Here is a 57,066-nt window from a genome sequence, read left to right as displayed (position 1 = left end):
GAAGGCTGATCGCCCGCCGCAGTTCGTCGGTACTCATCGGCCCGACCAGCACCTGTGCGTCACGCAGCGCGTCGACGAGGTCCGGGTACTCCGAGCAGGCGGGGTAGAAGTCCGCCCGTACCCCCAGCACCACCCTGGTACGGCTGTTGGCCGCACCGGCCGCCGTGACCAGTCCGGTGATGAACGCCGCTCGCTCCGCCGGATCGGCGCAGAGGGTGAACACCTCCTCGAACTGGTCCACGACCAGGACGAGATCCTGCTCAGCGCGCTGCCTGACCAGTGCCTGCAGCACCGCCAGGTGCAGTGCCCGGGGCTCCCGGCGCAGCTCGCGGACCAGATCGGCGGCCGGCGTCCCGCCGAGGTCGGCCACCCGGACGGCCAGTTCGTCGAGCGGATGCGGACCCGGGGTCAGCACCAGCGCCGGCCACCCGCCGGCGCCGGGCACCGGACCCGAGCGCAGCGCCGGCAGCAGTCCGGCGCGCAGCAGCGAGGACTTCCCCGAGCCCGACGCACCGAACACGGCCAGGAAGCGGCGCGTACGGACACGCGCCACCAGGTCTTCTGTCAGCTGCTCCCGCCCGAAGAATCGGTCGGCATCCTCGGCCTGGAAAGCGGCCAGTCCCACATACGGGCAGCGCCGCTCGTCCTCCGCATCCCGTTCGGCCTCGCCCGTCCCCGCCTCCGCGTACGGCCTCGCGGCCAGTGCCCGCCAGCGGTCCTCCCAGTCCTGCGGATCTCCCCCGCACGCCCGCGCATAAGCCAGCGTCACCGCCAGACTCGGCAGTTTCCGACCGGATGCCGCATCCGCCAGCGTGGTCGAGGAGAAATGCGCACGCCGCGCCAACTCCCGATATGGCGGAGTCCCCGCTTTCGTACGCAGCAATCGGAGCTCGGCCGCGAAATCCCGCAACGGGCCGTCGTCGGAATCCAGCGGTCGCTCAGCGCGCGGCATCACTATCTCCTATCGCCACAGACCAATCTATATTGCGCGAAAGATCATGTCTTGCCGTCCACCGGCGCGGCCCGCGCCGATCGGCTGTCCGGACGTTGTTGTCAGCCGGCCACGCATCGACACCGGACAACTCCTCGGCGGTACCACTGGTGCATGGACGGCGGCCGCCGGGACAGGCGGCGACCGCCGGAAGCGGCCGAGCAGGCCCACGACCAGAGAGGAGCACACATGACGCAAGTTGCCCACAGGAGCCTTGTCCGCAGGCCGAAGCGTGCCGCGGCGTTGCTGGTCACCGCAGTTGCGGTCGCGACGGCGGTCCTCGTCGGCACCGCGGCGCCGGCCGGCGCGGCCAGCCGGTCCGCCACGCCGGCCTACTCGCCGACCAACTGCTCCACGACCAAGTACTACAACTCGTGGGTCGGCGCGAGCGAGACCGTCCCCAACCACGTGCTGTCCCAGGGGGACTACGGCGACTACTGCGTCGCCAACCTGCAGTGGGGCATCGACAACATGTACGGCAGCGCGGCCGACCAGGACCCGATCGCAATCGACGGGAATTTCGGCGCGCAGACCTACGCATGGGTGCGGCGGTTCCAGTCCGACTACAAGAGCTGCTCCGGCAATTCCGTCGACGGGATCGCCGGGAACAAGACCAACAGCTGCATGCAGTACCTCGAGGGCGTGTTCTGAACATCATTGGCGCCGAACGCCCTCACCCGTGAAGCCATCGCACAACTCGATGCAACATCCCAATGACCCGAGGAGAAGCACATGCGGAACACGAAGGCCAAGGTCCTGACGGCGGCGCTGAGCGGCGTGGCTGCCACCTTGCTGATGGCAGCGCCCGCCATGGCCGCGAACGACGACTTCGGCCAGGCGACGACCGACCCGGGCGGATGCGGCGTCGTGGACTTCATCGACTACGGGCCCGGCGCGCCCGGCGGCGGGGACAACGACGACTACCTCGTCATCCACGACTACTGCGCCGACGGCCACGGCGTCGAGGCCTACGCCTGGCTCGACGGCACCTACCTCGGCAAGCACTACGACGGCAACGGCCTGGACGGCGCGCCCGTGGTCTGGGACCCGTTCGGTGACGTCAAGTACGGGCAGACCGTCGGCATCAAGGTCTGCCTCGTCGACGGCGCCAACGACGCCACTCCCTCCTACTGCGCCTCAGCCGAGGCCACGATCGACGGCTGATCCGGCCCCTCCCGCACCCGGGGGCACCGCACATCAGGAGCCGCCGGCGCGTATACGCGCCGGCGGCTCTTCCGGCTCGACGCCACCACCATCACAAGGACGGCGCCCGGGCCCGCCGGCCTGAACCTGGCTACGATGCCGGCGTGGAGGGCGCTGCGCGCTTCGCGCCGGACGTGGGCCCGGCGTCCTCGTCGAGCGGGTCTGGCACGCTTTGGATGCCGCTCCTGAAGATCGACAGGAACCGAGCACTCCACAAAGGACATCGATGCTGCAAGCGCGCGTCACCCTCGACCCCGCCGCCGTCGTCGCCCCGGTCAGCCGCCGCACCTTCGGCTCCTTCGTCGAGCACATGGGGCGGTGCGTCTACACCGGCATCTACGAGCCCGGTCACCCGCTCGCCGACGAGGACGGGTTCCGCACCGACGTCCTGGCGCTGACCCGCGAGCTCGGCGTGACCACGGTGCGCTATCCCGGCGGGAACTTCGTCTCCGGATACCGCTGGGAGGACGGTGTGGGGCCGCGCGAGCACCGTCCCCGCCGGCGCGATCTGGCCTGGCACGGCATCGAGACGAACGAGGTCGGCATCGACGAGTTCGCCCGGTGGGCGGCCAAGGCCGACGTCGAGATCATGTACGCGGTGAACCTCGGAACCCGCGGCGTGCAGGAGGCCCTGGACGTCCACGAGTACTGCAACCAACCGGCCGGCACCCACCTGGCCGACCTGCGCCGGGCCAACGGCGCCGAGAAGCCCCACGGCATCTCCATGTGGTGCCTCGGCAACGAGCTCGACGGGCCGTGGCAGATCGGGCACAAGAGTGCCCACGAGTACGGCCGGCTCGCCGCCGCCACCGCCCGCGCCCTGCGCGCCGCGGAGCCGGGACTGCAGCTGGTGGTCTGTGGCAGCTCCGGCTCCGCCATGCCGACCTTCGGCGCCTGGGAGGCCACCGTCCTGCAGGAGACGTACGACCTCGTCGACTACGTCTCCTGCCACGCCTACTACGAGGAGCACGACGGCGACCTCGGCTCGTTCCTGGCGTGCGCCACCGACATGGACCACTTCGTCGACAGCATCGTGGCCACCGCCGACAGCGTCGGAGCCCGGCTGCGCAGCCGCAAGAAGATGCAGCTCTCCTTCGACGAGTGGAACGTCTGGTACATGTCCCGCTTCCAGGACCAGCCGAAGCCCACGCAGTGGCAGGTCGCGGCGCCGGTGATCGAGGACGAATACAACGTCGCCGACGCCGTCGTCGTGGGCAACCTGCTGATCTCGCTGCTGCGGCACAGCGACCGGGTCACCGCCGCCTGCCAGGCCCAGCTCGTCAACGTCATCGCGCCGATCCGCACCGAACCCGGCGGGCCGGCCTGGCGGCAGAGCGTCTTCCACCCGTTCGCGCGCACCGCCGCCCTGGCCCGCGGCGTCGTCCTGCGCACGGCGATCGACGCGCCCGTGTACGAGACCTCGCGCTACGGCGAGGCCCCGGTCGTCGACGCCGTCGCCACCCACGACGCCGCCACCGGGAGCCTGGCGCTGTTCGCGGTCAACCGCGACCAGGCCCGGCCGGTGGAACTTACCGTCGATCTGCGGGCATTCGGGGCACCGGCCCGGCCGGCCGGGTCGTGGACGCTCTGGGACGACGACGTGCGCGCCACCAACACCCGCGACCGGCCCGACCGCGTCACGCCGCGGCCCGCCGAGGGCGTGACCGTCGACGGCCACACGGCGACGCTCCAGCTGCCCCCGGTCTCCTGGACCGCGGTCCGCCTCACCACCGCGCCGACCGGCTGACGTCGCCCGGGGACGCCGGTTGACATCAGGGTAGTGAGCGCTAACACTTCCGAATATATTCGCGAATGTCTGACCGGCTGGCCACCACCGGTAGATCCCTGGAAGGACACCCTTTGCCTGAGCGCACCATCCGCCGGCGGTGCTTGCCGTCCGACGCCACCGACAGCGCGGTGCCGACGAACATCGTCGCCGCCGGGTGCCGCTGACGGTGCTCCCAACGGATCGGCGTCAGCCCGAGCGCGTCCGGTCGCGGATGATCGGTGTGATCACCCGCGACCGGGCCGTGCACGGAGCCTCATCGGCGCTGCTCGGCATCGAGCGCGCCGCGCGCATGGCGGGCTACAGCCTGCGGGTCGAGTCGCTGCGCCGGGCCGACCAGCACACCGTGGCCGCGGCGCTGGCCACCCTGGCGAGCCAGGCCGTCACCGGGGTGATCGCCGCCGCGTCGCTCCCGCCGACCGCGCTGCTGCGGCTCGCCGGCAACGTGCCCGTCGTCGCCATCCAGTCCGACACGTCCGGGACCGTCCCCGCGATCGTCGCGGACCAGGCCGCCGGAGCCCGGGCCGCCGTGTCGCATCTCCTGCGGCTCGGGCACGCGCAGGTGTGGCACGTGTCGGGCGCGGACGACTGGCCGGAGACCCACAGCCGCATCGCGGGCTGGCGCGCGGCACATCGCGCATTCCGGCGCCCGTCGCCGTCGATGCTCGAGGGCGACTGGAGCGCCCAGTCCGGCTACGCCGCCGGGCTGCAGCTGGCCCGCCGCGCGGACGTGACGGCGGTCTTCGCCGCTGGGGACCAGATGGCCGTCGGCGTGCTGCGCGCCTTCGCCGAGCGGGGCATTCGCGTGCCTGACGACGTCAGCGTCGTGGGCTTCGACGACATCCCGGAGGCGGCGTACCTGCGCCCGCCGCTGACCACGGTCCGGCAGGACTACGACGAGATCGGCCGGCGCTGCGTCACGGCGCTGCTGGAGCTCGACGCCATCACCAGGCACGGCGGATTGGTGGGCCAGGACCTCGACCGCGCCCTCCCGCCACAGCTGGTGATCCGGGATACCACCAAGAGGGCACGGCGCCGCGGGCGAACCAGCGCGGCCGCGCGCAACCCGGCCGCCGGGTCGTGACCGCCGACGGATTCGGCGAACGCGAGGATGCGGCCATCGCGGCCGCCGTGTCAGCCCAGCGCCGGCCGGACACGGAACGTGCTGGCGGCCCGGAACGCCGCGGTGCCGTCCGCCTGCCGCACCCACAGCTGGTCGCCCTCGCGGCGGATGAAGTACCCGCGGTAGTTCGACGCCTCCAGCATCACGTCGCCGCCGCCGGTGCCGAGCGGGCAGAAGGTGGCGTCGCCGCGGAACAGCCACGTGCCCTCGTCCTGGTTCAGCCGCAGCCGCCAGGACGCGTGGCGCAGGTACCGCCCGTCGGCGGCCCGGAACGAATAGCAGCTCGCGTCGGCCAGGCCCGGCACCGCCTCGAACGTGGCCCGCTGCCGCGACGACGCGGTGTCCGCGGCGACGAGGACTCCGAGCTGCTGCCCGTCGGTGCCGAGGAAGCGCCCGGCGGCGGCGTCGAGCTCGAGGGACACCGGCCCCAGGTGCAGGCCCGCCGGGGCTGAGGTTGGCGTCGACGGTACTGCGAGCGACGGCATCGACACCGGCGGCGCCGGCCGCTCGTGATCGGGCCAGGCGACGGCCACGCCCGCGGCCGCGACACCGGCGACGAGCGTGCCGGCCACGAGCTTCGCCGCCGGCAACCCGGCCAGCCAGCCCGTCTTCGCCGCCGCCGTGACGGCCGGGTGGCTCGCCGCGGCGCCGGCGGCCGGCCCGATGTCGTGGACCGTGAGGGAGGCGGCCAGCGCAGCGGGTACCGGCAGCATGGCAAATCCGGTCAGCAGACGCTCGGTGTCGATCGCGCCCTCCGCGGCCCGCGCGCAGGCCGCGCAGGACCGGGTGTGCCGGGTGATCCGCTTGCGCCACAGCGGGCTCGGCAGACCGTCCCAGCCGGCGACGACGGCGTCGAGCCCCGGGCAGCGGGGCCGGGCCTCCAGGGCCGCGACGAGCACCCGCGCCTGCTCGAGGCGGTTGCGCATGCGCTGGACACGCACCCCGGCGTGCACGACACTGACGCCGAGCGCCGCGGCCAGCTCGCCCCGCGTCAGCTCCTCGCCGATCTCCAGCCACCACAGCGACCAGAGCACCCTGTCCTCCGGGTCGAGCCAGCCGACCGCCTGGCCGACCTGCCGCCGCTGCCCGGAGAGTTCGACCCGCAGCATGGTGAGGCCCTCGAAGTCCTCGGCGTCCGGCGCGTCCGTCAGCACGTCCAGCGGCGCTCGCCGCCCGGTGGTGATGCGCTCCCGCTGCAGGTAGGTGCCGGCCTGCCGGACGGCGATCGCGGCCAGCCAGGCGCGGAAGCTCTCGGCCTCACGCAACGACGGCAGCCGCCGCAGCGCGCGCAGCATCGTTTCCTGCACAACATCGTCGACCGCGGCCGGGTGCCCGGCGAGGGCCCGCCGCACGATCGAGTACACCAACGGCAGATACGCCCCGAGGAGGTCGCCGAGCGCACGCTCGTCCCCGGCCTTCGCCGCGGCGACCAGCGGCGTCGTACTGCTTCTCGTTGTTCCCAATCCCATCACCGGCCCCCTGAACGACTCCAGCGAGGGCGTGACGGTCAGGCGGATACCGCCGCGGTCGAGGAAGTCGGGTGTCCATCGCGGCACACGATCGGGCGCATTGTCAAGCGCCGCGGCCCCGCCCGCGCAAAGCCGGAAGGCACCGCTCGCCGGCCCGCTATCCGGGTGGTGCCGCCTCGCAGACCGCCCCCGGAGGCGGCCCGCGAGGCGGCATGCCTCGATCAGGGGCTGGCGCAGGTGACGTTGCCGGGGGACGTGGTGCTGCTGCCGGTCGCGACGAATCCGAACGTGGTCGTGGCGTTCGCGCCGAGCGCGGCGTTGTAGGAGGCGTTCCTGACCGTGATGCTGCCGGTGGACGCGTTGTTGACGCCGCCCCAGAGACTGCTGATCGCCTGGTCGCCGGCGAGCGTCATGCGTACGGTCCAGCCGTTGAGGGTGGTGGAGCCGTTGTTGGCGACGACGACCTCGCCCTGGAAGCCGCCGGGCCAGCTGTTGACGGCCCGGTAGGCGGCGGAGCAGGTGCCGGGCTGGCCACTGGCGGGCGGAGAGCTCGGCGGCGCGCTGCTCGGCGGGGTGGACGACGCAGGAGCCGAGCTCGGCGGGGACGTGTTCTCGAACTGGGCGAAGAACTTCCAGATCTCCCCGGACGTCCAGGTTCTGGCGTCGTTGGGGCTGCCCGACCCGTCGACCGGGCTGGGGGTGTGGTCGCCGTCGAACGCGGCCCACTGGACCGGGTAGCCCGGCCGGCACCCGGCATACGTGGTGGTGACGTGGGTCAGGCTGCCCTGCGCCGGCTCGCGCGGGTTCTGTGGCGTACAGCCGTTGTTCCGCACGAACGTGTCGCGCAGCGACCGCCCGTTGCTGATGTTGAGGACGCTGTCGTGGATGCCGTGGATGCCGAAGTAGGCGACGGGCTGGGTACCGCCGTTGCATCCGCTGAGGTTGGCGCCGGACAGGACGGCAACGGCACGGAACACCGCCGGACGGGCACAGGCGATCGCGTAGCTCATGGCGCCGCCGTAGCTCCAGCCCAGCGCGAAGATCTGTGTCGTGTCGACGCAGAGACCGCCCTCGACGAGCCTGGTCAGATCGTCCACGAGGGTCAGATCCTGGCCGTTGGTGTTGGCCCAGCCGTTGTTGATGCCCTGCGGCGCCACGAAGATCGTGCTGTTGTTCGACAGCGGCTGCAGCCCGTAGTACCCGGCCGAGGCGACCGCGCCGGCGGAGCCGTTCAGCCAGTGCAGCCCGAAGACCAACCGGTACGGGTGGCTGTTGTTGTAGTTGTCCGGAACTCTCAGGATGTACGTGCGGTTCTGTCCGCTGCTCTGCACCGAGTGGGTGCCGCTGGCGAGCGCCGGGGCCTTGCCGCATCCGGCGGTCGCCGCCAGGGCGGCGCCGGTCGCGGCGGCCGCGGTTCCGTCACCGCCGCCGGTCAGCGCCTGGCCGGCGGTGACCGCGACGAGGACCGCCGTCACCGCGACGGCCGATGAGAACATGCCGCGCTTGGGCATCGAGCACCTTGCCCTTCCTCGGATCGACGTTCGGGCATCACCTCCCTCAGACGGTGGTGATGGCCCACTGGTTGTTGGTGCTGCCGTTCGGCGCCCGCAGCCCCTCGACGGGTGGTCGCAGGCGACGCCCATGCGCCTGCGACCACCGGACTACGCCGGAGGGACGGTCAACGCTGCAGGGTCAGCACGCCCGGGCGGTACGGCAGCAGGCCGTAGTCGCCGCCGGAGCTCGGGGACCGGCCCTGGTACAGCAGCTGCAGGTTGCACGGGTCGACGGTCTTGGTCTGGTCGGGGTTGGTGCGGACCAGGTCGCCGTGGCTGATGTCGTTGGTCCAGGTGGCGCCGCTGTTGGCCTTGCCCGCGAAGGGGTTGCTCTCGGTGGCGGCCTGCGGGGTCCAGGAGCCGCTGAGGCTGGAGGCGGTGAAGGAGCGGAAGTAGCGGCCGTTGGCGCCGATGGCCTCGACGAGCATGAGGTACTGGTTCTGGCCCTGCACCTTGTAGACCTCGACGCCCTCGAACAGATTGTTGGTCGAGTCGCTCATGATCTGGGTGTAGCTGGAGCCGAAGCTGCCGGGGAAGTTCCCGATCGGCATGCTGGCCCGGTAGATCTTGCCGTTGTCGCCGGCGAAGAACAGGTACATGTTCGAGCCGTCACCGATGATGGTCTGGTCGATGGGGCCGGTGCCGGAGCCGGAGATACTGCCGGTGAACAGCGTCTGCGCCGACGACCAGCCGTTGACGTTGGACGGATCGCTCGACGTGCGGTAGTTGAACGCCGCCCCGCCCCACTGGTACGTCAGCACCCAGATGTTCTTCGGCGCGAAGTAGAACAACGTCGGCGCGACGGCCCCGAACGGCATGCCGTTCTGGGACGCCGAGCCCATGTCCGACCAGTTCGTGAACAGGCCGAAGTTCATCGAGCCCCACGTGGACCCGGTGTCGTGCGTCGTAGCGTAGACGAGGTGTTTGCCGTTGTAGACGACGTTGGTGAAGTCCTTCAGCGACACCCAGCCCGACTTCGGCGTCGCGAGAGCACCCGTGGACGACCACCGATAGGTCGACGGCAGCGTGCAGGTTCCGCCGGTGTTGCCCGGCGTGGTCGGGGTCGTGCCGTCGACACGGACGAGCTGCCACTGCTGGTTGGTGCCACCCCAGTCGCTGTACTGCACGACCGCTCCCCCGTCGGCGGTGGAGGCGCCCTGCACCTCGACGGCCTTGCTGGAGTTGCGGTTGATGAGCCGCACGTAGCCGCTGTCGGAGTCGGCGAGGCGGAACTGCTGGTTCGTGCCGTTGCCGTCGGTCCACTGCACGAGCTTGGCGGAGTCGGCGGTGGAGAAGTTGTACACGTCGAGGACCTTGCCCGAGTGGCGGGCCTTGAGCCGGTAGTAGCCGCCACCGGAGTCGACGAACTGCCACTGCTGGTTCTGTCCGCCGGAGCGGCTGTACTGCTGGATGCAGGCACCGTCCGCGGTGGACGCGCCGCACACGTCGAGGGCCTTGCCGGAGTTGCGGTTGACGAGGGTGTACCACGCTGACGTGTCGACGGTCGCCGCCGAGGCGGAGGTCGCGTTGACGGCGACCACCATCCCGGCTACCACGACCGTCGCCGCCAGCATGGCGCCGAGCGCTTTGCTGTGCACAGAAACTCCTAAGCGGTCTGGGTGAACGAGCGCACGGTGACGGCGCCACCGAGCGACCTTGTGGCGTAGTTGAAGACGGCGTAGCGGTACCCCATGAAGAACTGCCAGGCGTTGTTGAGCGTGAACGCCGGCCCCAGGGCGGTGAAGGTGACGCCGTCGGTGCTGTAGGAGAACCGGGCCTGCCGCCCGGAACCGGGCCGGATGTCGGCGGTGGCACGCAGCCAGATCCGGCCGCCGGTGACGGTGGCCGAGGCCGCCACGGAGCCCGTGCCGGTGGTGTTCCAGCTGCCGTCCATGGTCAGGCCGTTCACCATGGTGACGCGGGTGGTGCCGTTGTCGCGCTGCACGCCGATCCAGGCCGAGGAGTCGCGCAGCATGGCCAGGCCGGAGCGGTCCCCGTCGGCCATCGCCGAGTAGTCCAGCTCGACGGTCGCCGTCGAGGAGGGGCCCTGGATGCGTTGGGTGAGGGTGTTGCGGGCCGAGTACAGGTCGTTCGTCACGGTCGCGGTCTGCAGGCGCAGGCCGCTGCCGGACGACCACCTGGTGTTGTCCGGGTTGTGGTTCCACTCCCACTGCGGGCCGAGCGCGGCGGTGGCGAACGTGTCGGTGCCGATCATCGGCTTGACGGTCTTCGAGGTCGTGATGTTCGGCCTCGGGTAGTTCACGCCCCAGGCGCCGTTGACGGTCTGCAGGACCGGCCAGTCGCCGCTCCACGTGATCGGCGCGAGTGTCGGCACCCGGCCGCCCGGGTAGGCGTCGGTGAACGCCATGTAGTACCAGTCGCCGTTCTGGGTCTGCACGAGCCCGCCCTGGTGCGGCACGCCCCCGCCCGAGATCGGGCCGGGCGTGTCGAGCAGGACCTGGCGCATCTCGTACGGGCCCCACGGGCTGGACGAGCGCAGGACGTACTGCCCGTTGGCGGGCCGGGTGACCCAGATGTAGTAGTACCCGTTGCGCTTGTAGAACCGTGAGCCCTCGAGGGTGATGCCGGACGGGGCGGTGAACACCTGCTGTGAGCGGACCTGACTCGTACCGTCGGCCGACAGCTGGGCGACGCTGAGGGTGCTGTTGCCGTAGGCGACGTACATGGTGTCGTTGTCGTCGATGAGCATCCCGGCGTCGTAGTAGCAGGCGTTGATCCGGGCCTTCTTCGACCAGGTGCCGTCGACGGCCGAGGCGGTGTACACGTAGGTCCGGTTGAACTCCACGCAGCCGAGCCAGTAGTAGGTGCTGTTGCTCGGCCGGTATTGCAGCGTCGAGGCCCAGATGCCCTTGACGTACGCCCGGCCGCCGCTGAGGTTGTAGGCGTTGGAGTCGAAGTCGAGGCTCGGCACGGAGTGCCCGGCGTACTCCCAGTGCACCAGGTCGTAGGAGCGCAGGATCGGCGCGCCCGGCGAGTAGTGCATGGTCGAGGCGGAGTAGTAGTAGGCGTCGCCGACGCGGATGATGTCACCGTCGGCGAAGTCCTGCCAGACCACGGGGTTGGTGAACTGCCCGGCCGGTGCCGGGGTGGTCGGCGTCGGGCTGGTCCCGCCGTCGGCGCGCACGAGCTGCCACTGCTGGTTGGCGCCGCCCCAGTCGTTGTACTGCACGATGTTGCCGCCGTCCGCGGTGGACGCGTTCTGCACCTCGACCGCCTTGCCGGAATTGCGGTTGAGCAGGCGCACGTAGCCGCCGTCGGAGTCGGCGAGGCGGAACTGCTGGTTGACGCCATTGCCGTCGGCCCATTGCACGATGCTCGCGCCGTCGGCGGTGGAGAAGTTGTAGACGTCGAGCACCTTGCCCGATGAGCGCGACTTGAGCCGGTAGTAGCCGCCGCCGGAGTCGACGAACTGCCACTGCTGGTTCGCGCCGTTGTTCCGCGTCCACTGGGTGATGCGCGCGCCGTCGCCGGTCGCCGAGTTGTACACGTCGATCGCCTTGCCGCTGTTGCGGTTGACGAGGGTGTACCAGGCGCTCGTGTCGACCGTGGCGGCGGCGGCCGGCGCGATGTGCAGCGCGACGGCGGCCGCCGCGGCGAGCATGAGCACGGTGGCGAAGACGGTCGCGGGCCGGCGCCGGGCGGCTGCGGGCGCGGTGCGGTAAAGGGGGGAATGCATGAGGTAAGTCCTTCTGGCGGTAGGGACTTCACTGTTTGTTAGCGCTAACAGCTGTACGTCGGCGCGTCCGGCCGTCAGGCATCGAGATCGATGAGATTGCCAGATCGAGCCCGCGCTTTCAAGCCTTGACCGCCATTCCCGCGTGAAATTCCGCGATTGCGATCCGTCGACCTTTCACGCGCTCCTGCCATAACACTTTTTCCGGAAAAGTTCTGGATCGAGTGCGTCGAAAAGCGTTATGCAACCACCTCGGGAATGGTCGCACCGGCTCCGGACAGCGACTTACTTGAATGCTGTGAGCGATTCTGGCAAGGTTCCCTGACATCCCACCGCCGACGCTCATCCGCGCCCGCCACGCGCCATGTGAGCGATCACAATTCACCCCAGGAGCGTTCCGTGAAAGCTTCCATCCGGCGCGCGCTCGTAGCGGCCGCCGGCCTGCTGTGCCTGACCGGACTCATGCCGGCCGCCTCGGCCCGGGCCGACAACCCGATCGTGCAGACGATCTACACCGCCGACCCCGCGCCGCTGGTCTACAACGGCCGGGTCTACCTGTACACCGGGCACGACGAGGACAACTCGACGTACTTCACCATGCGCGACTGGCGGGTCTGGTCCTCCGCCGACATGGTCAACTGGACCGACCACGGATCGCCGATGAGCCTGTCCACGTTCAGCTGGGCGAGCTCGGATGCGTGGGCCGGGCAGACCGTGTACCGCAACGGCAAGTTCTACTGGTACGTGCCGGTGCGCATGGCCAACGGCAGCAACGCCATCGGGGTCGGCGTCGCCGACAACCCCACCGGCCCGTTCCGCGACGCCCTGGGCCGGCCGCTGATCCAGAACTCCGAGATCGACCCGACGGTCTTCATCGACGACGACGGGCAGGCGTACCTGTACTACGGCAACCCGCACCTGTGGTACGTGAAGCTCAACGCCGACATGATCTCGACCGCCGGCAGCCCGGCCCAGATCCCGCTGACCACCGCCGGTTTCGGCACCCGCACCGGGAACACGAGCCGCCCGACGCTGTTCGAGGAGGGCCCGTGGGTATACAAGCGCAACGGCCTGTACTACAACGTCTTCGCCGCGAAGTGCTGCTCGGAGTACATCGCCTACTCGACCGCCACGTCGCCCACCGGGCCGTGGACCTTCCGCGGCACTGTCATGCCGACCCAGGGTGCAAGTTTCACGAACCACCCGGGCGTCATCGACTTCAACGGCGGCTCGTACTTCTTCTACCACAACGGGGCCCTGCCCGGCGGCAGCGGCTACACCCGCTCGGTGGCCGTGGAGAAGTTCAGCTACAACAGTGACGGGACCATCCCGGCGATGAACATGACCACGACGGGCGCGCCGCAGGTGGGAACGCTGAACCCGTACGCGCGCCAGGAGGCCGAGACCATCGCCTGGGAGAACGGCGTGGAGACCGAGCCGTCCAGCGGGGGCGGCATGAACGTCGGCTGGATCGAGAACGGCGACAACATCAAGGTCAAGGGCGTCGCCTTCGGCGCCGGCGCGACGTCGTTCAGCGCGCGGGTCGCCTCGGCGACCAGCGGCGGGCGCATCGAGCTGCACCTGGACAGCCTCAACGGCACTCTCGCCGGCACCTGTACCGTCGCCGGCACCGGCGGCTGGCAGACCTGGACCACCGTCACCTGCCCGGTGAGCGGCGCAACCGGCACCCACGACCTGTACTTCAAGTACACCGGCGGGTCCGGCAACCTCTTCAACGTCGACTGGTGGCAGTTCGCCGGCACCGGCGGCGGTGACAACGGCGGCGGCAACCTGCTCGCCAACGGCAGCATGGAGAGCGGCACCAGCGGCTGGTCGGTCTTCGGCGCCGGCACCCTCGCGTCCGGCTCGGTCGTCCACGGCGGCAGCCAGTCGCTGCAGATCACCGGCCGGACCGCGGCGTGGAACGGCCCGGCCCAGGACGTCACGTCGAAGCTGACCAACGGCAAGAGCTACACGACCAGCGCATGGGTCCGCGCACAGAGCGGCACCCCGAGCGCGAAGGTGACGCTCGCCGTGACCGCGAACGGCACGACCAGCTACGTCCAGCTCACCCCGGCGGCCACGGTGACCACCGGCGGCTGGACCCAGCTGACCGGCACCGCCACGGTCTCGTGGACGGGCACGCTGACCGGCGCCACGCTCTACGTCGAGACGGCCGCCGGCACCGACGGTCTCTACCTCGACGACGCATCCCTGCAGTAGCGCACCCGAGCCGACTCGATCGAGGGAGAGATCATGCGTGTGCAACAGCGGCCTTGGCTGGCCCGCGCGGTGGCGTTGCTGCTCGCGGCCGGCGCCGCCGTGTGGTTCATCGGCGTGCGCACGGCCGAACCGGCCCAGGCGCTCGCCAACAACCTGGCGCTCACCCCGCCGATGGGGTGGAACGACTGGAACGCGTACGGCTGCAACGTCTCCGAGGCCCTGGTCAAGCAGACCGCCGACAAGCTCGTGTCGTCCGGGCTGGCGGCCGCGGGCTACCAGTACGTGAACATCGACGACTGCTGGATGCAGCACAGCCGCGACGCGGCCGGCAACCTGCAGCCCGACTACGGCAAGTTCCCCGACGGGATCTCCGGCACCGCGGCGTACGTGCACGGCAAGGGCCTGAAGCTCGGCATCTACGAGGACGCCGGGACCCAGACCTGTGCCGGTTACCCGGGCAGCCTCGGGCACGAGACGCAGGACGCGCGCAGCTTCGCGGCCTGGGGCGTCGACTACCTCAAGTACGACAACTGTTTCAACAACGGCAGTTCGACGACCCAGCAGTACATCTCGCGCTACTCGGCGATGCGTGACGCACTCGCGGCCACCGGGCGCCCGATCGTGTACAGCATCTGCGAATGGGGCGTCAACGCGCCGTGGACCTGGGCGCCCGACGTCGGCAACCTGTGGCGCACCACCGGCGACATCCAGGCCAACTTCGGCAGCATGCTGAACATCTTCCACCAGAACGTGGGCCTCGCCGCCTACGCCGGACCCGGCCGGTGGAACGACCCCGACATGCTCGAGGTCGGCAACGGGATGTCCGCCACCGAGGACCGCGCGCACTTCAGCCTGTGGGCCGAGATGGCCGCGCCCCTGCTGGCCGGCAACAACCTGGTCAACGCGAGCGCCACGACGCTGTCGATCCTGGGCAACAAGGCGGTGATCGCGGTCGACCAGGACCCGGCCGGCAAGCAGGGCCGGATGGTGAGCTCCTCCGGCGGGCTCGACGTGCTCGCCAAGCCGCTCGCGAACGGCGACGTGTCCGTGGTGCTGTTCAACGAGAACAGCACCACCGCGACGATCAGCACCACGGCCGCCGCGATCGGCAAGTCCGGCGCGTCGTCCTACTCGCTGACCGACCTGTGGAGCGGGGCGGCCAGCACCACCGGCGGTGCGATCACCGCGAGCGTGCCCGGGCACGGCGTGGTGATGTACCGGGTCGCGGGCGGTACCACCGGCAATCCAGGCGGCGGATCCACGACGACGATCCGGGGCACGGCGTCCGGCCGCTGCCTCGACGACCCCAACGGCAGCACGACCAACGGCGTGCAGCTGGTGATCTGGGACTGCAACGGCGGCACCAACCAGCAGTGGACCTCCACCGGCTCCAAGCAGCTGCAGGTGCTCGGCAAGTGCCTGGACGCGTACAACAACCAGACCTCGCCCGGCACCAAGGTGGAGATCTGGGACTGCAACGGCCAGAGCAACCAGCAGTGGAACGTCAACGCCGACGGCACCATCACCGGCGTGCAGTCCGGGCTGTGCCTCGACGTGAGCGGCGCGGCCACCGCCAACAACACGCCCGTCCAGCTGTGGACCTGCACCGGTGCCACCAACCAGCGCTGGACCCGCTCGTGAGCGGCCGGACCTGGGTCGGCCGCCGGCAGGTGCGGAAGTAGCGTGCCGCAGGCGCGGTGCGCGGCGGCCGATGGGCCGCCGCGCACCGCGGGCAATGTGCGGATCCCCGGCGTCAGCCGGTGCTGCAGGAGACCGATGGCCAGGTCCATTGACCATTGGCCATGATCGTGACGCCGAAGTTGTTGCCACTGCCGTTCGGTTTGCCGACCATCACGTACTGGCTCGGCCAGGTTGCGCTCACGTTCCAGGTCGAGCTGATCGTTGCCGGCGCCGGGACGTTCATCGTCACGGTCCAGTTGCTGGAGCCGGACACCGCGACGTTGAGGTTGTAGCGGTCGTTCCACTTCTGGCCCGCCGACAGCGTGGCCGTACAACCGCCATTGCCACCGCCACCGCCGCCACCCCCGCCGGTGCTGCCACCGCCGCCACCACCGCCGGAGCCCTCGCTGACGGTGATGTTCGAGCTCACGTTGCTCTGGTAGCCCTCAGTGGCCATGATCTGGTAGTTCGGGCTGCCCAGCTGCAGACCGGCCTGGCGCCACGCGTTGAAGTGGTTCGCCACGTTGATGGTGCCGCCGGTGCGCTTCTGCTGCCGCACGCTCCAGTACTGGTAGAACGTCGCGGTGCCCTGGATCGAGGGCTGATTGACGCGCTGCGTGCGGTACAGGTCGTACGTGCTGCCGTCGGTGGTGACGGAGCCGAGGCGCTGAGCTCCCGTACTCGGGTTGTAGTTGCCGAAGTTCTCGACGATGTAGTACTCGACGAGCGGGTTGGTCATCCAGCCGTACAGGGCGAGGTAGCAGTTGCCGCCGCAGTTGAACGAGCCGGAGTAGTTGACCGTGTGGCTGGTGGAGCCGGGGTTCCAGCCCTTGCCGACCACGGAGTTGTTGATGCTGTTCATCTGGACGCTGTAGCTGCCCCCGGCGCCCAGGTTCATGGTGACGTTGCCGCTGTCTTTCCAGTACGAGAAGAAGTAGCCGTTGTGGCTGCCGGTCGAGTTCGACGTGATCGTCCGGTCGGCCTCGGCGTGGGCGGTACCGGCGGCAATCACCGAGACGGCCCCCAGGGTGACGGCGCTGGCCACGCCGATGAGCAGTCGCAGGCGTCGGCGTCTGCGGCCGCTCGGCTGAGCGAGTGTGTCGTGCATGGATGCTTCCTCCTCGAAAGGGCGGGCGAGGTCGCTCGACGGGCACCAGGGCACCGAGTGGCCGTCCATGCGGTCGACGGCCGGTTTCACTGATCGATGCTGGTCGAACCCGAGGTAGCGAGATTATGGGCACGCCGCCGCCCATCTGGCAAGAATTCTCGGAAAAGTTCCGGAGATTGCCGCAAGCAAAGTGGGCCGCCGCAGCGGACAACATCGCAGCTGGAAGCGGTTGCGCCGGTGTCGGAAGCCCGGCGATCCGCCCGGTGACAACACCGAAAGACGCAGCGTCGGACCGAAAGTTTCGAACTCTGCTCGGGCTAGCATCAGGGCCAGGTGGAGGTAGGTCCGGTCCGCCCCGCGTCTGAGGTCGAGCCCGGTCCTGCGTTCGACCTGCGCGAGCGGGCGGCCACCCGCCAGCGCGACCGCGAGCGCGGCGGTGAACGTGTCGCCGGCGCCGGTCGTGGGGCGAGATCGTGGCGGAGGCGCCGCCGACCGGCACGAGTATGCTGGCGGGGCCGGTCCCGGTTCGGTTGGCTTGTTTGCATAGGGTGGTCAAGCCGCGCGGGCGGCGCTGAATTTCGTCACTGGAGTTGTGTTGGTCGGGACGAGTCGGCGGCGATCGAGCCGCGACCGTGTCACCGGGGCCGAAGTCGCCGAGGCCGCCGGAGTATCGACATCGGTCGTATCGCTTGTCCTCAACGGCAAGGACGCGGGACGGGCGAACCAAGCCACCCGGGACCGCGTTCTCGCCGCCGCCCGCGAGCTGGGCTACCGAATCGACGGGCGGGGCCAGAGCCTCGCCACCGGCCAGACCGGCATCATCGGCTTCATCGCTCCCGACAACACCACGCCGTTCTTCGCCAGCCTGCAACACGGACTCCTGAGCCGGCTCAACCCCGAGTATCACCTGCTGACGGTCGTGACCGACCTCGGGCAGGCCGTCACCTCCGAAAGCATCGAACGGATGCTGCGTCTCGGACCCGACGCGATCATCGTGTTCGCGCTCGGCACCGACGATCTGTCCGCCCTTCGTCCCGACTGCCCAGTCCTTGTCCTCGACTCGCCAGGCAGCGAACCGCACTTTCCGCGCATCGATCTCGACGTCAGTGCCGGTGCGCGCACCCTGGGACGGCACCTGGCGTCGCATGGCCACCGCCACCTGGCCTATCTCGACGGAAACACCGGATCGCAGAGCATGGAAGTTCGCCGGCGAGCTTTGCTCTCGGCGTTTCGCCGGGGTTCGCCGGAGGCGCGCACGACCGTGGCGCGCTGTGCCATCGATGCCGCCGTCGCCCGCGCGACTGTCGCAGCGCACTGGCCAACCTGGAAGGACGCCGGCGTCACCGCCATCGCCTGCGGCTCGGACCTGCAGGCGTTCGGCGCCATCGCCGCGCTGCGTGACGTCGGGGTGGCCGTGCCGCGCGACGTCTCCGTGACCGGCGCCGACGACCAGCCGTTGTCGACGGTCATCGAACCGAACCTGACAACCGTTCGGCTGCCCTCACGACTCCTTGGCGAATTGGCGGCCACGCAGGTGCGCGGCATCCTGAACGGCGAGCCTGCCCAGGCGCTCCCCACCGTGCTGCCCACCGAAGTCGTCTTCCGCGACTCGACCGGCGCAGCCCCGACCCGTTAGGGCTGTCACTACCCCTTAACGGGATCCAGCGGTGCACAGGGGTGCGCTACGCGCGCCGAGAGCCCGCAGCCCTCAACGGCGAGCCGGCGGTCACGACAGGTGACAACCGAGGCGGCGGCCTCCTTCGCCTGTACCTGTATCGATGCCAGCAACCCCAATGAAATCAACACGTCAAGCGCTTGACCCATGACTTCGCCGCGACCTATGGTGAACCCCCATGCAGGCGGTCCACTGAGCGCGACCCGAGGTGAATTCCATGCGTGCAGCCGTGTCGGCCGAACGCGACGGTGTCGTCGAGCGGGCCGGGACCGGGAGCGCGGACAACGCGATGACGAACTACGCCCGCGTTGGGTTCATCGCGGGCGATCCGAGGAGGTGACCACCCGATGGCGGAACAGAGCCGGCACGGCGGTGCTGGCGAACGGAGCGGAATCGCGATCGTCGGCGGATCGGTTGCCGGTGTCGCGGCGGCCGACGCCGCCCGGCGCGCGGGGTACCAGGGGCCGGTGTGGCTCATCGACGCGCAGCCGCATGAGCCCTACGACCGGCCACCGCTGTCCAAGCAGGCGTTGTCGCCGGCCACCGCCGCGGACAGCGCCGAGCCGTCGTCGTACCGCCTGCGCGAGCCCGAGCACTGGCAGCGACTGGGTATAACCCTGCGCACCGGCGTGGCCGCGACGAGCCTGGACGTAGCCGGGCGCCGGATCCGGCTGGCCGACGGCACGCAGTACGCGTGCCAAGCAATTGTGCTGGCCCCCGGAGCGCAGCCCCGGCCTCTCCCGTTCCCTGTTGACGATGTTCCAGTCCACGTGTTGCGCGGGTTGGGCGATGCACGCGCGCTGGCCGCCGCGCTGCGCCGCGCGCGGCGGCTGCTCGTTGTCGGCGCGGGATTCGTCGGTCTCGAGGTGGCCTCCGCCGCTCGCGCCCACGGGGTCGACGTCACGGTCGTCGAGATCGCACCAGCGCCGCTCGCGCCGCTGATCGGCGGTCCGGCCGCCGGCTATCTCCTGGCACGCCACCAGGCGGCCGGCACCGCCATCTCATGCGGTCGATCGGTCCGCGCTGTGCACCGGCAGGGAGCGGAACTCGTTGCTCTCCTGGACGACGGCACCGAACTGACCGCCGACACGGTCGTCGCGGGCATCGGGGTGCGGCCCGCCACCGATTGGCTGAACGGCTCGGGCATCGAGCTGACGGACGGGATCGTCGCCGACGAACGGCTGCGCGCCGGCGCAGACGGAATCTACGCGTGCGGCGACGCGGTCCGCTGGACCAACCCGCTCTACGGCCAGGCCATGCGCATCGAACATTGGACGACCGCGCGGGAGCAGGGCGAGCGGGCCGGGACGAACGCCGCGCTCTTCGCCATGACCGGGCAGCCCGGGCAGGTGTTCACGCACGTGCCGTACGTCTGGTCGGACCAGCTCGGGCTGAAGCTGCAATTCGTCGGTCGCCGGCTGCCGGGCAGCGTGACCGTGGTCGAGCGCAGCGACGAGGGCAGCCACGTCAGTACTCACTGGTTCAACGGCCAGCTGGTCGGCTGCACGGCCATCAACTCGCCCAAGGACGCCATGCTGGCCCGCCGCACGATCCAGACCCGGTGTCTGGATGACCCGAACCCGGCCTCGCCGCCGGCCACCAGAGGAGATGGTCTTGACTGAGCCGACAGCTCCGACTGTTGCATTCGACCCGACGGACCCTGCGTTTCTCGCCGACCCGTACCCGATCCTCGACGCGATCCGCGAGAGCGACACCCCGGTGGCGTACGCGCCGGCGATCGACAAGTGGATCGTGACCCGGCATGCGGACGTCCACGCATGCCAGCGGGAGGCGCGGCTCGGCCGCGCCTTCGACCACATGTACACGCCCGAGCAGATCTCCGCCCAGCCGCGCGACCCGCGCTGGGTCAATTTCTGGGAAGCCGAGCGCTTCAGCCTGCTGGAGCTCGAACCGCCGGCGCACGACCGGATTCGCTCCCTGGTGTCTGCGGCGTTCACGCCGAGGCGCGTGCTGGACCTTCGGCAGCCGGCACGGCAGCGCGCCGCCGAGTTGCTGTCGCCGCTGCGCGAACGCGCCAGCTTCGACCTGCTGCACGACTATGCCATGCCGTACTCGATATCGATCATCTGTGAGCTGCTCGGCGCCGACCGCAGCTACGAGCAGCTCTTCCTCGACTGGGCGCACAGCATGGTGCGGATGTACGAGGTCGGCACCAGCGAGCAGCACGCCGCCGAGGCCGATCGGGCGGCGCGGGACTTCGTGGCGTGCATCCGTGAGCTCATCGCCGACACGCGCAGAAGCCCACGCGACGGCCTGATCTCAGCCCTGGTGTCGGTCCACGACGAGGACGACACGCTCAGCGAGGCGGAGATCATCTCGACGGTCATCGTCCTGCTCAACGCCGGCCACGAGGCGACGGTCAACACGACCGGCAATGGGATCGCCGCGCTGCTGACGCACCCTGACCAGTGGCAGCGGTTCCTCGCCGGCGAGGTTGAGCCGCGCCAGGCGATCGAGGAGCTCATCCGCTGGAACCCGCCGCTGCAGATGTTCGAGCGCTGGGCCCTCACCGAGGACATCACGGTCGGCGGCGTCGCCATCCCGTTCGGCGCCAAGATCGCCATGCTCTACGGCGCGGCGAACCGCGACCCACGAGTCTTCGATCATCCCGAACGGCTCGACATCGGCCGGGTCAACGCATCCCGACACGTGAACTTCGGCGGAGGTATCCACGCGTGCCTCGGCGCACCGCTGGCGCGCATCGAGCTCGAGGCGAGCTTCAGCCTGATCCGCGAGCTGTGCCCCGAGCTGCGGCTGGTGAGCGAGCCGAAGCACACGAACGCATTCGTCATCTGGGGCTACGAGGCTGTTCGGGTGAGCGCTCAGCGCGCGGCCTGAATGTCATGGCATCGACAATTACTTGGAGGCAGGAATGGCTCAGCTGCGCATCGACACGGTCGCCTGCAAAGGACACGGCTTGTGCTTCTTCGGCTGGTCACAGCTCTTCGATCTCCGCGAGGACGGCATCGCCGTCGCGCTGGTCGACCAGATCCCTCCCGACATTCGCCAGGACGTCGAGGACGCGGCGGCCGCATGCCCCGAGCGGGCCATTCTCGTCGTCGAAGAACCGTAGCGATCCCGTTGCGGCCCGTTCCTCCGACCCGACGGTCGCGTCGGCTCCCGCGAGCTTGAGCGAGGGATGACGGCGCGATAGGTTGGACCTCCAACCACCGCTCATGAGCAGCGCCTATCCGGCGAGTCGAAATGGGGCCCTCAATGAGCGGCAACGCCGGCGGTCGCGGGGTGCGTCAGTCCCGCGAACAGCCCATCCGGGATGTTGCTCGCCAGGCTCAGGCCCGGCGAGCATCTACCGCGGCGTCCCCCGATACCAGCTGCTGCGGCCCTGCCCGGCCGCCCGCGCCGGACGACGTGCGCGAGCCGGCGGACGGCCGCCCGCCGACCGGGTCCGGTCACGCGTCCCGCCGCCCTGCCAGCGTCCGCGACGCGGTGGCCGTGCCGGGCGGGTGCTATCCGATCGGCGGCGACGATCCCGACGCGAACCCGGGCGACGGCGAGGGACCGACGCGCGAGGTCACGGTCTCCGGCTTCGGCATCGGCCGGTTCGCCGTGACCAACCGGCAATTCGCCGCGTTCGTCAAAGCGACTGGTCATGTGACCGACGCCGAGCGCTACGGGTGGTCCTACGTGTTCTGGTCGCTGGTGTCCCCCGAGGCTCGGGCTGACGTGATCGACGCGCAGGTGGATGGGGCCCCGTGGTGGCGTGGCGTTCGCGGTGCCGACTGGCGCCACCCACGGGGCCGAGGCTCGAGCAACGGCTCGCTGGCGAACCATCCGGTCGTGCACGTCTCGTGGCACGATGCCGTCGCATACGCCGCCTGGGCCGGCGGCCGGTTGCCGACCGAGGCCGAATGGGAGATCGCCGCACGCGGCGGCCTGGTCGGCGCGACCTACCCCTGGGGGGGCGATCTGGCGCCAAGAGGGCGGCGGCGGTGCAACATCTGGCAAGGCGCGTTTCCCGGCTACGGACGCGGCGACCTCGACGATGTCGGCACGGTGCCCGTCGACAGCTTCGCCCCCAACGGATTCGGCCTGTACAACATGGCCGGCAACGTCTGGGAGTGGTGCGCCGACCGTTGGAGCACCACCTGGCACCGCGCCGAGAGCGCCGCCACCCGCATCGACCCGCAGGGTCCCCAGGACGGCGCCGACCACGTCGTGCGCGGCGGCTCGTACCTGTGCCACGTCTCCTACTGCAACCGCTACCGAGTCGCGGCCCGGACGCACAACAGCCCGGACTCCTCGACCGGCCACACCGGCTTTCGCTGCGCGGTCGACGTCACCGGCTGAGGGACGTCCCGCAACCCGATGTCTGTCCGTTGTGGACGATCATCGAGGATTGGGTTCTTCGGCCGGCACGCGAAGACTCGTCGCGTCAAAGGCCCATGGGAGAATCGCCGTCATGGGCTGGGGTCCATCCGGAGTCGCGACGAGCAGCTCCGCGCCTCCGTGCTCCCAGAGCAGTTGCCGGCAACGCCCGCACGGCATGAGCAGCTCGCCCTTGCCATCGACACACACGAACGCCACCAGCCGGCCGCCGCCGGAGGCGTGCAACGCCGAGACCAGACCGCACTCCGCGCACAATCCCAGTCCGTAGGAGGCGTTGGCTACATTGCAGCCGACGACGACCCGCCCGTCGTCGACGAGCGCGGCCGCGCCGACGGGGAAGTTCGTATATGGGGAATAGGCTCTGGCCATGACCGCTACGGCAGCAGCTCTCAGCGCTGCCCAGTCGATCCCGCGTACGTTCGGCGGTGTTGTATTCACTGACCGACGGTCCTTGCCGGCCCGGCCATCTGTGCTGTCGGCCTGAGGTTGATCCGGGGAATGATGGTCTCGCCATAGGCGGCCAGGGTCGCGTCTTTCGCGTCGTGCTGCAGGTACAGCGCGAACTGATCCACGCCGAGCGAGCGCAGCTGCTCCAGCCGCTCCACCTGCGCCGCCGGCGGGCCGATCAGGCAGAACCGGTCGATCACCTCGTCGGGCACGAAGTCCGTGTGCGCATTGCCCGCCTTGCCATGCGAGTTGTAGTCGTAGCCCTCGCGGCCGGCGATGTAGTCCGACAGCGCTTTGGGGACGGCGGCTCCGTCGGCGCCGTAGCGGGCGACGATGTCGGCGACGTGGTTGCCGACCATGCCGCCGAACCAGCGACACTGGTCCCGGCCCCAGGCCAACCCGCCGGCCGACCCGTCGGTGACGTACGCCGGTGCGGCCACACAGATCGTGATCGACTCCGGATCGCGGCCGGCGGACGCGGCGGCCTGGCGGACCGCCTGGATCGACCAGGCGGTGATGTCGGGGTCGGCCAGTTGCAGGATGAACCCGTCGGCGATCTCGCCGGTGAGGGCGAGCATCTTGGGGCCGTAGGCACCGACCCAGATCGGCAGCCGGGACTGCTCCCCCCAGGGAAAGCGCAGCTGGTTGCCCTTGTAGTCGGCCGTCTGCCCGTTGGCCAGTGGCCGGATCACCTCGATGGCGGCGCGCAGCTCGGCCAGCGTCACCGGCTTGCCGTTGATCACCCGCACCGCCGAGTCGCCTCGCCCGATGCCGCAGACCGTACGGTTGCCGAACATGTGGTTCAGCGTCGCGAACAGCGAGGCGGTGACCGTCCAGTCGCGGGTCGCCGGGTTGGTCACCATCGGCCCGACCATGACCCGGTGCGTGGCCGCAAGGACCTGCGAGTAGACGACGAACGGCTCCTGCCAGAGCAGATGCGAGTCGAACGTCCACACGTGCGAGAACCCGTAGTTCTCGGCCCGCTGGGCGAGGTCGACCACCCGCCACGCTGGCGGATCGTTCTGCAGCACAATCCCGAAATCCACCGGTCCTCCTAGATGAGGTTCTGCGAGAGCTCGCGCTTGACGAAGCGGCCGTGGCTCTTGGACCCGACGTAGCCGGTCTCGTCCTTGATCACGACACCGCGGGACAGGACGACGTCGACATGCCCGTCGATCTCCCAGCCCTGCCAGGCCGAGTAGTCCATGTTCATGTGGTGGGTGCGGCCCTCGCCGATGCCGATCGAGGTGTGACCGTTCGGGTCGTACACGACGACATCGGCGTCGGCGCCCGGCGCGATCACGCCCTTCCTGCCGTACAGGCCGAACATCCGGGCCGGGGTGGTGCAGCACACGTCGACCCATCGTTCGAGTGAGATCCGGCCGTCCTTGACGCCCTGGAAGAGCAGGTCCATCCGGTGCTCGACCGAGCCGATGCCGTTGGGAATCTTGGCGAAGTTGCCGATCCCCATCTCCTTCTGGTCTTTCATGCAGAACGGGCAGTGGTCGGTGGACACCGCGGTCACGTCACCGGTACGGAGGTACCGCCACAGCTCGTCCTGGTGGCCCTCGGCCCGGGCCCGCAGCGGCGTCGAGCAGACCCACTTGGCCCCTTCGAAGTCGCCCCACCGCTCGCTCTGGGCGCCGAGCTGCTCCTCCAACGACAGGTACAGGTACTGCGGGCAGGTCTCGCCGAACACGTTCTGGCCGGCGTTGCGGGCCTCGGCGATACGGGCCAGCGCTTGCTTGGCCGACACGTGCACGACGTAGAGCGGCGCGCCGGTGAGATCGGCCAGCATGACCGCCCGGTGGGTGGCCTCCTGCTCGGCCTGCCACGGCCGCGTGACGCCGTGGAAGTACGGGCCGGTCTCACCGCGTGCGAGCGCCTGCTGGACGAGCACGTCGATGGCCGAGCCGTTCTCGGCGTGCATCATGATCAGTCCGCCGTTGCGGGCCGCGGTCTGCATGGCCCGCACGATCTGGCCGTCGCTCGACAGGAACACGCCCGGGTAGGCCATGAACAGCTTGAAGCTGGTGATGCCCTCCCCGATGAGCTCGTCCATGGCCTTGAGCGACTCGTCGTTCACGTCGCCGACGATCTGGTGAAACGCGTAGTCGACCGCGCAGGAGCCGGCGGCCTTCTCGTGCCAGCGTGCGACCTGGTCCTGCACCCGCTGCCCGTGGGCCTGCACGACGAAGTCGATGATCGTGGTCGTTCCGCCCCACGCGGCCGCCCGTGAGCCCGTCTCGAAGGTGTCCGAGGCGAACGTGCCGCCGAAGGGCATCTCCATGTGGGTGTGCGCGTCGATGCCGCCGGGGATCACGTACTTGCCGGTGGCGTCGATCGTGGTCGCCGGCTCGATCCCGATGGTGTCGGCGACGCCGGGAGCCAGCAGTGCGGCGATCCGTTCGCCGTCGATGACGACATCGGTGAGGCTGCTGCCGGTGGACGACACCACGGTACCGCCCTTGATGATCACGTCAGGCATCTGGACTCCTCAGGGCATGACGGTTCGACGGTAGGAGTCCGGCCGCCGGTCGCGATAGAACTGCCAGTCGTTGCGGACCTTGGTGATCTCGTCGAGGTCGAGATCCCGGATGACGAGCTCCTCGTTGTCCTCGGAGGCGACCTCACCGACGTAGTTGCCCCGCGGGTCGACGAAGTACGACGAGCCGTAGAAGTGCGGCGCGTCCGCGCCGAACTCGTCGACCTCCTGCCCGATGCGGTTGTTGGCCGCGACGAAGTACTGGTTGGCCGCGGCCGCGGCCGGCTGCTCGAGCTGCCACAGCCGGTTGGACAGGCCCGGCTTGGTCGCCGACGGGTTGAACACGATCTGCGCGTTGTTCAGCCCCAGCTCGCGCCAGCCCTCCGGGAAGTGCCGGTCGTAGCAGATGTAGACGCCGATCCGGCCGACCGCCGTGTCGAACACCGGGTAACCCAGGTTTCCCGGCCGGAAGTAGAACTTCTCCCAGAAGTTCGGCAGGTGCGGGATGTGATGCTTGCGGTACTTGCCCAGCAGCGTGCCGTCGGCATCGATCACCGCGGCCGTGTTGTAGTACTCGCCCTCGTTGGCCACCTCGTAGATGGGCAGCACGGTCACCAGGTGCAGCTCCTTGGCCAGCGCCTGGAACCGCTCGGTCGTCGGCCCGGGGATGGGCTCGACGTACTGGTAGTACTTCTGGTCCTGCACGGCGCCGAAGTACGGACCGTAGAACAGCTCCTGGAACCCGATGACCTGCACACCCTGGCTGGCCGCCTCGCGGGCCAGTTCCTCGTGCCGGGCGATCATGGATTCCTTGTCACCCGTCCAGGCGACCTGGGTGACTGCTGCGCGTACCACGCCCATGAGTGCTCCAATGCCTATCGCGTCGGTTCGTCGTGACGAATGGTTGCTAGGACGAGCTCACGGCCGGCGTGGCTCGGTTCGTCGGCCGGGGCGATGCTGACCGCAGTCGCGAGGTCCCGCATCGCCGCGTCGAGGCGGTCAGGGGTGTCAGTACGCAGTTCGAAGAGCGGAGCGCCGCGCGTGACCGGGTCGCCGGGTTTGGCCAGGCAGATGATTCCGGCGGCCGCCTGAACGGCGTCCTCCTTCCGAGCCCGGCCGCTGCCGAGTCGCCATGCGGCACGGGCAACCTGCATCGCGTCGAGCATGTCGACGCGGCCGTCTGTTGCCGCCGTGACGCGTTCGACATGGCGCGGCGCGGGCAGTTCGGCGTCCGGATCGCCGCCCTGGGCGAGAACCATGGCCCGCCAGGTGTCCATCGCCTTGCCCGACGCCAGGACCGCGGCGGGATCGGCGTCGACGCGGGCCAGGCGCAGCATCTCGTCGGCCAACGCCAGGGTGAGCGACACGATGTCCGTCGGGCCGCCCCCGGCGAGGACGTCGAGCGCCTCGGACACTTCGACGGCATTGCCAACGGCGTGACCGAGCGGGGTGGACATGTCCGTCAACAAGGCGGAGACCCTGACGCCGTGCGCCGCACCGAGGTCGATCATGGTGTGCGCGAGCTCGGTAGCGGCCCCGACCTCTGTCATGAAGGCACCGGTGCCTACCTTCACGTCAAGCACCAGGTTGCGCGGGCCGGCGGCGATCTTCTTGCTCATGATCGACGCGGAGATCATCGGAATGGACGCCACGGTCGCGGTGGCATCGCGCAGCGCGTACAGGGCGCGATCAGCGGGCGCGAGGTCTTCCGACGCCGCGCAGATGGCTCCGCCGACGCCGTCGAGCTGTCGCACGAACTGGTCGACGGCCAGATCGGCGCGCCATCCGGGGATCGACTCCATCTTGTCCAGCGTGCCGCCGGTGTGGCCGAGGCCGCGGCCTGCCATCTGCGGGACGATGGCGCCGCATGCGGCTACGAGCGGCACGAGGATCAGGGAGATCTTGTCGCCGACGCCGCCGGTCGAGTGCTTGTCCACGGTGGGCCTCGGGAGCCGCGACAGGTCGACGCGCTTACCAGAGTTGATCATGGCGCGGGTCCACTGCGCGATCTCTCTCGGGCTCATGCCGTTGAGGTAGATCGCCATCAGCAGCGCCGCCATCTGTTCTTCCGCGACGATGCCGTTGGTGTAGGCGTCGATGGCCCAGTCGATCTGGGCATCGGTCAGTGCTCCGCCGTCGCGTTTGGTGGCGATCACATCGGTGGCGGTCAGGTCCTGCACGCGGGGCTACTCTCCTTCGACGAGATTGGCTTTACCAGCCCTGTCGGGCATACAGGCCAGCACCAGGCGGCGGGTTGTCTCTCGTGATCAGCGCTTGGAGCAGCTGGCGACTCAGACCCGTCCGCAGCGATTCGGTGCCGGCGCGGCCGACGAGGTTGTCCTGCTCGTCGGGGTCGACCTGGAGGTCGAAGAGCTGTTCGCTGCCGTCGCCGTAGACGGTGTACCGGTGTCGAGCGGTGCGCAGCGTACGAGCGAAGCCATCAGCGTCGCTGTTCCAGTGTGTTCCGTAGCTTTCGACCAGAACCGATTCCCGCCTTGGCGCGGGATGCTCCACGGAGCCGATTCGGCCGAGACTTCGGCCGTGCAGTGCGCGCAGGTCCCACCTGACGGAAGCGTCGGCGGCCTCGAATCTCGGCAGTCTCGGCTCCGCGACACCGCAGAGGTCCAGGATGGTCGGAGCGAGGTCCGTCAGTTCGACGAGGCTGTCCTCGACGGCTCCCGCGGCAATGCCCGGACCGGCGATGAGGAGCGGAACCCGAATGCACGCGTCGTAATGCCTGTTCCATTTGCCGAGGAGCCCGTGGTCGTAGAGAAGCTCTCCATGATCGCTGGTGAAGATCAGATACGTGTCATGCAGCCTGCCCGAGTCGACCAGCGCTTGCCGAAGGCGCCCGAACTGCTGGTCGAGATGGATCAGGTCCGCGAAGTAGATCTGGCGTGCGTTGCGGCCGGCCTCGTCGTAGGTGGCGCACGGACCTCGCTTCGCCGACGAGAAGATGGTCGGAGCGTTCGGGTCACTGGCCCACTCGGCGGGTACCGGCGCGGGGATGGCCGCCTCGTTGACCAACCGCAGGAGCTCTTCAGGAGCGCAGAACGGGTTGTGCGGTTGGATGTACCCGACCTGTGCGAACATCGGCTCGCCACCCGAGTGGGCGGTAATGCGCTCCACGGCTCGATCGGTGATCCACGCCGACTGCGATATTTCCGCCGGGAACGGGAGAGCGTAACTCTCGGCCGAGTCCAGCGGCCGCTCGTCGGAGGCCCACCGCCAGGCGCGCTGCACCTTCTCGATGTCTTCGCGCAGCCCGGAGAACGGTTCCGACCGCAACGCCGGGTGCATGGTCATCCAGACCGTGGCCAGCGCCGCCGGGTAGTGGAGCGGATGCGTTTCACGGACCCAGTCCAGCCATGGTCCGACGCGAACGTCCTCCGTCACATCGGTGTGGTCGAACCCGTATTGGCGGTAGTCGGGGTAGAAGGTCTCCAAGTTCGGCTGAAAGTGGAGTTTGCCGTGCAGGCTCGTCCTCCACCCCGCGCGTTGCAGTTCGCCCATGAATGTGGGTATCGCTGGATCGAGGCGATACCCACACTCGACCACACCGTGTGCTGACGACGGCAAGCCGGTGGCCAGGGACGCTCGTGCTGGGCTGCAGACCGGATTGGGCGTGAACGCGTTCCGGAACATCGTCCCGGAGTCCCGCAGCCACTCCAGGTTCGGCAGCGGGGCCGCTCCGTCGAACGCCGCTTCGAGCCACTTCGCGGCAAGTTGGTCAACGATGACGAGCAGGACATTGGGTGGCGTCGCGGACTTGTACGTCGGTGTAGGCATAGCGATATGGGCTCCTGAACTCCCTCAATCGTCGAGCGGGCGCGCACCGGCCGCCCTAGTAGCTCCCGGCGGTCGTCATGTAGCGGCGTAGCAGGGTGCTCCCGACGAGCTTCCACAGCCGGTCGAAGACGAACCCGAGGATTCCCAGGAAGAGGATTCCGACGAAGATCGCATCCGTTCGGAAGTAGATCCGCGCATTCCAGATGAGGTAGCCGAGACCGTTCTGGGTGGCGAGCGCCTCCGCCGCGACGATCACCAGGAAGGCGTTCGCCAGCGCGAGCCGCATACCGGTGAACATGAACGGGACGCTCGCCGGGATCGACACGGTCAGCACGGTCGCCAGCCGGCTCGCACCGACGCACCGAGCCGCACTGATCTTGTCCGGGGACACGGCGCCCACTCCGGCGGCGGTGTTCACGACCACCGTGAACCCGGCGGCATAGGCGACAAGGTAGACCTTCGAGACTTCGCCGATGCCGAACCAGAGAATGAACAGAGACGTGAGCGCAATCGCGGGGATGAACCGAAAGAAGTGCACGAAGGGATCGATTGCCGCACGCCCGTAAGGCGAGATGCCCGCGATGACGCCGAGCGGGAGAGCGATCGCGCAGCCCAGCAGCCAACCGAGCAGGATCCGCCGGATCGACACACCCACGGCCGACCACAGCGTTCCGTCGTCCCACAGCTCGCCGGTCGCGCGCAGCGTCTGGGCGGGAGTAGGGAGCAGCGTCGGGTCAGCGCGCACGGAAGCCAGGGTCCAGACGCCGATGAATGCGGCAACCGCTAGGATCGAGATTGCGACTCGAAGCCATCGCCGGCCCATAATTTACCCACCTCCTCCTCGATGTCCGCTTCGACTTTGCTGGCCAGCTCCACGAACTCCGGCGCGAACTCGTCCCGCGGGTAGGGCATTGCGATCTCATAGGTCGTTCTGATCGTCGACTGCGGCGGTGCCGTCATCACGGCGACCTTGGTCCCGAGCAGCACAGCCTCACGAATGTCGTGCGTCACGTAGATGACCGTGCGCGGCTCGTCCTGCCAGAGACTGACCAGCTCCCGCTGGAGCAACCGACGGGTCTGTGCGTCCAGCGCCGCGAACGGCTCGTCCATGAGCAGCACACTCGGGTTCGACGCGAGCACTCGTGCGATCTGCACCCGCTGCTTCATGCCACCGGACAGCTGATGCGGATACTTACTCGCCGCACGATGCAGACCGACCTTCCGCAGATACTGATCCACGGTCGCCGAGCGGGCGGCTCTGGGCACACGCTGCATCCGAAGCCCGTACTCGACATTGCGGCGTACGTTGAGCCACTCCATGAGTGGGGTGTCCACGCTCTGGAACACCATTGCCCTGTCCGGCCCTGGCCCTTGGACAACTCCACGACTGGTCTGCGCGTATCCCTCGGTCGGCTTCGCGATACCAGCCAGCACTCGCAGGAGTGTCGACTTCCCGCATCCGCTCGGCCCGACGATCACGAAGAACTCGTTGTCGCCTATCTCGAGGTCGAGGTGGCGCAGCACCCACTCCCCGCGCTGTTTCGGGGTGAAGTTGATGCCGACGTCACGGAATCTGATCGAAGCGTCGGCCGATGTCGGAGCGTCTGTCATGGCTCGAACCGCCGCTCAGTTCGACCATGCGGTGACACAGCCGGGCTCGACGGCCTCCATCGCACGCAGGTCGAAGTAGGACTTGAGCTCGCCCGTCGCGTTGTTGACGCCCTTGGTCGCCAGGAACGTCCGCTCCTGCTCCAACCACTTCGCCTGATCCGCGGTGAACTTGAACGAAAATCCTTCCACGGCAACCACGGGCTCGATGGCCGACACTTGCGCCTTGACAGCCTTCGCATCGATAGCGGCCGCCTGGCTGGGGTTCGCGATCGTGTAGTTGATCGCATCGCGATAGGCGGTGAGCACTCGCTTCAGGAGTTCCTGGTTGTCGGCCACCCAGCTCGCCTTGGCCACGAGATAGATTCCCTGCGACCCGGCGCCGATCACCGAGCTGTCGTCCCCGATCACTGCCAGGTTCTTGTCCGCCTTCACCTGTGCCACGCCGTCGCCCCAGACAAAGCCGGCGTCGACGTGGCCCGACTTCAGCGCGCCGACCAGCTCGAACAGCCCAGGCAGCGCGACGAGCTCAACGTCCGTCAGCTGCTGGTTCTTCACGTACTGGCGGGTGATGTTCTCCTGCGCGGTGCCCGTGACGTAGCCCATCTTCTTGCCGGCCAGTTCGCCCGGCGAGGCGATCGGCTTGCGCGCCGCGAGCTGATTGAACCCGGCCTTGGGCGACGCGATCGCCCCGACGACCTTCACGCCGGGCGACAGCGCGGACAGCATGCCGAAGTCGAGCGCCGGAGCGATGTCGGCCTGGCCGGCGATGACTGCCTTGATGCCATCAACGCCAGTCTGATAGGTCCCCGGCGTCACAGTGATGTTCTGCTTCGCGAAGTACCCCTGATCCATCGCAACCCACATCGGCAGCCCGATCACGAAGCTGTCGGTCGTGATTCGTACCGTGGCCGCCGCATTGTTGTTCGGCCCTCCCGTTGCGGATCCTCCGGATCCGCCGCCCGAACTCGAGCACGCGGCCAGCAGCATGGCAGTCGCCGCGGCAAGTGCGGCGCATAAGTTACGAATGCGGCGGTTTCGTGAGGGCACGGAAATCTCCTTCGACGTAACGGGGTTGGGCGCGCAAAGCCCGGCGCGCCGCGGGAGGTCAGGTTCGGGCGAAACTCAGGCGCACCTGTTCGGCCAGGTAGTGCGCCACCGTGTAGATCACAACGTCGCCAGTGGCCAGCAGCGACTGCTGGTGGACGCGCACCAGCGGCTGCCCTTGCTGAACACGGAACAGGTCGGCGAGGTCACCGTTCGCGGCGACCGCGTCGAGCACACCCTCCATGCGATCAACGGTGATGTTCGCCTGCTCCGCAAGCAGGTCGACAATCGTGACGTTGAGCTCGCACAGCGGCACCAGATCGATCGGTCGGTTGCGCACGACCATCGGCGCGTAGTCCCGCAGCAGGACGGCCGGCGTGTCGTCGATGCAGAAGAGTCGTTCGACGAACCACGCCTTCTCCTCCGGGCCGAGCCGAAGAGCCCTGCTGACCTCCGACGGCGGCAGTGCGGGCACCGCGGCAGCATGGGCCAGCCGCGGCGTCCGGCCGGCGTCCGCGATCACGTCGCGAATCGGCTTGATCGCGAGAAGGCTCAGCGAAACCTGCGAACCGGGCTCCCGCACGATCGTCCCAACGCCCCACCGGCGCTCGACGAGCCCGTCGAGAACCAGTTGAGCCAATGCCTCACGCACCGTGTTGCGGCTTACGCCGAGCCGAACGGCCAGATCCTTTTCGTTCGGGAGCTGAGTTCCGGGCGGAAAGTCTCGATCGATGGCTTGGCGAAGCTGCTCCGCAGCCGCGCTCGCGATCGGGCGGTACCGTGCCACGCTCATCTCCCCAGATGATGGAGGACCGGAGGTCCAACCTCTTGGCCGGAAGTCTGGCGCGTCCGATCCAGCGATGTCAACAGTCCAACCGTGCACAACTTTGTTGCGGCACAGCGCAGGCGCAGGGCAGGTCGCGACCGGTAAACGCAGTCGAATCGGTCAATCCTGTTCGAGTCGGCGACCGGCGCGGGTAACGGGCACATCGGGCGTGCGTTGGCGATGCCTCCGAACAGGTCGGATGCGAAGCGCCCCAAGCACGGGTTCCGGCTAGGAGGGCAACAGGAAGTCGGCCAGCATCAGGGCCAGGTGCAGGTAGGTCCGGTCCGCCCCGCGTTTGAGGTCGAGCCCGGTCCTGCGTTCGACCTGCGCGAGCCGGTGATACAGGCTCTGGCGATGCACGTTGAGCACCGATGCCGCCTGCCCGGCGCTCCCGGCGAAGTCGAGGTAGACCCGGGCCGTGCGCACAAGCTCCGCGTGGCGCTCGTCGCTCAGGAACGCCATCAGCTGCTCGGAGACGACCGCCTCAGCCAGGTCGTGGTCGGCGGCCGCCGAGAGGAGTTTGAGGACGCCGAGTGACGCCCACTCCGTCGGCGCGGCCGGGTCGTTGGCGCGCGCGACCCGAAGTGCCGTCAGCGCGCCCCAGCGGGACCGCCGCAGGTCTTCCAGGGCGCCGACCTGCGGGCCGATGCCCACGAACGGCGCGGTGGTCAGCGGTCGGGACCGGCGGAGGTAGCCCAGGCGCGTGAGGAGCTCGATCGAGGGCGCGGACCTCGACGGGGCCTGTGGCTTGATGCGGCCGCGCACGATGGCGCTGGCGATCGTGGGTGACTCCTGGACCCAGACGACACCGTCGCGGCGACTTTGCGCGGAGAGCGGTGTCGGGTGCTCGACGAGGAGGCAGGTGACCGGGTCGCCGACGCGCAGGTCGGACGCGAAGGCGATCTCCTTGGCGGCGGCGCGGGCCGTCATCCGGTCGCCTTCGACGAGGTCGCGGTAGAAGAGGTTCAACCGGGTCTGGCGCCGGGTCGACTGGCTCAGCAGCAGCGCGGCGATCTCGGCGATGCGGTTCGCGGCCGGCCAGTCGTGCTCCGGGATGGCCTCGTCGGGGTCCAGGAGCCAGAAGTATCCCTGGACGCGGTTGAGGTGCCGGGCGGGGATGCACAGGCGGGCCGAGATGCCCAGATCCGGGTCGGCGGGTGTACGGATCGGCGTGGTCGATGTCCGGATGCCCTGGGCGTGGAACCAGTCGCGCACCTGGCTGGTCGCCCGCCGCTCCAGGATCGAGCGCTGCCGGACACTGTCCACATCGCTCTGCCCCGAGTAGCCGAGCAGATTGAAGTCGGCGTCTTCGAGGGTGCACGGTGCGCCGAGCAGGACGGCCATCTCATCGACCAGGTCGTCCAGCTCCGTCACCAGACAAATGTAACAACCTTCGGAGCGGTGTTCGTGGCATCCGTCTCTCGTTGCGGGCGGGCCCGCCCTCCTAGTTTCTGCTGGTGGTGCCGCTGGGGGCACTTCGCACCCGAAGGAGGGCACGTGCTGGGTCCCACGTTGCTGCGGGCGTCGCGCAACCAACGGCTGCGCGGCGTGATCGAGCGGAACCCGTTGACCCGGAAGGTCGTCACGCGATTCGTGGCCGGCGAGGACCGGGACGCGGTGCTGGCTGCCGTCCACCGCCTGCACTCGCGTGGCATGACGACGACCCTGGACTTCCTCGGGGAGGACGTCAGCGACCTGGCCGGCGCCCGTCGCGTCCGGGACCAGTACCTGGCCCTGCTCGACCGGCTGCACGAGGCCGGCGACGCCGAACGGTCCGAGGTCTCCGTCAAGCTCTCCGCGGTCGGGCAGTCCATCCCGAAGGACGGCCACGGGATCGCCCTGGGGCACGCGCATCAGATCGCCGTCGCGGCGGCCGCCGCCGGTTGCCGGATGACCCTGGACATGGAGGACCACACGACGGTCGACTCCACCCTCGCGATCGGCGACGAGCTGCGGCACGAGTTCCCGCTGACGGGCAACGTGCTGCAGGCCAACCTGCGGCGGACGGCCGGCGACCTCGCCCGCCTCGCCGATTCCGGCGCCCGCGTCCGACTCGTCAAAGGCGCCTACCGAGAGCCCGAATCGGTTGCCTACCAACGCAAGCACGAGGTCGACGCCGCATACCGGCAGGGCCTGCACCAGCTGATGGCCTCCGGCTGTTACCCGATGGTCGCCACCCACGACCCGGCGATGATCCGGGCGGCGAGCGACGCCGCTGAGCAACACGGCAAGGGGCTGGACGAGTGGGAGATCCAGATGTTGTACGGCATCTCCGCCGGCCTGCAGTCCCAGCTCGCCAGGTCCGGCCACACCGTACGGATCTACATCCCGTACGGCACGGACTGGTACGGCTATTTCATGCGACGGCTCGCCGAACGGCCCGCCAACGTCGCCTTCTTCCTGCGCGCCCTCGCCCGCGGCTGACCTCCCTCTCCCCTCGACGACACCTGGAGCCCCCATGCATGCCATCACCACTCCCCCGGCTCCCAGCAACGAGCCGAACCTGACCTACGCGCCGGGCACCCCCGAACGCCAGGCCCTCCGCACGGAGATCGAGAAGCTCGAGCAGCGGCAGAAGGACCTGCATGGCTACGTCGGCGGCCGCTGGAAGGCCGGCGGCGGTGCCGAGATCAAGGTCGTCCAGCCGCACGACCACCAGCACGTGCTCGGCACGCTGCGGAACTCGACGCAGGCCGACGCCCGCGCCGCGGTCGAGGCCGCGGCCGACGCCGCGCCGGGCTGGCGCGACATGGACTTCGACGACCGGGCCGCGATCCTGCTCAAGGCCGCCGACCTGCTGGCCGGTCCGTGGCGTCAGCGCCTCAACGCCGCGACCGTACTCGGCCAGTCGAAGACGCCGTTGCAGGCCGAGATCGACTCGGCGTGCGAGCTCATCGACTTCTGGCGCTACAACGTCCACTACGCGCGGGAGATCCTCGCGGGCCAGCCGATCGCGAACAGCCCCGGCGTGTGGAACCGCACCGACCACCGCCCCCTGGAGGGCTTCGTCTACGCGATCACGCCGTTCAACTTCACCGCGATCGCCGGAAACCTGCCCACCGCCCCGGCGCTGATGGGCAACACGGTCATCTGGAAGCCCTCGCCGACCCAGCAGCTCGCCGCGTCACTGACGATGGAGCTGCTGGAGGAGGCCGGCCTGCCGCCGGGCGTCATCAACATGCTCCCCGGCGACGGGCTGCGGGTGAGCGAGGTGCTGCTCGCGCATCCGGATCTCGCGGGGATCCACTTCACCGGTTCGACGCCGCTGTTCCAGCACCTGTGGCGCGAGGTCGGCAACAACATCCACACCTACCGGTCGTATCCGCGCCTGGTCGGGGAGACCGGGGGCAAGGACTTCATCGTCGCCCACCCCTCGGCCGACCCCGAGGTGCTGCGCACCGCGATGATCCGCGGCGCGTTCGAGTTCCAGGGCCAGAAGTGCTCGGCCGCCTCGCGGGCGTACGTCGCCCGGTCGGTCTGGAAGAAGATGAGGGACTCCTTCGTCTCCGAGGTCGAGTCGATCGCGGTCGGCGATCCGACCGACTTCTCGAACTTCATGGGCGCGGTCATCGACGACCGGGCGTTCGCCAAGCACACGGCGGCGATCGAGCGCGCGAAGCAGTCCCCGACGCTCGACATCGTCGTCGGCGGCGGGCTCGACGACTCGGTGGGCTACTTCGTCAACCCGACCGTCGTCGAGGGCGGCGACCCGACCGACGAGATGTTCACGACCGAGTACTTCGGCCCGATCCTCGCCGTGCACGTCTACGAGGACGGCGACTTCGAGAAGGTCGTCCGGGGCATGGAGTCGATCGCGCCGTACGCCCTGACCGGATCCATCATCGCCCGGGACCGCCGTGCGATCGCGTGGGCGCAGCAAGAGCTCCGGTTCGCGGCCGGCAACTTCTACATCAACGACAAGCCCACCGGCGCGGTCGTCGGTCAGCAGCCGTTCGGCGGCGGCCGCGCCTCAGGCACCAACGACAAGGCCGGTGCCGCGGGCAACCTCCTCCGATGGACCAGTCCCCGGTCGATCAAGGAGACGTTCGTCCCCCCGACCGACTACCGCTACCCCTACCTGGGTGCATGAGCGGCCTGCCGGCGCCGGAACTCCTCGAACGGCAGGCGGTCGAAGATGAACCGGTTGTAGACGATCTTTCCGTCGCGGACCGTGACGCACTCGGCCGCCGGCGCGCTCTTGGCCGGGATCGTCTCGGCGTCGTACATGAGCAGGGCCGTCCTCTCGTCCCCGAACGCGGCGACCATCTCCGTGCGGATCAGGAACTGCTCGGCGAACGGCCTGAGAAAACTCGCGGTAGGCCTGGATGCCGACGAGTCGCCCGGCCGGGGCGTCGAGCACGACGTCGTCCGCGATGTAGGCCATCGCCGCCGCCAGGTCCTTGCCGGCCCACGCGCGGTGGTGGGCCACGGCGATCTGCAATGCTGAACTGGTCATGATCTCTCCTTCGGTGTGGTGCCTGTACCGACACCGAAGACCCGAGAAACGGAACTGCTGTGACTCAGGTCACGTTCGAGGAGCTGGTGGCGGCGTACCGGCGCGAGTTGCTGGTGCACTGCTACCGCCTCCTGGGCTCGCTGACCGACGCCGAGGACGTGCTGCAGGAGGTGCTGCTGGCGGCCTGGCGCGGCCTGGACGGATTCGAGGGCCGCGCGTCGCCGCGGTCCTGGCTCTACCGGATCGCCACCAATCGCTGCCTCAACGCGCTGCGCGATCGCGGCCGGCGGATCCCGCTCGAGCCCCGGCCGCCGTTCCAGCCTCCCGAGCCCAGCCGCCGCAGTGAGGTGACCTGGCTGCAGCCGTACCCGGACGCACTGCTGCCCGACACCGATCCCGGTCCCGAGGCGCGCTACACCGGCCGGGAGGCGATCGAGCTGGCGTTCATCGCCGCGCTGCAGCGGCTCACGCCCCGGCAGGCCGCCGTGCTGGTGCTCTGCGACGTGCTCGGGTACCCGCTCGGTGAGGTCGCACCGATGCTGGACACCACACCGACCGCAATCAAAGGCCTGCTCCAACGGGCCCGCGGCGCGATCGAACGCCACCGCGACCCCGTCCGCGCGGCGCCACCCGCGCCCGGGTCGGCACAAGAACGCCAGATCGTCAGCCGCTTCGCCGAGGCCTTCACCGGCGGCGATATCGACACCCTGGTCAGTCTGCTCACCGACGAGGCGTGGCTGGCCATGCCGCCCGCCCCGCACGAATACCACGGCCCGGCGGCGATCGCCGCGTTCCTGCGGACCAGTGCCGCCTGGCGCGCCGGTCAAGGGCTCCAGATCCGGCTGCGCCCTACTCGCATGAACGGACAGCCCGCGTTCGCCTCGCAATTCCTCGGTACCGCGTTCGAGCGACCCGGCGGGCTCATGGTGCTCACGCCGACCGGCGACCGCCTACACGCGATGACCCTGTTCCTCCACGACATCTAGCCGCTGCGGCTGCGTCCTGGCCGGCAGGTGGATCGCTCCCGATCGGCCCGGTCGTCGGCATCCTCACCGTGGTCCTGCTCTGCACCGGCGCGCCGTTCAAGATGCGGTGGGCGGCCAGCCGCAGCGCGTTCGCCGCCATGGTGGCCGGACACCCGATTCCGCCCTCGGGCAGCGAGTGGGAAGACCTCGCCGTGCCGCACCGGCTGGGCCTCTACACCATCACGAGAGCCGGCTGGGTGCCCGGCGGCGCGATCTTCTTCGAGGCTCAAGGCGACGTCTTCTACGACGCCGGCTTCGCCTATCTGCCCGGCGGGCCGACCAGGGACGTCGAGACCGCCATGTTCGAGTCGGCCAACTTCCACCACCTCGGCGGCTGGTACCGCTGGGCCGGCACCTCAAAGCGGAACGCCTGTCGGCCGGCTCCGGCGATCTGTTGCGTCGGCACCACCGGACCTGAGTCCCGGGCGGCCTCGCACGGTGCCCTCGACCGTGGAAGGACGGCCTGGTAGCACCCCGCACCGGTTGCCGGCTCGCAGCGACGTTGGTCGCGGTACCGTCCGCGTGACGTGGGCACCGGGCGCATCGACGGTGCGGGGTGGAGGCGATGGCGTGTTCGCGTGGGTGCACTACACCGACATGGTGGTCGCGTTGCTGCAGCTGCCCGCTGCGGTGGTGGCGTGGTGGGCCGGGACCGGCCCGCAGGCCGCCGCGGCGCGGCCGTCGCGCACGTCGGCGGTGGCGTTCGTGCTGTTGCTCGGCGGGGCGGTGCTGCGGCTGGTCGCCGGGGTCCTGCTGCTGCCCTGGGGATGGGAGTTCGCCGGGCCCCGTCTGGTGTTCGTGGTGCCGGCCCTGGTGGTGGCGGCCGCGGTGTACCTGGTGTGGTTACGCCCGGCCCGCAAGCCGCCGGGCGAGGCGGCGGCACGGTATCGCGCGGCCGCGGTGGCCGGCGCGATCGGTGTCGTTCTCGTCGCGGCCGTGGCGCTGCTGGCCGGTGCGGGCACCGCCGTTGTGGCCGGCCTTGCGGTCCTCGGGGTGTCGGCGCTGGGACGGGCGTACCGGGGGCTCCGGCGCGATCAGGCACCCGCGCGGGCCGGACGGTGGCGCGGAGCGGCGCGGGCAGCCGGTGGTGTGGCGGTGGTCGGCGCGGTGGCGGTGGGCCTGTCCGTGGCGAGTGTGCTGCCGGCGCGCAGCAGCATGACCGGCGGTGCCGTGGACACCGGCGGCGGACGTGCGGCGGGCATCAGCACCATGGCGGGATCAGCGTGACCGGCCTGACCGGCACAGACGCCACAGGTGCCGCGAATGGTGTAGCGGGGGTGACCCAGGACGCGGTCGCGCCGGGGGCCAGTTTCGTGCGAACACGCCGCCAACGGCATGATCCTGCACCTCGGCTACACCGGAGTCACCAGCCCGTTCCGCACCGGGTCAGGCACCGTCAACCACCCGGAATGACCATGGGCGTCACACCGTTGCCCCGTGAACGCCGGGTAAAGGACGCAGCGGTCTCGACCACCCGTGCTTGCCGCGGTAGAAGCCGACGAGCCGGCAGACGAGGTAGATGGTGAAGGAGATGGTGGTGACGTACGGGCTGATCGGGATGGTGCTGCCGAGGGCGAGCAGGATGCCCCCGACCATCGAGCCGACCGCGAAGACGACGCTGAGCAGCGTGACGAGCAGCGGCGAGGCGGTGACGCGCATGGCCGCGGCCGCCGGGGTGCACACGATGCTGAGCACCAGCAGCGCGCCGACGATCTGGACGGACATCGCCACGGTGAGGCCGAGCAGCAGCATGAAGGCCGTCGACAGGGCGGCGACCGGGACACCCCGGGCGGCCGCGAGCTCGGGGTCGGTGCTGGCGAAGCTCAGCGGGCGCCAGATCAGGGCCAGGCCGAGCAGGACGATCGCCGAGGTCGCGATCAGCCACGACAGCTGCGGCGTGTCGACCGCCACGATCTGCCCCGTCAGGAGGCCGAACTTGTTCGCGGACCGTCCTTTGTAGAGGGCGAGGAACAGCACGCCGAGGCCGAGGCCGAACGGCATCAGCACGCCGATGATCGAGTTGCGGTCCCGGGCCCGGGTGCCCAGCGCGCCGATGACCACGGCGGCCAGGATCGAGCCGAACAGAGAGCCCGCCACGACGTTCACGCCGAGCAGCAGCGCCCCCGACGCGCCGGCGAAGGACAGTTCGCTGATGCTGTGCACGGCGAAGGGCAGGTCGCGCTTCATGACGAAGGTGCTGATCAGGCCGCCGACCACGCCGAGGATCGCGCCGGCGATGAGCGAGTTGTGCACGAGGGCCAGCAGCTGCGGGTAGTCGGCGAAGTTGAAGATCTGGTCCCAGACCCCCGAGCCGGTCATGCGATGCTCGGGGCGTGATGGGCGTCCGACGCGGTTTCGGGCAGGCCCGCCACGATGATCCGTCCTCCGGTGTGCAGCACTTCGATGGGCATGCCGTACAGCTCGCTCAGGGTGGCGGAGTTGAGCACCTGGTCGACGGAGCCGATCCGGAACTGCCCGCCGGCCAGGTAGAGCACCCGGTCGACGTACGGCAGGACCGGGTTGATCTCGTGGGTGACGAAGACGACCGCGGTGTCGCTGCCGCGGCGCCGGCTGTCCACGAGGGCGGTGACGGTGCGCTGGCTGCGCATGTCGAGCGAGAGCAGCGGCTCGTCGCACAGCAGCAGCTTCGGGTCGGCGACGAGGGCCTGGGCGATGCGCACGCGCTGCTGCTCGCCGCCGGAGAGCAGGCCGATCGGCATGTCCGCGAACCGGGTCGCGCCGACCGCGGCCAGGACCTCGTCGATGCGCCGGCGACGGCCGGGGCTCGGCCATCCGGTGCCCCACCGGTGGCCGTCGAGCCCCTGGCCGACGACGTCGCGGACGCGCAACGGCACCAGCGGGTCGATGTGCCGCTGCTGCGGCACGTATCCGACGTCGTCGCGGCGCTGCCGGGGCGGGTGGCCGGCGACCAGCAGCGTCCCGCAGTCCAGTGGCTGCAGGCCGAGGACGGCGCGCAGGAAGCTGGTCTTGCCGGAGCCGTTCGCGCCGAGGACGGCCACGAACTCGCCCGCCTCGACCCGCAGGTTCAGCCCGCTCCAGAGGGTGCGCCGCCCGTAGCGCAGCGCCGCGTCGCGCAGTTCCAGTGCCGTGCGGGTGGTCATGTGAGGGCGGTCCCGATCGCGGTCAGGTTGCCGTCCATCCAGGTCAGGTAGTCCTTGCCGGCGGGCAGGGTCTCGGTCACCGGCACGACGGCGACGTTGGCCGCCTTGGCCGCGTTGAGCACCTTCTCCGTCTCCGGGCCCGTGGTCTGCTCGTTGTAGGCGAGCAGCGCGACGTCCTTGTGCGCGAAGAGGTCGATCGTCTCCTGCAGGACGCTCGCCGGTACGTCGGTGCCTTCCTCGATCGCCTCGCTGAACTCCTCCGGCGTCTTGTTGACCAGGCCGCACGCCTCGAGCAGGTACAGCGGCACCGGCTCGGTGACGGCCACCCCGGCGCCGGTGTGGGCGGCCTTGATCGCCGCCTCGCGGGCCTGCAGCTGCTGGACCTTCTGCTTGAACGTGGCGGCGTTGGCGGTGTAGGTCGCCGCGCCCGCCGGGTCGGCCTCGCCCAGCGCGGCCGCGAGCTGGTCGGCGAGCTTCTGCACGGTCGGGAAGTCGTACCAGACGTGCTCGTTGAGCTCCCCGCCGCCCTCGGCCTTCCGGCCCGAGATGTCGACGACGTTGAGCACCTTCGGGGAGCCGCCCGCGGACTTCAGCATGGTGTCGACGAAGTCGTCGTAGCCGCCGCCGTTCTCGACGACCACCTTGGCCTTCGACAGCTCCAGCTGCGTGCGGGTGTTCGCCTCGTACGAGTGCGGGTCGGCGTCCGGGTTGCTGATGATCGACGTGATCGATGCCCGGTCACCGGCGATCTGCTTGACGATGTCGCCGTAGACATTCGTCGACGCGACGACCGAGACCGCCGCCCCGCCGGCGGAGCCGGACGGCGCCGCGGCCGGCTCCCCCGACGAGGACGAACCGCACGCGGTCAGGAACATCGCCAGCGACAAGACGCCGGCTCCCCATCTCACACCTCGACGTGCCACGACGCTATGCCCACCTTCTGCAGCAATTCGTAATGAAATTCGTTTCCAAGAAGACCTTAGGCGATGGACACCGGCGCGATCAAGCCCGCGAATCCATTGCTATAAGCGCATACCTGCATGTCGGAGGCGCTGGTTGCCGTTCCGCGGTTCGGCTTGACTCCGGAAATGGAAACCGATACCAACAAGGGGTGAAAGCCGCATTCGTCGGCAAGGGTGGCAGTGGCAAGACCACCCTCGCCGCATTGTTCTGTCGTTTCCTCGCGGTCAGCGCTCCGGACGAAGACGCCCCGCGCGTGCTGGCCCTCGACGCCGATATCAACCAGCACCTGGCCGTCGCGCTCGGTGCCGACCCGGACGAGGCGGCGCTGCTGCCCGCGCTCGGGGACCGTCTGGGCGAGATCAAGGAGTACCTGCGCGGCGACAACCCGCGCATCCCGTCCGCCGCGGCGATGCTCAAGACCACGCCGCCCGGGCCCGGCTCGCGGATCGTCGGCGTGGCCGAGGCGAATCCGTTGTACGAACGGCTCGTGCGGCCGATCAACGGGGTGCGCCTCGCCGTCACCGGCCCGTTCGCCGCCGACGACCTCGGCGTCGCCTGCTACCACTCGAAGGTCGGCGCGGTGGAGCTGCTGCTCAACCACATGGCCGACGGGCCCGGCGAGTACGCCGTCGTCGACATGACCGCCGGCGCCGACTCGTTCGCGTCGGGCTTGTTCACCCGCTTCGATCTCACCTTCCTCGTGTGCGAGCCGACCGTGCGCAGCGTCGGGGTCTATCGGCAGTACGTCGGCTACGCCCGCGACCACGGCGTGCGCGTCGTCGTGGTCGGCAACAAGGTGGACGACGCCGAGGACGTGGAGTTCCTGCGGGCCGAGGCCGGCGACGACCTGCTGTGCTGGTTCGGCCGATCCGGCTTCGTCAAGGCCGCCGAGCGGGGCCGGCACCTCCCGATCGACGAGCTCGAGCCGGCCAACGCGCACGCCCTCGCCGAGCTCAAGGCCGCGCTCGACGCATCGACGAAGGACTGGATCCGGTACGCCGAGCAGGCCGCCGAGTTCCACACCCGCAACGCGCTCGCGTGGGGCAACGACCGCGCCGGCACCGACCTGACCGACCAGATCGCGCCCGGCTTCACCCTGGCACCGGCGACCGTCGCCGCGCGCTGAGAACCGAGGAGGAGCACATGTCGCTCAACGTCCCCACCGCCCTGCTGGAACGCGCCGAGGCCGGCCCGGTCGACGACGCCGAGTTCGTCGCGTGCGTGCGGGAGTCGCTCCCGTACGCCTGGACGGTCATCAGCGGTGTCGTCGCCGATCTGCACACCGAGGGAGGCGACTTCGCCGACCACAGCGTCCCGCCGCCGAGCGAGACCGAGCGCGGCCAGCTCCTGCGCGCCCTGGCCAGCGACGCCATCCGGGGCGGCCTCGAGCGGCACTTCGGCGTGACCCTGGCCTTCCAGAACTGCCACCGCGTCGCGGCGTTCACGCCGTCGGCGGTCGGCGGCGATCGCTACCGCGCGTTCGTCTCGCCGCGCGGGCAGCTGCTCAACCAGTCGCCGGAACTGCGTGACTGCTGAACCGCACCGCGGCGCCGGGCCGGCCGACTCCGGCCCGGCGCCGCGGATCGACCTGTTCCTGCTCGCCGGCCTGTTCCCGGGCCGCACCCACGCCGACGCGCTCGGCGCCGCCGTCGACTACGCGATGGCGGCCGAGCGGGCCGGATTCGACGGCGTCTGGCTGGCCGAGCACCACTTCAGCGCCTACGGGACGTGCCCGTCGGCGGTGACCCTCGCCGGGCATCTGCTCGGGCGCACGGCCCGGCTGCGCGTCGGCACCGCGGCGGCCATCCTGCCCACCCGGCACCCGGTCGCCCTGGCCGAGGAGACCGCCCTGCTCGACGCGGTCTCCGGCGGCCGCTTCGACCTCGGCGTCGCCCGCGGCGGCCCGTGGGTGGACCTGGAGGTCTTCGGCACCGGCCTGGACCGCTACGGCCACGACGGGTTCGCCGCCGCGCTCGACCTGCTCCTGGCCGGTCTCTCCGGCGCCGCCACCATCACCGGCGACGGGGACCGGTTCCCGTTCCGCGAGGTCCCGATGGTCCCGATCGCCGCGCGCCGGCCACCGGTGTGGGTGGCGGCCACCGGGCCCTCGACCGTCGAACTGGCCGCGGCCCGGGGCCTGCCGCTCCTGCTCGGCATGCACGACGCCGACAACACCAAAACCGGGATGCTGCATCGGTACTGCGCACACAGCGCCGGGGCTCCCCCGCCCGGCCACGCCTCGACGCACCTGGCCCTCGTCGCCGACACCGTCGAGGAGGCCGAGACGGTGCTGCGCCGCACGATGCCCGGCTGGCTCGCCACCGCCGGCGGATCGCCGCGCCTCGACGGGACCGCACCGCCGCGCCGCGATCTCGCCGCCTACCTGGAACACCTGCTCGCGATCCACCCGGTCGGGCCGCCGGAACGGTGCGTGCGACGGCTGGCCGCGACGATCGGCGCCACCGGGGTGCGGCGGCTGCTGCTCATGGTCGAGGGGGCCGGCGAGCCCGCCCGGACCCTCGCCAACATCGAGCGGCTCGGCCGCGAGGTCCTGCCGCCGCTGCGCCGCCTTCACTGATCCCGCTCCGCGACATATGCTGGGATTGCCATGAGTGACATCATCAGCGGCGCGACCCGCAACACCCGGCAACGCTTCGAGGTCCTCGCCCTGCTGGACGAGATCGCGGACTTCCGCACGCCGCAGCAGCTGCACGCACTGCTGCGCGAGCGCGGCGCCCAGGTCGGCCTGACCACGGTCTACCGCACGCTGCAGCTGCTGCAGGACGCCGGCGAGGTCGACGCGACCCGGCTGCCGGGCGGCGAGCAGCTGTTCCGCCGCTGCGGCGCCAGCCACCACCATCACCTCGTCTGCCGCTCCTGCAACGCCACCGTCGAGGTCCGCGGCCCGGCCGTGGAGCGCTGGACCGAACGCATCGCGGCCGAGCACGGCTTCACCGAGATCGGGCACACCCTGGAGATCTTCGGCACCTGCTCACGCTGCAGCCGCTGACCGGCGCGTCGAGGCGAGCATCACCAGCGCCACGCCGACGGCCAGCATGGACAGTCCGCCGTAGAGCGGTCCCCGCAGCGACACGCCGGTGGTCGGCAACCGGCCGCCGGAACCGCACCCGGTCGTGGTGGTCTTCTTCGGCAGCAGGGCCCTGGGGTCCGTGTTGCCGACCGCGAACGTGACCACCTGCGTGGCGCTCGACTGCTTGCCGGACGCCAGCGTCGCGCTCTGGGTGAAGGTGAGCCGGTAGGCGCCGGCCGCGGTGAACACCCAGTTGCCGTGGGCGTGGGTGCCCAGCGGGACGGCGTAGCTGTCCGGCAGGCCGTCCTTGCTGTTGAAGATGACCTTCGGCTGGCCGAACGAGTCGTACTCGAAGACGGACAGGGCGCCGGGGCCGTTCACGCCAGTGAGCTTCCAGGTGACCGGGCCGGTGACCTGGGCGGTGGTGATCTCCTCGGTGTTCCAGCCGGCCCACAGCACGCCCTGCTGCTGGGTCTGCGGGATCTGCCAGATCGGGGTGTTCGCCGGGCCGATGAAGTCGAACGGTCCGCTGGGCACCTTCGCGGCGGCCTGGTCGGTCAGGTGGAACACGACGTCCGCGGGGCTGCGCCAGACCGTCGAGCCGGCCTTCGTGCCGTCCTTGATCTGCGACACCAGCTCCCCGTTGACGACACGGGCGGCGTAGTCGACGTGGCCCTGGTCGAGCACGACCCCGCCGGTGGTGGTGCTCGTCGTCGGAACGCAGGTCGTGCGGGTCGGGGCCGGGGTGCCGGCGCCGGTCGTGGTCGTGGGGACCGCGGTCGTCGTGTCCTCGGTCGGCGGCGGCGTGGTGCCGGTCGGGCTCGTCGACGGCGAGCGGGTCGCGCTCGGCGACGCGGATGTGCTCGGCGACGCGGATGTGCTCGGCGACGCGGATGTGCTCGGCGACGGGCCGGAGCCGGGGGCGATCGTGAGCGGCCGGGCCGGTGTCGTCGCCGGGGCGTAGTGGTTGTCGAACCGCGGGATGAACCGGGCCGTCAGCGTGTGGTCGCCCGCGGCGAGGGCGGAGGTGACGAGGGTCGCGGTGCCGTCGACGACGTCGGCGGTGCCGAGCGGCGTGGTGCCGTCGAGGAACTCCGCCCAGCCGTTCGCGGCCGGCGGGGTGACCTGCGTGGTGAGCGTCAGCGGGTCACCGGCCCGGGCGGCGTCCGGGGCGGCGGTGAGGGCCGCCGTGGTGGTGATCGGGACCAGGTCGGTCGCGGCGACGCCGCCGACGTACCAGGTGTAGTCGACCGGGCCGGAGTGCACCTTGTCGCCGCCGGGGGTGGTGGCGGTGGCCTCGAAGGTCAGGGTGTACCAGCCCAGGGCGGTGAACGACCAGTTCGTGTGCACGTGGACGCCGGTCTGCAGCGTCTTGGTGGTGTACGCGGGATCGGCCGCCGAGAAGATCCGGGCCGGGGTGCCGTCCGGGTTGAACGAGAACACCTCGAGGGTGCCCGGCCCGCTGACGCCCCGCAGGTGCAGGTCGACCGTGTCCCCCGCGAACGTGCCGGGCGCGATCGACTCGGTGTCGAAGCCCGGCCAGATCACGGCCGGGTTCTGCGTCTCCGGGGCCAGCCACACCGGGGTGCCGGGCGGGCCGAGGAAGGCGTAGGCGGGGTCGTCGGGCACCTGGGCCTGCGTGTCCGGGGTGTCGCGGAGCTGGAACACGATCCGGGCCGGGTCCTCGTACTCGAACGGCTCGTAGCCGACGCGGGTCTGCAGCCGCATCTGCCCGTCGTTCCACCGCACGTCCAGCGCGTCGGTGTGCACGTCGTTGAGCACCCGGCGCTGCCCGCTGACCGGCGGGCCGGCCGCGGCCGCGGGCGTCGTGAGGGCCCACAGGCCGGCGAACACCAGGGCGGCCACGGTGGCGCCGGCGGCGATGACCCGGCGTGGCATGGGATGGCGCAGCAGCGCGCGTCGCATCAGGAACCTCATTTCTTGCATCAGTCGGTGGTGTGCGGCCGTGGTGCCCGGCGCCGGGCGAGGAGGCCGCGGCGAGGTGCGAGGAACCATGCCGTCAGGAAGGCCGCGGTGAGGACGAGCACGATGGTGCCGCCGGTGGGCAGGTCCCAGGACCAGGAGACGTACAGGCCGGCGAGCGCGCAGCCGGCGCCGACGGCGGGGGCGATGGCCATCATGCGGCCGAGCCGGTCGGTCAGCAGCCGGGCGGTGGCCGCCGGGGTGACCAGCAGCGCCAGGACGAGGATGTTGCCGATGGTCTGGACGCTGATGACGACGGCCAGCGTGACGATGACGTAGAGGACGAGGTCGAGCCAGAACACGCGCACGCCCATCGCGCGGGCACTCTCCCGGTCCAGGGAGATCGTGACGAACTCCTTGTGGAACAGCAACAGCACGGCCAGGACGGCGGTCCCGGTGCCCGCCACGACGTACAGGTCGGAGGTGGGGATGCCGGTGATCGAGCCGAACAGGAACTGCTGCAGGGAGCCGGCGTAGCCCGGTGCCTGGGAGATGATGACGATGCCCACCGCGAACGCCGCGACGAACAGCACGCCGATGAGCGTGTCCTCGCGCAGGCGCCGGTTCTGGGCGAAGACCGCGACCAGGATCGCCGTGAGGATGCCGGCGATCGAGCCGCCGAGGACCAGGTTGCCGGAGACGACGAAGGCCACGGCCAGGCCGGGGAAGACCGCGTGGGAGACTGCGTCGCCGATGAACGCCATGCCGCGCAGCACGACGTAGCAGCCCACCACGCCGCAGACGACCGAGGACATGACGGCGACGGCCAGCGCCTTGGGCAGGAACGCCAGGTCCGGGTTGAGCAGATCGGTGAGGAACTCGACGGGGTTCACTCGCTCAGACCGCCTTCAGGATGCGCAGCAGCGCACTGTTCCCGGAGACGTCGAAGGTGCGCATCCACGCCGCCGGGTCGGCCGCCAGCACCGCCGGGGTTCCGGTGGCGACGACGGTACGGTTGAGCAGGGCGACGCGGTCGCAGGTATACAGCGCCCCGGCCAGGTCATGGGTGGTCATGAGCACGGAACGGCCCTCCCGGGCCAGGTCGGTGAACAGCTCGGCGAGCAGTTCCTGGGTCGGCATGTCGAGCCCGGTGAAGGGCTCGTCGAGGAGCAGGACCGCCGGCCGCAGGGCGAGGGCCCGGGCGACCAGGATCCGCTGGCGCTGGCCGCCGGAGAGCTGTTCGATCGGCCGGTCGGCCAGGTCCGTCAGCCGGACCCGGTCCAGCGCGTCGGCGACGGCCCGCCAGGCGGACTCGCCCGGGCGGCGCAGCAGGCCGAGGCGGCCGGTCAGCCCGGTCATGACGGCATCGGCGACCGAGATCGGAAACTGCCACGCGAATTCGTGCCGCTGGGGCACGTACCCGATCCGGGCCCGTCCGGCCCGCACGTCCGCGCCGTCGAGCGTCACCCGCCCGGCGGCCGGCCGGACGAGGCCGAGCACCGTGCGCAGCAGCGTCGTCTTCCCGGCCCCGTTCGGGCCGAGCAGGCCGACCAGCTCGCCGCGCGCCACGCTCAGGTCGACGGCCGTCAGGACCCGGCGGCCGCTCAGGTCGACGTCCAGGCCGGCCACGGCCAGACCCGCGCTCATCGGCCGGCTCCGGTTCGGGCGGCGAAGACCCGGCGCCGGGCGCGCCGGGCCCGGGCCGCGACCGCGACGCCGGCGACCAGGACGACGGCGATGACGACGGCGATGACGACGAACGGCCACGGGCTCGGCGCCGCTTCGGACGTGCCCGGCAGCGGGGCCGGTGCGGCGGGGCCCGCCGATCCGGACCAGGTCGCGGCGAGCGCGTCGGCGGCCGGCGTCGCGGTCCCCACGGCGAAGCGGATCAACTGGGTGTCGCTCACTGTGGTGCCGTCGCGGAGCTGGGCCTTGACCTCCAGCCGCAGCAGGTACGCGCCGGGCCTGGTGAACACCCAGTTCGCGTGCGTGTGCGTGTTCACGTCGACCCACACCGGCTGCGGCTCGGCCCTGCGCGAGTCCCACAGGACCTGCGGCTTGCCGAAGTCGCCCGAGTGCAGGTAGACGGTGACGACGCCGGGCCCCTGCACGCCGGTCAGCGACAGCGTGACGCCGCGGTCGACGCGCTGCATCACCTGCGGGTCCTGGGTGTTCCAGCCGACCCAGACGACGTCGGGGTTCTGCGTCTGCGGGACGACCCACACCGGCGTCGCGGGCTCGGCGCCGATGAAGGCGTAGGCGGGGTCGGCGGGGACCGGCAGTCTCGCCACGTCGGCCACCTGCAGCACGGTCTCGTCGGGGTGGCGCCACACGCTGGCCGCGCCGGGGTCGGCCTTGCGGGCGTCGTCGTGGATGAGGAACCGCCAGCGCCCGTTGTCGAACCGTGGTCCCATGTCGACGTGGCCGGTCCGCAGGACCCGTTCGCCGTGCACGATCTGCTGGTCCGGATCGAGGCTCTGGCTCAGCTGCGGATCGTCCGAGGGGCTCGCCCAGGCCGCGGGCGGGCTGACGCCCACCGCCAGGGCCGCGGCGAGCACGGCGACGATCGTGCGGTACCGATGCTGCATCGTCTTTTCCAAGTGTCGGGGGCTCATGAGCCCAGGCAGGTCAGCAGTGAGTCGGCGTTGAACCGCATCATCTGCACGTAGGTCCGCACGGGGCCCGCGAAGGTGTCGCCGTAGATCGGGCACACCCGGACGCCCTGTTCCGCGGCGACCTGGGTGAGCGTGGACGAGCGGGCCCTGAGGTTCGGCTCGAGGAAGACCGCCCGCACCCGCAGCTGCCGGATGGTCTCGGTGAGCTTGCGGCGGTCGGCCAGCGACGGCTCGGCGGACGGGTTGGGCGTGACGAACCCGGCCACCGTGACGCCGTAGGCGGCGGCGAGGTAGCCGAAGGCGTCGTGGGTGGTGACGAGGTACCGGTTCGCCTTCGGAATGGCCGCGATGGTCCGGCGCACGTAGTCGTCGGTGGCCTGCAGCTCGGCCAGGTACCGCTCGGCGTTGGCCCGGTAGGCGGGCGCTCCGGCGGGGTCACGGCCGATGAGGGTGTCGCGGATGAGTTTCACGTAGGCGATGCCGTTGCGGACGTTCTGCCACAGGTGCGGGTCGATCTCGCCGTGGACGTGCTTGCCGAGCACGGCCTGCGGCAGCTGGTACACCGGCGTCCCGGGCCGGCCCAGGAAGCGGAACTGCGGGCCGGGCGGGACCTCGGCGAGCGCCTTGCCCGGCACGTCGACGACGACCTGGTCGGCGGTGTACCACCGCTGCGCCTGCTCCCCGCCGCCGGTCGGGTCGTGGAGCACCCCGAGCCGGCCCGTGTCCACGTCCACGGTCAGGTCGGCGTGGCCCGCGTCCAGGACTGTCGCACCAGGGACGCCGGCGCCCGCCGGATTGACGCCGACCGCGAACGTGTAGGTGGCCTCCCCCAGCGGCACGGCCGGGCCGGTGTCCGCGACCCGAAGGCTCGCCTGGAGCGTGAGCCGGTAGACGCCCGGTCTCGTGAACGCCCACGACAGGTGGGTGTGCGCGTCCGCGGGCAGGGTCGCGGTGTCGTCGCGGAGGCCGTCGGAGGAGAGGCCGTCGGAGGAGTCGAAGTACACGTCGGTGTCGCCGAAGGTCCCGGTGAGGTAGGCGTAGAGCCGGCCGGGGCCGCTGAGCGCGGTCGCGGTGACGAGCACGTCGGAGGCCCGGGTCGCGCCGAGCCCGGCACCGTCGCCGCGGACCCGCAGGCCGAGCCAGACGGTGTCGAGGTTGGCGTGCTCGACCAGCGGGATGAGCTCCGCGGCGTACTTCACCGACTCCTCGGCGAGCGACACGCTGGTCGCGCCGGGGCGCAGGTCGGCGTCGAGGGTCTTGATGACGTTGTGCTCCTCCAGCAGCGCGTAGTTGCTGAAGGCGACGTCGGCGTAGACGACGTTGCGGGCGTCGCGCAGGGTCGGCTCGTAGGTGTGCGGGTCACCGCCGTCGGGCACGAGCGACACGACGTCGGCCCGGTCGCCGCCGACCTGCCGGACCAGGTCGCGCAGCAGCCCGGTCGTGGTCACCACCCGCAGCCGGTCGCTGTGCGCCCGCAGGACCGGCTTGCCCGCGCAGCCGGCCAGCAGCGTGACGACGACGGCGAGCACCGCCGCGCGGCGGACGCGGGCCCGCCGCCCGGCGGTGCGCATCAGCCGACCTGGAAGGTGTAGGCGACGTTGCCGGAGGTGGCGCCGGCGCCGTTCTGGGCCGTGGCCTTGAACGTGATCGTGTAGGTGCCGGCCTGGGAGAACGCCCAGTTGCCGTGGCCGTGCACGGCGGCGCCGATGCCGCCCGGCCACACCGGCACGCCGCAGCCGGCCGCGGTGTTGCTGTTGAGCCGGAACGTCGGCACCACGGACAGGCCGCTCGTCGCCGTCGTGTACAGCGTGAACCGGCCACCGGCCGGGCTGGACACGACGCTGACGAGCTCGAGCTTGACCGGGCCCTGCGCGGCGGCGACGTCGCCGGTGTCCCAGCCCGCGTAGAGCTTGTTGGCGTCATACGCCTGCGGTGCCACGTACATGGTCGATCCGGCCGGGCCGAGGCACGACCACGCCGCGCCCGACGGCACCGTCGTCGTCCACGACGGCAGCACCCGCAGGACGGTGGCGGCCGGGTCCAGGTCGTCGGTCACCGGGCTGAGCGGCGCGTTGGTCTTGATGTTCAGCGACAGCGCGCCGCTCTCGTAGTCGACGTCGAGGACGTCGACGTGGCCGGTGGTGATCGTCGCGGCGGAGGCGGGTCCGGCCGCCAGCGTCACCGCCGCCAGGGCGCCGACGGTCGCGGCGGTGAGCAGAGCGAGGATTCTCATCGGGGTCCCCTACTTCTTCTTGACGCAGAAGGTGATCCACACGGCGGGCGACGTCACGGTCGCGCCGGTGGCGGCGAGCTTGGCGGTCGCGTCGACCTTGATGCGGTACGTGCCGTCGCGCTCGAACGCCCAGTTGCTGTGCACGTGGGCGCCGGCGAGCAGGGTGACGTTGTCGGGCAGGCCGTCCTCGCTGTCGACCAGCTTGTTCGGCGAGCCGTCCGGGCCGAACGTGAACAGGCTGACGCCGTCGGGGCCGACGACCTGCTTGAAGCGGATCGTCACCGCGTCGTTGCGGAACACGCCCGGCTCGATGTCCTCAGTGGACAGACCCGGCCAGAGCAGGCGCTCGTCCTGGGTCTCCGGCAGCAGGTACACCGTCGAGCCCGGCGAGCCCAGGAAGCCGAACGCAGGGTCGCTCGGCACCTGCGTCGCGGACTCCTTCTTCGCCACCAGCACCACGCGCGCCGGGTCGAGCTCGGCGCCGGGCTCGGTGCGCTCGTCGTGGATCACGATCTGCAGGTGGCCGTCCTCGTAGCCGACATCGACCGCGTCGACGTGGCCCTCCGAGATGACCGTCACCGGCGACGCCTGCGCCGGCGCGGCCACGGCGACCGCCGCTATCGTCGCGGCCGTTGCGAATGCCGCCATCCGCAACCCTGATCGCGTACGCATACACAAGCTCCCATCCTCAGCAGCACCACGCGGCGCTAGTTGAAGATGGTATTCATGTTCAATAAGACGTCAAGGCGTCGATACGTGATATCTCCATACCTTCATGCGTTCCGGCCGCGGTGCCCTCGACGCCGGACGCGGGCCACGGCGGGAGTCATCGAAAGAGCAGGCGGTCCATGGCGTCCATGAGCCAGTCGGCGTAGTCGGTCAGCGCCCATCCCCGGCCGAGCAGGAACGCGTCCGCCACCTGCGGGCCGAGGGCCGCCCAGTAGATGTCCGTGGCCCGCTCGACCGTCAGCCCCGGCCGCAGCAGGTGCGAGCAGGACTCGATGATGGCTCCCGCGTCGCGATGACGGCGGCGCTCGTACTCCTCCCACGCCGCGGCGATCTCGGGATCACCGGGCGCCGCTTCGCGGAACGAGCGCAGGATCGGCCCGGCCGCCGGCAGCCAGTCCAGCGTGATCCCGCGCAGCAGGCGGAGCTTCTCGTCCTTGTCGCGCGCGTTCAGCATCTGCTGGAACCGGTCCTGCGTGAGCAGCGGCACGTCGTCGCCGCCGCCGGCGATGCTCCGGTCGACCGCGGCGAGCAGCAGCGCGGCCTTGCCGCCGTGCGCGAAGACGGTCTGCGCCGAGACACCCGCGTGCGCCGCGATGGCCTTCATCGTCGTCTCGGCGTATCCGAGCCGGGTGAAGCACTCCGCGGCGGCGGCGATCACGGCGTTTCGCGTCCGCTCGGCCTGCTGCGCACGGATCTTCGACTGGTATGTCCGCTTTCCTTCGACCACTTATTGACTTTATCAGAAGTCAATTCATAGTATCCTGACTCAAGCGAAAGGAGAGATCATGACCGCCGTGATCCGCCCGGACGGCGCCCTCGACGTCGAGCAGCTCGTCCTTCCCCGCCAGACGGCCGCACCCGCCGGTCCCGTCGACCCGGCGGGCATGTACCTGATGCACCACGCGTTCCGGCGCGACCTCGCGCTCTTCACCGCGGCCGCGGCCGCCACCCCGGCCGGGGACCAGGCGTGCTGGAAGCGGCTCCAGCGCCGGTGGGCACTGTTCTCGGGCGTGCTGCACAAGCACCACCACGGCGAGGACTCCGGGCTCTGGCCGCTGCTGCTGGAGCGCACGGCCGGTGGCGAGGACGCCGCCGTGCTGCACGCGATGGCCGCCGAGCACGAGCACATCGATCCGCTGCTGCGGGCCTGCGGCGCCGGGTTCTCCGGGCTGGCCGCCGGGACCGCCGGCGCCGCCGACACGCGCGAGGCGCTCGCCGGGCACGTCACCGAGCTGCGCGACCGGCTCGAGGCCCACCTCGCCCACGAGGAGCGTGACGCGATGGCGCTCGTCCAGGCCTACCTCACACAGCACGACTGGGAGCGGCTCGACAAGGAGCACTTCACGCCGGACTACAGCCCGCGCGAGGTTCCCGCGGCGCTCGCCTGGGTGATGTACGGCCTCCCGCCGCGCGCCGTGCGCCGGATCCCCGGCGGTCCCGTCCTGCGCGCCGTCGGAGGGCTCCTCGTCCGGCGGTTCGCCCGCGCCGAACGCCGCACCTTCCGCTACGTCGCACCGGAGGCCGGCGCATGAGCACGGACACCCGCACCGGCCGCCGGGACCGCATGTTCACCCGGGTGAGCAGGAACGTGGCCCGGATGCACATCGCCCTGTTCCGCCGCACCAACGGCCGCATCGGGCACCGCTTCCGCGGCTGTGACGTGCTGCTGCTGACGGCCCGCGGGCGGCGCTCGGGTCAGCTCTTCACCGTGCCGATGCTGTACCTGCGCGACGGCACGGACTACATCGTGGCCGCGTCCAACGGCGGCATCGACCGGGAACCGCAGTGGTGGCTGAATCTGCTCGCCGACCCGGACGCCGTGGTCGAGACCCGCGGCGAGCGGCTCAGGGTGACCGCGTCGGAGGTGCGGGACGAGCAGCGCAGCGCCCTGTGGGCGCGGCTCGTCGCGTCCCTCGCCGCGTACGAGGGCTATCAGGCCAAGGTACGCCGCCGGATCGCCGTCGTCCGGCTGCGCCCGCACGCGGCGGACGCCATGTGACGGAGCCTCGGGGACGGTCAGGCGGCGGAGGTTTGCACCAGGGTGCGGATCTGGCGGAGCAGCACCGAGATGGCGGCCAGGTCGCCCGGGGACTCGCCGAACTCGCCGATCGCGTTGCGGGTGCGGGCAATCGACGTGGCGTTGCGCTGCTCCCACTCGTGGACCCGGCCCACGGCGTCGTCGTCCGGCGCCGTCTCGTTGAGCACCTCCGCCGTCAGGGCGGCCAGCGCGGCGTAGAGGTCGTAGCGCAGCGCCATGCGGGCCAGCGTCTGCCAGCGGTCCTCGCGGGGCAGGTCGGCGATCCGCGACAGCAGGTCGTAGATGCGGAAGCGCTCCGACAGCACGTAGCAGACCCTGGCGACCTCGCTGACCTCCCGGCCGGTCTGCGAGGCGACCTCGACGATGTCGAGGAGACCGAAGCCGTACGTGATCCGGGTTGTCGCGTCCGCGATCTCCGCCGGCAGGCCCAGCCCGCGCAGCGTGGCGGTGTTGGCCTGTAGCGCCTCGCGCTCCTGCCCGCGGAACAGCGTCTCCAGTTGCGGCAGCAGCCGGGCGATGCCGGGCTTCAGCCGCGCGATCTCGGCGGGCACGTCGATCGGGAGCCGCCGGCTGGTGACCAGCCAGCGGACCGCCCGGTCGAGCAGGCGCCGGATGCCCAGGTAGACCTCCGTCTGCGCCTCCGTCGGGACCTGGTTGTCGAGGGACTCGACGGCGCGGCGCAGCTCGCCCAGGCCGTACACCTCCTGGATCACCACGAATGCCCGGAGGATGTCCGCGGCGCCGGTCCCGGTCTCCTCGGTGGCACGGTGGAAGAACGACGTGCCGCCCCGGTTCACGGCCTCGTTGACGACCGCGGTGGTGACGATCTCGCGGCGCAGCGGGTGCTCGGCCATCGCCTCGGCGAACCGCTCGCGCAGCGGGGTCGGGAAGTACTCGACCAGCACGTCGTGGGTCCACTCCTCGTCCGGCAGGTCGGAGTCGAGGATCTCGCGCTCGAGCACGATCTTCACGTAGGAGAGCAGCACCGCGAACTCGGGTGAGGTCAGGCCGATTCCCGCCTCGGCACGCGCGTCGAGCTCCTCGTCGGTGGGCAGGCCCTCCAGCGCGCGGTCGAGCAGGCCGCGGCGCTCCAGGTCGGCGATGAGCCGCTTGTGGACCGGCAGCAGCAGGCGCGCCTGCGCGCGGGAGTTGCCCAGGGTCCTGGCCTGCTCGTAGTTGTCGCGCAGGACCAGCTCGCCGACCTCGTCGGTCGTCTCGGCCAGGAGCGGGTCGCGGTCCTTCGGGTCGAGCGCGCCGTCGAGGACCGCGCGGTCGAGCAGGATCTTGATGTTGACCTCGTGGTCGGAGCAGTCGACGCCGGCCGAGTTGTCGATGAAGTCCGTCGCGATGCGGCCGCCGTTGAGCGCGTACTCGATGCGCCCCCGCTGGGTCAGGCCCAGGTTGCCGCCCTCGCCGACGACCTTCGCGCGCAGCTCCCGGCCGTTGACCCGCACGTAGTCGTTGGCCTTGTCACCGACGTCGGCGTGGGACTCCCCGGTCGCCTTGACGTAGGTGCCGATGCCGCCGTTCCAGAGCAGGTCGACGGGGGCCGACAGGATCGCGTGGATCAGCTCGTTGGGCGCGAGTGCGATGACCGACGCCGGGATCCCCAGCGCGGCCCTCGCCTCCGCCGTGATCGGGATCGACTTCGCCGCCCGCGGGTAGACACCGCCGCCGGCCGAGATCAGCGACTTGTCGTAGTCGTCCCAGGAGGACCGGGGCAGCGCGAAGAGCCGGGCCCGCTCCCCGAACGACGTCGCCGCGTCCGGGGACGGGTCGATGAAGATGTGCCGGTGGTCGAACGCCGCCACGAGCCGGATGAACGGCGAGAGCAGCATCCCGTTGCCGAACACATC

At 70.3% G+C, this 57,066-nt stretch carries 52 protein-coding genes and 2 pseudogenes (1 of these 54 only partly in view); 23 read left to right on the top strand and 31 right to left on the bottom strand.

Annotated features, from left to right (window positions below; all coding sequences use genetic code 11):
- Positions 1 to 769 carry the 5' end (the start) of an nSTAND1 domain-containing NTPase gene (locus ABT369_RS47085; RefSeq protein ID WP_350623268.1) on the bottom strand. 2,912 nt of this gene lie to the left of the window's left edge, so the window shows 769 of its 3,681 coding nt (coding positions 1–769); the start codon lies at positions 767 to 769; its stop codon lies off the left edge, out of view.
- Positions 770 to 1,180: 411 nt separating this feature from the next.
- Here ABT369_RS47085 and ABT369_RS47080 point away from each other — a divergent pair, with 411 nt between their 5' ends.
- From ABT369_RS47080 to ABT369_RS47065, 4 genes are all read left to right on the top strand, one after another.
- Positions 1,181 to 1,642: a peptidoglycan-binding domain-containing protein gene (locus tag ABT369_RS47080; RefSeq protein WP_350623267.1), complete on the top strand. Its 462-nt coding sequence runs from the start codon at positions 1,181 to 1,183 to the stop codon at positions 1,640 to 1,642.
- An 81-nt stretch (positions 1,643 to 1,723) separates the two neighbouring features.
- The gene (locus tag ABT369_RS47075) at positions 1,724 to 2,155 is read left to right on the top strand and encodes a hypothetical protein (protein ID WP_350623266.1); all 432 of its coding nucleotides are present in this window, start codon (positions 1,724 to 1,726) and stop codon (positions 2,153 to 2,155) included.
- A gap of 265 nt (positions 2,156 to 2,420) precedes the next feature.
- Complete coding sequence (gene arfA / locus ABT369_RS47070) at positions 2,421 to 3,941, top strand: arabinosylfuranosidase ArfA (protein ID WP_350623264.1); 1,521 nt, start codon at positions 2,421 to 2,423, stop codon at positions 3,939 to 3,941.
- A gap of 253 nt (positions 3,942 to 4,194) precedes the next feature.
- Entirely contained in the window at positions 4,195 to 5,064 is an 870-nt protein-coding gene (locus ABT369_RS47065; protein WP_350623262.1) for a substrate-binding domain-containing protein, read from the top strand.
- 50 nt (positions 5,065 to 5,114) lie between these two features.
- Here the strand turns inward: ABT369_RS47065 and ABT369_RS47060 are convergent, their stop codons facing one another.
- From ABT369_RS47060 to ABT369_RS47045, 4 genes are all read right to left on the bottom strand, one after another.
- The gene (locus ABT369_RS47060; protein ID WP_350623260.1) at positions 5,115 to 6,572 is read right to left on the bottom strand and encodes a sigma-70 family RNA polymerase sigma factor; all 1,458 of its coding nucleotides are present in this window, start codon (positions 6,570 to 6,572) and stop codon (positions 5,115 to 5,117) included.
- A 221-nt stretch (positions 6,573 to 6,793) separates the two neighbouring features.
- Positions 6,794 to 8,083: a cellulose binding domain-containing protein gene (locus ABT369_RS47055; protein WP_350623258.1), complete on the bottom strand. Its 1,290-nt coding sequence runs from the start codon at positions 8,081 to 8,083 to the stop codon at positions 6,794 to 6,796.
- A 167-nt stretch (positions 8,084 to 8,250) separates the two neighbouring features.
- A complete protein-coding gene (locus ABT369_RS47050) occupies positions 8,251 to 9,699 on the bottom strand; it encodes a non-reducing end alpha-L-arabinofuranosidase family hydrolase (protein WP_350623354.1) in 1,449 nt (482 codons plus the stop codon).
- A 32-nt stretch (positions 9,700 to 9,731) separates the two neighbouring features.
- The gene (locus tag ABT369_RS47045) at positions 9,732 to 11,747 is read right to left on the bottom strand and encodes a family 43 glycosylhydrolase (protein WP_350623352.1); all 2,016 of its coding nucleotides are present in this window, start codon (positions 11,745 to 11,747) and stop codon (positions 9,732 to 9,734) included.
- Positions 11,748 to 12,218: 471 nt separating this feature from the next.
- On the opposite strand from ABT369_RS47045, the gene ABT369_RS47040 reads away from it, so the two are divergent.
- A complete protein-coding gene (locus tag ABT369_RS47040; protein WP_502891917.1) occupies positions 12,219 to 14,042 on the top strand; it encodes a family 43 glycosylhydrolase in 1,824 nt (607 codons plus the stop codon).
- Between the two features lie 33 nt (positions 14,043 to 14,075).
- Positions 14,076 to 15,683, top strand: coding sequence for a glycoside hydrolase family 27 protein (locus ABT369_RS47035; protein WP_350623256.1), 1,608 nt, complete (start codon positions 14,076 to 14,078; stop codon positions 15,681 to 15,683).
- Between the two features lie 112 nt (positions 15,684 to 15,795).
- On the opposite strand, the gene ABT369_RS47030 is transcribed toward ABT369_RS47035, so the two are convergent.
- Positions 15,796 to 16,830 carry a glycoside hydrolase family 11 protein gene (locus tag ABT369_RS47030; RefSeq protein WP_350623254.1) on the bottom strand — a complete coding sequence of 345 codons (1,035 nt, stop codon included), beginning with the start codon at positions 16,828 to 16,830 and terminating at the stop codon, positions 15,796 to 15,798.
- A 595-nt stretch (positions 16,831 to 17,425) separates the two neighbouring features.
- Here ABT369_RS47030 and ABT369_RS47025 point away from each other — a divergent pair.
- The 6 genes from ABT369_RS47025 (at position 17,426) to ABT369_RS47000 (ending at position 22,834) form a co-directional block, all read left to right on the top strand.
- Positions 17,426 to 18,466 carry a LacI family DNA-binding transcriptional regulator gene (locus tag ABT369_RS47025; protein ID WP_350623252.1) on the top strand — a complete coding sequence of 347 codons (1,041 nt, stop codon included), beginning with the start codon at positions 17,426 to 17,428 and terminating at the stop codon, positions 18,464 to 18,466.
- 256 nt (positions 18,467 to 18,722) lie between these two features.
- On the top strand, positions 18,723 to 18,845 hold the full coding sequence (locus ABT369_RS47020; protein WP_350623250.1) for a hypothetical protein: 123 nt from the start codon (positions 18,723 to 18,725) through the stop codon (positions 18,843 to 18,845).
- Positions 18,846 to 18,852: 7 nt separating this feature from the next.
- Positions 18,853 to 20,127 carry an NAD(P)/FAD-dependent oxidoreductase gene (locus ABT369_RS47015; protein ID WP_350623248.1) on the top strand — a complete coding sequence of 425 codons (1,275 nt, stop codon included), beginning with the start codon at positions 18,853 to 18,855 and terminating at the stop codon, positions 20,125 to 20,127.
- Positions 20,120 to 21,364, top strand: a complete 1,245-nt coding sequence (locus ABT369_RS47010; RefSeq protein ID WP_350623246.1) for a cytochrome P450 — start codon at positions 20,120 to 20,122, stop codon at positions 21,362 to 21,364. The genes ABT369_RS47015 and ABT369_RS47010 overlap by 8 nt, the downstream gene beginning before the upstream one ends.
- A gap of 34 nt (positions 21,365 to 21,398) precedes the next feature.
- Entirely contained in the window at positions 21,399 to 21,599 is a 201-nt protein-coding gene (locus ABT369_RS47005; protein WP_350623244.1) for a ferredoxin, read from the top strand.
- A gap of 296 nt (positions 21,600 to 21,895) precedes the next feature.
- Positions 21,896 to 22,834 carry a formylglycine-generating enzyme family protein gene (locus tag ABT369_RS47000; RefSeq protein ID WP_502891916.1) on the top strand — a complete coding sequence of 313 codons (939 nt, stop codon included), beginning with the start codon at positions 21,896 to 21,898 and terminating at the stop codon, positions 22,832 to 22,834.
- A 45-nt stretch (positions 22,835 to 22,879) separates the two neighbouring features.
- On the opposite strand, the pseudogene ABT369_RS46995 reads toward ABT369_RS47000, so the two are convergent.
- The 11 genes and pseudogenes from ABT369_RS46995 to ABT369_RS46945 all read right to left on the bottom strand — a co-directional run.
- Positions 22,880 to 23,281, bottom strand: a pseudogene (locus tag ABT369_RS46995) (cytidine deaminase); the annotation flags it as partial.
- Between the two features lie 26 nt (positions 23,282 to 23,307).
- Positions 23,308 to 24,366 (bottom strand): TIGR03842 family LLM class F420-dependent oxidoreductase, encoded by a 1,059-nt coding sequence (locus ABT369_RS46990; RefSeq protein ID WP_350623240.1) that lies wholly within the window; start codon positions 24,364 to 24,366, stop codon positions 23,308 to 23,310.
- A gap of 8 nt (positions 24,367 to 24,374) precedes the next feature.
- A complete protein-coding gene (gene hydA, locus ABT369_RS46985) occupies positions 24,375 to 25,808 on the bottom strand; it encodes a dihydropyrimidinase (protein ID WP_350623238.1) in 1,434 nt (477 codons plus the stop codon).
- A gap of 9 nt (positions 25,809 to 25,817) precedes the next feature.
- Positions 25,818 to 26,666 (bottom strand): nitrilase-related carbon-nitrogen hydrolase, encoded by an 849-nt coding sequence (locus ABT369_RS46980; RefSeq protein ID WP_350623236.1) that lies wholly within the window; start codon positions 26,664 to 26,666, stop codon positions 25,818 to 25,820.
- Positions 26,667 to 26,680: 14 nt separating this feature from the next.
- Positions 26,681 to 27,985, bottom strand: coding sequence for a thymidine phosphorylase (locus tag ABT369_RS46975; protein ID WP_350623234.1), 1,305 nt, complete (start codon positions 27,983 to 27,985; stop codon positions 26,681 to 26,683).
- A gap of 31 nt (positions 27,986 to 28,016) precedes the next feature.
- Complete coding sequence (locus ABT369_RS46970) at positions 28,017 to 29,594, bottom strand: sulfatase family protein (RefSeq protein ID WP_350623232.1); 1,578 nt, start codon at positions 29,592 to 29,594, stop codon at positions 28,017 to 28,019.
- Between the two features lie 55 nt (positions 29,595 to 29,649).
- Positions 29,650 to 30,339 carry an ABC transporter permease gene (locus tag ABT369_RS46965; protein WP_350623230.1) on the bottom strand — a complete coding sequence of 230 codons (690 nt, stop codon included), beginning with the start codon at positions 30,337 to 30,339 and terminating at the stop codon, positions 29,650 to 29,652.
- Positions 30,340 to 30,377: 38 nt separating this feature from the next.
- Positions 30,378 to 31,205 carry an ABC transporter ATP-binding protein gene (locus tag ABT369_RS46960; RefSeq protein ID WP_350623228.1) on the bottom strand — a complete coding sequence of 276 codons (828 nt, stop codon included), beginning with the start codon at positions 31,203 to 31,205 and terminating at the stop codon, positions 30,378 to 30,380.
- 15 nt (positions 31,206 to 31,220) lie between these two features.
- Positions 31,221 to 32,252 carry an ABC transporter substrate-binding protein gene (locus tag ABT369_RS46955; protein ID WP_350623226.1) on the bottom strand — a complete coding sequence of 344 codons (1,032 nt, stop codon included), beginning with the start codon at positions 32,250 to 32,252 and terminating at the stop codon, positions 31,221 to 31,223.
- A 58-nt stretch (positions 32,253 to 32,310) separates the two neighbouring features.
- Entirely contained in the window at positions 32,311 to 33,042 is a 732-nt protein-coding gene (locus ABT369_RS46950; protein WP_350623224.1) for a GntR family transcriptional regulator, read from the bottom strand.
- Between the two features lie 261 nt (positions 33,043 to 33,303).
- Complete coding sequence (locus ABT369_RS46945) at positions 33,304 to 34,449, bottom strand: PucR family transcriptional regulator (RefSeq protein WP_350623222.1); 1,146 nt, start codon at positions 34,447 to 34,449, stop codon at positions 33,304 to 33,306.
- Between the two features lie 123 nt (positions 34,450 to 34,572).
- Here ABT369_RS46945 and ABT369_RS46940 point away from each other — a divergent pair, with 123 nt between their 5' ends.
- Both ABT369_RS46940 and pruA read left to right on the top strand, forming a co-directional pair.
- Positions 34,573 to 35,499: a proline dehydrogenase family protein gene (locus ABT369_RS46940; RefSeq protein WP_350623220.1), complete on the top strand. Its 927-nt coding sequence runs from the start codon at positions 34,573 to 34,575 to the stop codon at positions 35,497 to 35,499.
- Between the two features lie 34 nt (positions 35,500 to 35,533).
- Entirely contained in the window at positions 35,534 to 37,165 is a 1,632-nt protein-coding gene (pruA, locus tag ABT369_RS46935) for an L-glutamate gamma-semialdehyde dehydrogenase (protein WP_350623218.1), read from the top strand.
- Here pruA and ABT369_RS46930 read toward each other — a convergent pair.
- A complete protein-coding gene (locus tag ABT369_RS46930; RefSeq protein ID WP_350623358.1) occupies positions 37,150 to 37,341 on the bottom strand; it encodes a hypothetical protein in 192 nt (63 codons plus the stop codon). The two genes, pruA and ABT369_RS46930, sit on opposite strands and share 16 nt — an antisense overlap.
- 46 nt (positions 37,342 to 37,387) lie before the next feature.
- Positions 37,388 to 37,459, bottom strand: a pseudogene (locus tag ABT369_RS46925) (nuclear transport factor 2 family protein); the annotation flags it as partial.
- Between the two features lie 131 nt (positions 37,460 to 37,590).
- Here ABT369_RS46925 and ABT369_RS46920 point away from each other — a divergent pair.
- The 3 genes from ABT369_RS46920 (at position 37,591) to ABT369_RS46910 (ending at position 39,783) form a co-directional block, all read left to right on the top strand.
- Positions 37,591 to 38,517 carry an RNA polymerase subunit sigma-70 gene (locus tag ABT369_RS46920; protein WP_350623216.1) on the top strand — a complete coding sequence of 309 codons (927 nt, stop codon included), beginning with the start codon at positions 37,591 to 37,593 and terminating at the stop codon, positions 38,515 to 38,517.
- A 68-nt stretch (positions 38,518 to 38,585) separates the two neighbouring features.
- The gene (locus ABT369_RS46915; RefSeq protein ID WP_350623214.1) at positions 38,586 to 39,026 is read left to right on the top strand and encodes a hypothetical protein; all 441 of its coding nucleotides are present in this window, start codon (positions 38,586 to 38,588) and stop codon (positions 39,024 to 39,026) included.
- A 100-nt stretch (positions 39,027 to 39,126) separates the two neighbouring features.
- The gene (locus ABT369_RS46910; protein ID WP_350623212.1) at positions 39,127 to 39,783 is read left to right on the top strand and encodes a hypothetical protein; all 657 of its coding nucleotides are present in this window, start codon (positions 39,127 to 39,129) and stop codon (positions 39,781 to 39,783) included.
- Between the two features lie 195 nt (positions 39,784 to 39,978).
- Here ABT369_RS46910 and ABT369_RS46905 read toward each other — a convergent pair whose 3' ends face one another.
- The 3 genes from ABT369_RS46905 to ABT369_RS46895 are packed head-to-tail and all read right to left on the bottom strand — an operon-like array spanning position 39,979 to position 42,565.
- Positions 39,979 to 40,875 carry a metal ABC transporter permease gene (locus tag ABT369_RS46905; RefSeq protein WP_350623210.1) on the bottom strand — a complete coding sequence of 299 codons (897 nt, stop codon included), beginning with the start codon at positions 40,873 to 40,875 and terminating at the stop codon, positions 39,979 to 39,981.
- Entirely contained in the window at positions 40,872 to 41,678 is an 807-nt protein-coding gene (locus ABT369_RS46900; RefSeq protein ID WP_350623208.1) for a metal ABC transporter ATP-binding protein, read from the bottom strand. The genes ABT369_RS46905 and ABT369_RS46900 overlap by 4 nt, the downstream gene beginning before the upstream one ends.
- A complete protein-coding gene (locus ABT369_RS46895) occupies positions 41,675 to 42,565 on the bottom strand; it encodes a metal ABC transporter solute-binding protein, Zn/Mn family (RefSeq protein WP_350623206.1) in 891 nt (296 codons plus the stop codon). Before ABT369_RS46895 ends, ABT369_RS46900 begins: the two co-directional genes overlap by 4 nt.
- A gap of 224 nt (positions 42,566 to 42,789) precedes the next feature.
- Between ABT369_RS46895 and ABT369_RS46890 the strand changes: the two genes are divergently transcribed.
- The 4 genes from ABT369_RS46890 to ABT369_RS46875 are packed head-to-tail and all read left to right on the top strand — an operon-like array spanning position 42,790 to position 45,651.
- Positions 42,790 to 43,767, top strand: a complete 978-nt coding sequence (locus ABT369_RS46890; RefSeq protein WP_350623204.1) for an ATP-binding protein — start codon at positions 42,790 to 42,792, stop codon at positions 43,765 to 43,767.
- A gap of 17 nt (positions 43,768 to 43,784) precedes the next feature.
- Positions 43,785 to 44,177, top strand: coding sequence for an SCO5389 family protein (locus ABT369_RS46885; RefSeq protein WP_350623202.1), 393 nt, complete (start codon positions 43,785 to 43,787; stop codon positions 44,175 to 44,177).
- Positions 44,167 to 45,219 carry an LLM class flavin-dependent oxidoreductase gene (locus ABT369_RS46880; RefSeq protein WP_350623200.1) on the top strand — a complete coding sequence of 351 codons (1,053 nt, stop codon included), beginning with the start codon at positions 44,167 to 44,169 and terminating at the stop codon, positions 45,217 to 45,219. The genes ABT369_RS46885 and ABT369_RS46880 overlap by 11 nt, the downstream gene beginning before the upstream one ends.
- 30 nt (positions 45,220 to 45,249) lie before the next feature.
- A complete protein-coding gene (locus ABT369_RS46875; protein ID WP_350623198.1) occupies positions 45,250 to 45,651 on the top strand; it encodes a Fur family transcriptional regulator in 402 nt (133 codons plus the stop codon).
- Here the strand turns inward: ABT369_RS46875 and ABT369_RS46870 are convergent.
- From ABT369_RS46870 to ABT369_RS46835, 8 genes are all read right to left on the bottom strand, one after another.
- Positions 45,634 to 47,598, bottom strand: a complete 1,965-nt coding sequence (locus ABT369_RS46870; RefSeq protein WP_350623197.1) for a TIGR03773 family transporter-associated surface protein — start codon at positions 47,596 to 47,598, stop codon at positions 45,634 to 45,636. The two genes, ABT369_RS46875 and ABT369_RS46870, sit on opposite strands and share 18 nt — an antisense overlap.
- 20 nt (positions 47,599 to 47,618) lie before the next feature.
- A complete protein-coding gene (locus tag ABT369_RS46865) occupies positions 47,619 to 48,488 on the bottom strand; it encodes an anchored repeat-type ABC transporter permease subunit (RefSeq protein WP_350623195.1) in 870 nt (289 codons plus the stop codon).
- Between the two features lie 4 nt (positions 48,489 to 48,492).
- On the bottom strand, positions 48,493 to 49,242 hold the full coding sequence (locus ABT369_RS46860) for an anchored repeat-type ABC transporter ATP-binding subunit (protein WP_350623193.1): 750 nt from the start codon (positions 49,240 to 49,242) through the stop codon (positions 48,493 to 48,495).
- Entirely contained in the window at positions 49,239 to 50,183 is a 945-nt protein-coding gene (locus ABT369_RS46855) for a choice-of-anchor M domain-containing protein (protein ID WP_350623191.1), read from the bottom strand. Before ABT369_RS46855 ends, ABT369_RS46860 begins: the two co-directional genes overlap by 4 nt.
- Positions 50,184 to 50,206: 23 nt before the next feature.
- Entirely contained in the window at positions 50,207 to 51,781 is a 1,575-nt protein-coding gene (locus ABT369_RS46850; RefSeq protein ID WP_350623189.1) for an anchored repeat ABC transporter, substrate-binding protein, read from the bottom strand.
- Positions 51,781 to 52,443, bottom strand: a complete 663-nt coding sequence (locus tag ABT369_RS46845) for a choice-of-anchor M domain-containing protein (RefSeq protein ID WP_350623187.1) — start codon at positions 52,441 to 52,443, stop codon at positions 51,781 to 51,783. Before ABT369_RS46845 ends, ABT369_RS46850 begins: the two co-directional genes overlap by 1 nt.
- Positions 52,444 to 52,452: 9 nt before the next feature.
- Complete coding sequence (locus ABT369_RS46840) at positions 52,453 to 53,091, bottom strand: choice-of-anchor M domain-containing protein (RefSeq protein ID WP_350623185.1); 639 nt, start codon at positions 53,089 to 53,091, stop codon at positions 52,453 to 52,455.
- A 178-nt stretch (positions 53,092 to 53,269) separates the two neighbouring features.
- On the bottom strand, positions 53,270 to 53,899 hold the full coding sequence (locus tag ABT369_RS46835) for a TetR/AcrR family transcriptional regulator (RefSeq protein WP_350623183.1): 630 nt from the start codon (positions 53,897 to 53,899) through the stop codon (positions 53,270 to 53,272).
- A gap of 58 nt (positions 53,900 to 53,957) precedes the next feature.
- Here ABT369_RS46835 and ABT369_RS46830 point away from each other — a divergent pair, with 58 nt between their 5' ends.
- Positions 53,958 to 54,704 carry a hemerythrin domain-containing protein gene (locus ABT369_RS46830; protein WP_350623181.1) on the top strand — a complete coding sequence of 249 codons (747 nt, stop codon included), beginning with the start codon at positions 53,958 to 53,960 and terminating at the stop codon, positions 54,702 to 54,704.
- Positions 54,701 to 55,171, top strand: coding sequence for a nitroreductase family deazaflavin-dependent oxidoreductase (locus tag ABT369_RS46825; RefSeq protein ID WP_350623179.1), 471 nt, complete (start codon positions 54,701 to 54,703; stop codon positions 55,169 to 55,171). The genes ABT369_RS46830 and ABT369_RS46825 overlap by 4 nt, the downstream gene beginning before the upstream one ends.
- Before the next feature lie 17 nt (positions 55,172 to 55,188).
- Here ABT369_RS46825 and ABT369_RS46820 read toward each other — a convergent pair.
- Positions 55,189 to 57,066, bottom strand: a 1,878-nt coding sequence (locus tag ABT369_RS46820) for an NAD-glutamate dehydrogenase domain-containing protein (RefSeq protein ID WP_350623177.1), incomplete at its 5' end; no start/stop codon positions are given.

This window comes from Dactylosporangium sp. NPDC000244, from assembly GCF_040300725.1.
GTDB lineage: Bacteria > Actinomycetota > Actinomycetes > Mycobacteriales > Micromonosporaceae > Dactylosporangium.
The sequence above is the reverse complement of the archived record's forward strand: the minus strand, read 5'-3'. Positions and strand labels throughout refer to the sequence as shown.

Bases quoted from the DNA above. Each gene is read 5' to 3' on its own strand.
- ABT369_RS47035 (WP_350623256.1), top strand. From the start codon at position 14,076: ATGCGTGTGCAACAGCGGCCTTGGCTGGCCCGCGCGGTGGCGTTGCTG.
- ABT369_RS46855 (WP_350623191.1), bottom strand. From the start codon at position 50,183: ATGCAGCATCGGTACCGCACGATCGTCGCCGTGCTCGCCGCGGCCCTG.
- ABT369_RS46875 (WP_350623198.1), top strand. From the start codon at position 45,250: ATGAGTGACATCATCAGCGGCGCGACCCGCAACACCCGGCAACGCTTC.
- ABT369_RS47080 (WP_350623267.1), top strand. From the start codon at position 1,181: ATGACGCAAGTTGCCCACAGGAGCCTTGTCCGCAGGCCGAAGCGTGCC.
- ABT369_RS47015 (WP_350623248.1), top strand. From the start codon at position 18,853: ATGGCGGAACAGAGCCGGCACGGCGGTGCTGGCGAACGGAGCGGAATC.
- ABT369_RS46870 (WP_350623197.1), bottom strand. From the start codon at position 47,598: ATGCGACGCGCGCTGCTGCGCCATCCCATGCCACGCCGGGTCATCGCC.
- ABT369_RS46885 (WP_350623202.1), top strand. From the start codon at position 43,785: ATGTCGCTCAACGTCCCCACCGCCCTGCTGGAACGCGCCGAGGCCGGC.
- ABT369_RS46970 (WP_350623232.1), bottom strand. From the start codon at position 29,594: ATGCCTACACCGACGTACAAGTCCGCGACGCCACCCAATGTCCTGCTC.
- ABT369_RS46930 (WP_350623358.1), bottom strand. From the start codon at position 37,341: ATGGTCGCCGCGTTCGGGGACGAGAGGACGGCCCTGCTCATGTACGAC.
- ABT369_RS47055 (WP_350623258.1), bottom strand. From the start codon at position 8,083: ATGCCCAAGCGCGGCATGTTCTCATCGGCCGTCGCGGTGACGGCGGTC.
- ABT369_RS47065 (WP_350623262.1), top strand. From the start codon at position 4,195: ATGATCGGTGTGATCACCCGCGACCGGGCCGTGCACGGAGCCTCATCG.
- arfA (WP_350623264.1), top strand. From the start codon at position 2,421: ATGCTGCAAGCGCGCGTCACCCTCGACCCCGCCGCCGTCGTCGCCCCG.
- ABT369_RS47050 (WP_350623354.1), bottom strand. From the start codon at position 9,699: ATGCTGGCGGCGACGGTCGTGGTAGCCGGGATGGTGGTCGCCGTCAAC.
- ABT369_RS46900 (WP_350623208.1), bottom strand. From the start codon at position 41,678: ATGACCACCCGCACGGCACTGGAACTGCGCGACGCGGCGCTGCGCTAC.
- ABT369_RS46950 (WP_350623224.1), bottom strand. From the start codon at position 33,042: ATGAGCGTGGCACGGTACCGCCCGATCGCGAGCGCGGCTGCGGAGCAG.
- ABT369_RS46840 (WP_350623185.1), bottom strand. From the start codon at position 53,091: ATGGCGGCATTCGCAACGGCCGCGACGATAGCGGCGGTCGCCGTGGCC.
- ABT369_RS47030 (WP_350623254.1), bottom strand. From the start codon at position 16,830: ATGCACGACACACTCGCTCAGCCGAGCGGCCGCAGACGCCGACGCCTG.
- ABT369_RS47045 (WP_350623352.1), bottom strand. From the start codon at position 11,747: ATGCTCGCCGCGGCGGCCGCCGTCGCGCTGCACATCGCGCCGGCCGCC.
- ABT369_RS46905 (WP_350623210.1), bottom strand. From the start codon at position 40,875: ATGACCGGCTCGGGGGTCTGGGACCAGATCTTCAACTTCGCCGACTAC.
- ABT369_RS46850 (WP_350623189.1), bottom strand. From the start codon at position 51,781: ATGCGCACCGCCGGGCGGCGGGCCCGCGTCCGCCGCGCGGCGGTGCTC.
- ABT369_RS47005 (WP_350623244.1), top strand. From the start codon at position 21,399: ATGGCTCAGCTGCGCATCGACACGGTCGCCTGCAAAGGACACGGCTTG.
- ABT369_RS46860 (WP_350623193.1), bottom strand. From the start codon at position 49,242: ATGAGCGCGGGTCTGGCCGTGGCCGGCCTGGACGTCGACCTGAGCGGC.
- pruA (WP_350623218.1), top strand. From the start codon at position 35,534: ATGCATGCCATCACCACTCCCCCGGCTCCCAGCAACGAGCCGAACCTG.
- ABT369_RS46830 (WP_350623181.1), top strand. From the start codon at position 53,958: ATGACCGCCGTGATCCGCCCGGACGGCGCCCTCGACGTCGAGCAGCTC.
- ABT369_RS46980 (WP_350623236.1), bottom strand. From the start codon at position 26,666: ATGGGCGTGGTACGCGCAGCAGTCACCCAGGTCGCCTGGACGGGTGAC.
- ABT369_RS46845 (WP_350623187.1), bottom strand. From the start codon at position 52,443: ATGAGAATCCTCGCTCTGCTCACCGCCGCGACCGTCGGCGCCCTGGCG.
- hydA (WP_350623238.1), bottom strand. From the start codon at position 25,808: ATGCCTGACGTGATCATCAAGGGCGGTACCGTGGTGTCGTCCACCGGC.
- ABT369_RS47075 (WP_350623266.1), top strand. From the start codon at position 1,724: ATGCGGAACACGAAGGCCAAGGTCCTGACGGCGGCGCTGAGCGGCGTG.
- ABT369_RS47060 (WP_350623260.1), bottom strand. From the start codon at position 6,572: ATGGGATTGGGAACAACGAGAAGCAGTACGACGCCGCTGGTCGCCGCG.
- ABT369_RS46825 (WP_350623179.1), top strand. From the start codon at position 54,701: ATGAGCACGGACACCCGCACCGGCCGCCGGGACCGCATGTTCACCCGG.
- ABT369_RS47020 (WP_350623250.1), top strand. From the start codon at position 18,723: ATGCGTGCAGCCGTGTCGGCCGAACGCGACGGTGTCGTCGAGCGGGCC.
- ABT369_RS46960 (WP_350623228.1), bottom strand. From the start codon at position 31,205: ATGACAGACGCTCCGACATCGGCCGACGCTTCGATCAGATTCCGTGAC.